Raw genomic sequence first — 50,436 nt, forward strand, 5'->3', positions numbered from 1 at the left:
CATTCAAAATGAAGTGAAGAAAGCCCGCTTTTCAAGGCATGGCGCTTCGTTTCGTGTCCGGCGAAAATTACGCCCCAGACCTGCGAGGCAATGATGGCGGCTGCAAGAGACCTAAGAGTGGAAATGGCTGGCGACGGCGACGCGGTCGAGCTCGCCAAGCGCCATCTTGTCCAGCCCTGGCCTTATGCCGGCTCGGTCGGCAATGAAGCACGCGCGCTGATCGGCGAAGGCGACGGCATCTACATCACCGATGTGACAGGCAAGCGGCTGATCGACGGACCTGCCGGCATGTGGTGCATCAATATCGGCCATCGCCGCGAGGAACTGGCCCGGGTGATGTACGACCAGGCGATGATGCTGTCCTACAACACGCCCTGGTACACGATGAATGCGCCCTCGGCCGAACTCGCCAAACGCATTGCCGATCATGCGCCGGGCGATCTCAGCCATACCTTCTTCACCACCGGCGGTTCGTCGGCTGTCGAGACGGCGCTGCGTTTCATGCAGTTCTACAACAATGTGCGCGGACGGCCGGAAAAGAAGCTGATCCTCAGCCGCGGCGGCGCCTATCACGGCTCGACCTATCTGTCGGCCTCGCTCAATGGCCGGCCGCGCGACCGCGACTGGATGGACGGCGCCGACGAACTGGTCGTCAAACTGTCGTCGCCCGATCCGTTCCGGCGCCCGAAAGGCATGAGCCTTGCTGCCTTCACCGATTTCCTGGTCGATCAGTTCCGCGATACAGTCGCCCGTGTCGGCGCCGAGAAGATCGGGGCTTTCGTCGGCGAGCCGGTGCAGGCATCGGGCGGTGTCATCGTGCCGCCGGATGGCTATCTCAAGCGCATCCGCGAGATCTGCCGCGACAACGATATCCTCCATATCTCCGACGAGGTGGTGACCGCCTTCGGCCGGCTCGGCCATGTCTTTGCCTCCGGCGAGGTGTTCGGCATCGATCCTGATATGATCACTTTTGCCAAGGGCGTGACCTCGGGCTATTTCCCGCTTGGCGGGGTCATCATCTCGGCGCGGCTGCTGCAGGAATTGCGTCGTTCGAACCATCCGGACGCGATGTTCGGCCATGGCCTGACCTACACCAGCCATCCCGTCGGCTGCGCCGTGGCGCTGAAGAACCTCGATATCCTGGAGGAAGATGTGCTCGCCCACACGCGCGAGGTCGCGCCCTATTTTCAGGCGCAACTGAAGACGCTGGAGGAATTGCCGCTGGTCGGCGAAGTGCGCGGCATGGGGCTGATGGGTTGCGTCGAATGCGTCGCCGACCGCGAAAGCAAGGACCCGCTGCAGCTCGACAAGGATGTCGGCAAGCGCATCGACGCGCATTGCCACGAGCTCGGCCTGCTGGTGCGGCCGCTGATCAATATGTGCGTGATGTCGCCGCCGCTGATCATTTCGCGCGAGCAGATCGACGACATGGTGGCGATCCTGCGCGAAGGCATTTCGCGGACGATGGATGATCTGAGGAAAGAAGGGGTTTGGCAGGGGTGATAGCGTTCCTCGCCCCGTTCTACGGGGAGAGGATGCCGGCAGGCAGGTGAGGGGCGGCGCCAGCTTGCGAGATTTTGGCGCAGGCGCTTGCCGGGGTTAGGGTTCAGCAACCAATAGCGAGATGATGGCGCTGCCCCTCATCCGCCCTTCGGGCACCTTCTCCCCGTGAAACGGGGAGAAGGGAAAAAGCCCTACACCTGCGACCGCATGGCCTCGTTGAGGTTCCACATGTCCTTTTCCTCAGGTGCCGTCTCCAGGCCCAGAACCGGAATCTGCTTGCGCAGATGGTCGTGGTGGGTGCGCACGCCATATTCGAGGTCGGAGAGGTAAAAGCCTTCAAAGGCTTCCGACAGCATCGATTCGTTCGACCACACCGAGAGCTGCACGTCCTCGTTCATGGTGTCGCGATCGATGCGGTAGGCGAGGTAGCGTGCCGCCGCCTGCTCCCTGGTTTCGTCGGGGTAGCGGTAGATGGCGCCGCGCAGCAGCGTCTCGCCGGTCGTCAGCGGGAACTCCTGATAGAACTGCACCGATTCCGGCATGATCGACAGCGCGTTGTTGGGGAACATGCCGTAGTAGATCCAGGCCTTGCGCAGGTGCTCCGGCAGGTGCTCCGCCGCTGGCGCGTGCTTGATGTATTCCCGCACGCTCCAGCGCCGTCCGGCATGCGGGTTGTAGGTGGCGAAGGAACGCGACACGCCGTTGATGAACGGCTCGTCGAAATAGGTCGCGCCGTAGAGGTCTTGCAGCGCCGGATGCGCCATGGCGACGTGATAGCCTTCATTGTCGACGTCGCGCACCGACTTCCAGTTGACCGGGGACTTCTGGGTCCAGATGCCCCAGGACGGCACCATGTCGGCGACGCCATAGTGAGCCATCTCGGCTTCGATAGGCTTCAGCAGCTCGGCCACCGAAAGCTGCGGGCCGCCCTTGCGGAAACGGATGAAGATAAAGCCCATCCAGATTTCGAGGTCGAGCGGCATCAGGCCGAATTCGGTCTTGTCGAGATCGGGGAAGGAGCGCGGGCGGGCAGCGCCGCGCAACGTGCCGTCGAGATTGTAGACCCAGCCATGGAACGGACAGACCAGGGCGTTCTTGCAGGTGCCCTGGCTGTCGGCGACGACGCGGCTGCCGCGATGCCGGCACATATTGTTGAAGGCGCGCACGACGCCATCCTTGCCGCGCACGATCAGCGCCCGCTCGCCGACCACGTCCATGGTCAGATAGTCGCCGGCATTCGGCACGTCGGAGACGTGTCCGGCGATCTGCCAATGGTTGCGGAAGACGTATTCCTTCTCGAGTTCGAGAAGTGCGTCGGAGTGATAAGCCCAGCCCGGCAGGCCCCGCCGGTCCCAATCATTGGGGATCGCCACGTCACGGAGGTGCGGGTTCATCGGAAGCTCTTCTTTTGTTGAATACTCATTCAATAAAATCATATTTTGCATTGAAATGCAATGGTTTGTGTAAATCAGGACGTTTCACAATGGTGTAGTCAAGCCAGCTCGGAGCCGGCTCAATCGAAGAAAATCCCGGAAAATCCGGGCGTTAGCCCAGGTAATGAAATGGCCGTCGCGCATACGGATTTGGACGCCCCGGACCGAAAAAAGCGGCCCTGTCCGGAGATGAAAAAATGCCTGCCGCCGCAAATTCAATCCGCAGTGTGAGCTTGTTCATAGTTCGACTGGCCAGCAGTAGGCTTTGCTGCGTTCACGGCCCGCCTGTCGTCAACGTTTTGATTGCGCGCATGAAACAGCACCGCAAACGAACCCTGCCCTCGGCACATGACCGGATTTGCCCGGACATGCCCGAATTTCTTGTTTCAAACCTGTTACGCGGGCAAGCCAAGCGCATCGTTCGCCCGTTACCAGGCGCGTTTAAGTACGTTTCATAAGAAATCGAAGGGGAGCAACATGTATACGAAAGCCGAGATCGCCAGCAATGAACGGCGCGCCAAACTGGCACTGCGCCAGCGCGCCAGCGACCATCCGGTCGTGATGTTCTCGATGCTGGGTGCCTGCGCGCTTGCCGTCCTGTTCCTGACGCCGGCTTCCGGTCCGGCCTTCGCATCGCTCAACCCGCCGGCCAATGTCGTCGATGGCGCGCCGACCACCATCAAGACCGCCCGGCTGCCGGTGCCGGAAATCGATTTTGCCTGCAAGGGCCAGGCCTGGGGCGCCGAGAGCGCGGAGTGCCTGCGCGTCATCGCAGCCCAGTCCGGCGTGCACAAGGCGCGTGCCATCCGCATGATCGCCAACGCCGCGCCGCTGACCACGACACCCAACGTTTTCTGAACCTCCCGAGCGCTTCCTCCCGCGCTCTTTCTTGGCTCCCGACGGTCCTGCCGGTCGGGAGCCTCTTTTTTTGGGGGCAGTCGATATTCAGGTGAGGCCAGGCTGCGAATGGCTGATACCTGCGCTTCCGGTGCTCACGTACTTAAGTACGCTCCGCTCCGGTTCTCGGTATCAACCATTCTCGCCGCGGCCTGACCTGAATCTCGGCTGCCCCCAGTCGGCGCCTGGACAAGAACTCAGCCCGCAGCTCGAAGAAGTTCAGCCGGCGGCGGCGACCTGATCGGCGATGGCGGAGAGCACGCCGCGGACGTCGAGCGTCGAGAACGGCTTTTCCAGGATCTGCGGCCGCTGTTGCGCCGGCAAGGCTTCGATCTCGGCCTTGGCGCCGATCAGGTCGCCGGTGACCAGCACGAAGCGTTTGGCGAGCGCCGACTTCTCGGCCAGCAGCTCGCGGTAGATGGCGATGCCGCTGATGCCGGGCATACGCAGGTCGGAAAAGACGATGTCGGGTGGCATGTGGTCACTCAGGGTTGTCGCCGCCGATGTCCAGACCGGCACGATCCGCGATTTGATGCCCATCAATTCCAGAATGTCGGAGAGCGAGCCGGCGACGTCGGGTTCGTCGTCGATGATCAGTGCGTGGCGCAAGCCGCTCGAACGGGCCGGGTTGTCGCCGACCGTGGCCGCGCCGCTGCTGATCGCTGGCAGCTGGACGACAAAGCGCGCGCCGCGCGGCAGCACCTCCTCGAACCAGACATTGCCATTGTGCCGCTCGATGATCGACTTCGAGATCGACAGGCCGATGCCGGTGCCGACGCCGACCGGCTTGGTGGTGAAATAGGATTCGAAGATGCGGCCGCGGATCGCCTCCGGAATGCCCGGTCCATTGTCCTCGACCGAAAAGCCGGGATTGCCGCGGTCGCTGCGGAATGTCCGCACCTTGATCAGCCGGTCACCGCCAATGCCGGCCAGAGCGTGCTGGCTGTTGATGAGAAAATTGGCGGCCACCTGCGTTACATGGTCGGCATCGGCCATCGCCAGCAGCGGGCCGGGCGCGAAATCGGTGTCGATGATGATGCCGCTCGAGCGCGCGCCATAGGCGGTCACTTCGAGTGCGGCGCGGATCACCTGGTTGAGATCGGTCTCGGCCTGCGCTGCCGGATGCAGGCGCACCATCGACAGGAAGCTCTTGACGATGCGGCCGCAGCGCTCGGCGGCGGCGCGCACTTTTTCGGCGCGCACCTTGGTCTGCGGGTCGGTGGCGAATTCATGCAGCAGCGTCGATTGCGCGACGACCACGGCGAGCGGGTTGTTGAGCTCGTGCGAAACACCGGCCAGCAGCGAACCCATCGCCGCCATCTTCTCGTTCTGGTGCAGTTTCTCGCGTTGGCGGTTGATCTCTTCCTCGGCGCGCAGTTTGTCGCGCAGGTCGCGGATCGAGCCGAAGATGAGGTGGCGGTCGGCAACCCGCATCTCGGTCGCGGTCAGCTCGATGGGAAACACCTCACCGGCCGCATTCTGGGTCACCGTCTCCAGCCGCTGGCCGACCATCGGCGCGCCGCGGCCAGACATGTACTCGGCCCCCGAGACATAGCCCTTGCGATAATATTCCGGCACCACCGTATCGAGCAGGTCCTTGCCGAGAATGTCGCTGCGCTGGAAGCCGAACATCTTTTCAGCGGCCGGATTGAATTCGATGATCGAGCCGGTCTCGTCGATGACGATGATGGCGTCGAGCGATGCCTGCAGCATGGTGCGGCGGATGACTTCGCTGGCGTGGGCATCCGACGGCGACCGCTCAATGGCGTCGCCGATGGCAAGCGCGATGATGTGCAGCGCCGCCTCTTCCTCGTCGGTCCACTCACGCTCACTGACGCAGTCATTGACCGCAAGCGTGCCCCACAGATGGCCGTGGGCGAACACCGACACCGACAGGAACGATTTGATGTGCTGCTTTTCGAAATCGGTCCTGAGAAAACCGTCGAGGTTGCGCGTGTGGCCGGCGAAGATCTTGCCTTGCCGTTCGTCCTCCGCAACCCGCTCCAGCAGCGGGTCGTTGTCGACGATCGATTGCATGATCACTGTCGGTGAGGCCAGCTCGCCGCCGAAGCGCGGGTCGATCCAGTAGGCGGCGACCGACTGGGCAAAACCCTGGCCGGGCAGCTCGCGCAGCCTGAACAGAATGCCGCGCTGGCAGTGCATGGCGACGCACAGCGTCTCCAGGATGGTGTCCATCTCGCGCTGCCAGTCGCCGGCTTCGCGCAGCCGGCGCACGACACGCACGGCCGCCATCGCGGCGCCCTGGCGAACGCCCTTCAGGTCCATGCGTGCTGGGTCAGCGGTCATGTCAGCCATCTATACAGGGCCGTGGGTGGCAGGGCTCTAGAACGGTGCACCCGTTCCATCTCTTTGTTCCGACGCAATTCCGGACGGAAAACCGCTACGCACTTTTCCTGGAATTGCTAGTGTCCGTCGCCGGTCGGCAGCGAGAAGATATAGCCTTCGCCGCGCACCGTGCGCAAAAATTTTGGATTGGCCGGGTCGGCTTCGATCTTCTTGCGCAGCCGCATGATGCGGATGTCGACCGCACGCGACGATTCCGGATCTTCGACGAAGCCGATCGCCTCGGAGATCGCCGCCCGCGTCAACAGCCGGTTGGCACGGGTCAGGAAAACCTCCAGCACGTCGAACTCGCTCTTGGCCATGTCGATGACGGTGCCGTTGGCGCCGGTGACAAGCCTGCCGTCGAGGTCAGCCTGGAATTGACCGAAGCTCAGCCGGCGCCCGCCATCGGCTTGCGCCTTCGCGGCCTGCGGCGGGCTCGGTTGCGGCACCCGGCGCAGCACGGAGCGGACACGGGCCAGCACCTCACGCAATTCATAGGGCTTGACGATGTAGTCGTCGGCGCCAAGCTCCAGCCCGACAATGCGGTCGAGCGCGGTGCCGGCAGCCGTGGCATAGATGATGCCGATCGGCATTTTCGAGCGCAGCCAGCGGCCGAGCGACAGGCCATCCTCGCCGGGCATGGCGATATCGAGGATGGCCAGGTTGAACGCTTCGGTCTCCAGCAAGGTGCGCGCCTCGGCAGCGCTTCCGACCTGGGTCACATCGTAACCATTGGCGCCGAGATACTCGGCGACAGCGTCCCTGAGATCGGGCTCGTCCTCGACGATGACAATTCGTGCCCGCACTATGGCCTCGCTCCCGCTTTCAGCAGAAACTAGATTGGGTATAAACATGATGTCCAGCACTCATATCCGGTTGCAGGGGCAGGGGAAGAAAATATGGCTGCACGATCCGTCATCGCGCTGGTTTCCGTCGCCGATGTGGTGGCCGGCGATCTCGCCGACCATCTCGACCGGCGTGGCCATGACGTGCGCGAGGCGCGGCAGCCCTGGGAAGCCGAATCCCTGCTCTCGGCCGGAGGCATAGACGTCGTCATCGTCGGTGACAGCGTCAGCCAGGCGGATGGGCGGGACCTGCTCAGGCGTTATGGCGGCGGCAAGAGCGTGGACGGGAAGGCCGGGCCCGATTTCATCCTGATCTGCCGACCGGCCGATCTGGTCGACAAGGTGCTGGCACTCGAGCTTGGCGCCGCCGACGTCGTTGAAAGCCCGCTCAATGTCCGGGAGCTTGCGGCGCGCATTGGCGGCCTGCTGACGCGGCGCGGCAGGTCTGCCCAGGAACTGATCGTGCTGGAAAATGCCACCGTCGATTTGCGGTCGGCCATCGTCATGCACCGCTCGGGTGCGGAAGAGCAGCTGTCGCCGGGCCAGGTGGCGCTGCTGAGGCTGTTTCTGGCCAGCCCGCGCAAGGTGCTGACGCGCGACGACATCATTGCAGCGGCGCCGGCTGAAAATGCCGATGCCTTCGACCGCTCGATCGATTCGCGCATCGTGCGGCTGCGCCGCAAGCTCGACACCGAAACCATCATCACCATACGCGGCGCCGGTTACCGGTTCGACCCGCCGACGCAGCGCGCCGACTGAGAGCAGTAAGGCTGGATTGTTACGCGGCTCGCCCAAAACCGCTGCGCAATTTTGGGCGGCATGCATAGGCGTCAGCGCACCACCAGAAGCGATGGTCCCGACGGCAATTCGCTGGCGACCACGATGTCGCTGGAAGCCTGCGCGCGGTCCTTCAGGAGAACTGTGGCGAGACCGGCAAAGCCGAGCAAGCCCTGTGCGTAGAGCAGTGCCGAAAGCACCGTGGCAGCAGATTTCGTCTTCATCGGTATCCCCAAAAATCAAAAACCGCGGGTGCTTCAGGATAAACCCGAAGTGCCCGCGCCGCCCACGGAGCCCCCCGCTGCGGCGCGGGCCTTCGGTCCTCTCGGCAGCAAGTTACCGGAGGGGCCGCGCATCCACTTCAACCCAAGGCCGACCCGCCAGAAGGCCTTGAGGCGGTTGATGCGCAGACTGGAGACAATCCAGACCAAGGCTATGAACAGCGCGGCATGCAGCGTCGAAACCTCACCCGAATTCATGACCGCCAGTTTCGTCATCGGGGTGCCGGCTATTGTGCCGATGCCGCCGACAACAAATGCGGCAATGCTTATCCTGAAGAGCCAGGACAGAGTGGTCGATCTGATGCTCATTTTCGTTTCGCGCCGGCTGTTCTCGTTGGGGATGACTGTGCCGTTGGCCTGTAACCAGATCATGCCGCCCGGGCCGCGCTTTGTTGCAAGTCGGTTTCGAGGGTAGCTAAACTCCTTTCATATAAAGGATATTCGCACTTTCGTTTGGTGGCTGGGGTCATGATCGAGAGTGAGCCGGGCAGACAGGAAGCACCCCTCGGCTCCTCCCTTGATCGACCCTTGCTTGTTAACCAGAGGAAACAGATTCGAAACACAAACGAGCATCAAGCGAAGTCAGCCTGAAACATGACGCGGGGATAAGGCGGTCATCGAATTGACGCCGGCCGGGCCGGCAAAAAGGGAGCCATCATGTACAGAGCCATTTCCGCCAAACTCATCAACGTGACCGTCGCCGCTGCCGGCGCCGCGCTCCTGCTTGGCGCCGCCAACAGCGCCGCCCATGCTGCGGCAAACCAGATCGTGGCGCGTGTCTCGCTGTCGCAGCAGACCATGGAAGTGCTGGTCAACGGCCGGCCGACCTTCGCCTGGAAGGTCTCGACCGGCGACAGGGCGCACGTCACGCCGACCGGCTCGTTCAAGCCGACCCGCATGCATGAGATGTGGTACTCGAAGAAATACGATAACGCGCCGATGCCGCATTCGGTGTTCTTCAGCGGTGGCTATGCGGTCCATGCGACCTATGCCATCAAGCGCCTCGGGCAGCCGGCGTCGCATGGCTGCGTGCGGCTGCATCCCGACAATGCCGCGGACTTCTACCAGCTGGTTGAAACCTTCGGCCCGACCAACACCAGCATCGTCATCGTCAAGTAGCAGACTGCGGTTGGAGTGGTGGTGCAGCGCGGCCAGACGGCCGTGCCGCACCGCAAGCTCCCGCCTGAAGCTCCATCAGGGCTTCGCGGTAAATCAATCCAGTCAAAAAAAGAGGCCGGAAGTTTCCGGTCTCTTTTTCGTTTGTTCGCTTCGCAGTTCGAGTGGGGCAGTTTTAGTCCACGGGCACCGGCATCAGCTTCGGGTCCGGCTTCTCGGCGTGATGCGGCAGGTCCTTGCTGGCGATGAAGGTGTAGAACATCGGCACCACGAACAGGGTGAACATGGTTCCGACCAGGATGCCGGTGAAGATCACCAGGCCCATCGAATAACGCGCCGCCGCACCCGCGCCGCTGGACACGATCAGCGGCACGACGCCGAGCGCCATTGCCGCCGTCGTCATCAGGATCGGCCGCAGGCGCACCTTCGCCGAGGCGATGATGGCCTCCCTTCGCGACATCTTGTGCTTCTCGCGTTGCTGGTTGGCGAACTCGACCAGGAGAATGCCGTGCTTGGTGATCAGGCCGATCAGTGTGATCAGGCCGACCTGCGTGTAGATGTTAAGCGTTCCAAGCCCCAGATTGAGCGGCACGATGGCGCCGAAGATCGACAGCGGCACCGCCATCATGATGATCAGCGGATCGCGGAAGCTTTCGAACTGCGCCGCCAGCACCAGGTAGATGACGATCACGGCGGCCGCGAACGCGATCAGGATCGTGTTGCCCTGCTCCTTCTCCTGCCGGGACTGGCCGGAATAATCGATGAAAAAGCTTTCGGGCAAGCTCTCCTTGGCAAGGTTCTCCAGGGTCTGCAGCCCGTCGCCCGTGGTGACGCCTGGAAGCGGCAGCGCTGATATCGTCGCCGAGTTCAGCTGGTTGAACTGCTCGATCGCGGCCGGCGAGGCGTTGGTCGAAATCTTCACCACCGCCGAAAGCGGCACCATCTCGCCGGTCACGCTGCGCACGAAATATTCGCCGAGCTTGTCGGGATTGTCGCGGAATTCCTGCGGCACCTGCGGGATGATGTCATAGCTGTTGGAGTCGCGGTCGAACTGCGCCACTTCGGCGCCGCCGACCAACAGCGTCAGCGTCTGGCCGATGTCGGCGATCGGCAGGTTGAGGGCGGCGGCACGGTCGCGGTCGATGGTCACCGTCACCTGCGGCGCGTCAAAGGACATCGAGTTCTGCACGACGATGAAGCGGCCGGAGGCCTGCGCCTTGTTCTTGATCTGCTCGGCCGCCTCGTAGACCTCGGCCGAACCGCCGGTCGAGCGAACCACCATGGAGATCGGCAAGCCGCCGCCGGAGCCGGGCAGCGTCGGCGGCGCGAAGACGAAAGCCTCGACGCCGGCGACCTTGGCGAGACGTCCCTGGATGTCGGCCTGAAGCTCCTTTGAACTGCGCTGACGCTCGGCCCAATCCTTGAAGGCGAAGCCGACAAAGGCGCCGTTGGTCGCGCCGCCAAAGGCAACGGCGGAGAATTGCGCCCTGGTTTCAGGAATGTCCTTCACCAGGCCGAGGATCTGGTTGACATAGGTCTCGGTGTAGTCGGATGTCGCATAGCGCGGTGCCGTCACGATCGACAGCAGGAAGCCCTGGTCCTCTTCCGGCGCCAGTTCGCTTGAAGTCTTGGTGAACATGAAGCCGGTGAGCGCAACCAGCGCCACGACCATCAGCAGCGTCACCGACCGATTTCTCAACGAGGCGGTGACCGCCCGCTCGTAGACATGCTCGACACGGCTGAAGGTGCCGTCGACGATGCGCTGGAAGCGGCCGGGGGCGCCGGCCTTCAGCAGGCGCGCCGCCATCATCGGCGTGATGGTGACGGCAATGACGCCGGACAGCACCACCGATCCGGCCAGCGTCACCGCGAACTCGCGGAACAGCGCACCGGTTAGGCCGCCGGTGAAGGCCAGCGGCGCGAACACGGCGGCCAGCGTAATCGTCATGGCCACGATGGCGGAGAAAATCTCGCGCATGCCGTTGAAGGCCGCCTGCATCGGCGACATGTGGTCTTCCTCCATGTGGCGATGGATATTCTCCACCACCACGATGGCGTCGTCGACGACAAGGCCGATGGCCAGCACCATGGCCAGCAGCGACAGAAGGTTGATCGAATATCCGACCGCAAACAAAAGGAAGCAGACGCCGACCAGCGACAGCGGGATGGTCACGATCGGCATCATCACCGAGCGGAACGAGCCGAGGAACAACAGGATGACCACGATGACGATGGCGACGGCCTCGGCGATCGTCTTGAAGACCTCGTCGATCGAAGCGCTGATCTGCTCGGTGGAATCGTAGACGATCTCGATGGTCATGCCTTTCGGCAGCGTGTCCTGAATCAAAGGCACGATCTTGTGGATCGCTTCCGCCGTCGTCAGCGGGTTGGCGGCCGGCGTCGGGAAGATGGCGAGGAAGGTGCCCGGCTTACCATTGAAGCTCACCCTGGTGTCGGTGCTCTCGGCGGCAAGCTCGACGCGCGCCACGTCGCGCAACCGCACCACCTGGCCGTCGGTCGAACGCAGCGGAAGTTCGGCAAAGGCCTCCGGCGTCTGCAAGGTCGAGCGAACGGTGATCGACGACACGACATATTCGTTCTCAGTGTTGCCGGGCGCCGACAGGAAGTTGGAGTTGTTGATGGCGGTCAGCACTTCGGCCGCGGTCACGCCGCGCGCGGCAAGCTTCACCGGGTCGATCCAGACGCGCATAGAATATTCTTCGGCACCGAAGATCTGCACATCGGCGACGCCTTCCACCGTCGATATGCGCGGCCGCACCACGCGCTCGATATATTCGGTGAGCTGCTCCTTCGTCATGTTCGGATTCTGCATCGAGATGTACATCATCGCGAATTCTTGGCCGGTACCCTTGACGATGACAGGGTCCTTCGAGGCGTCAGGCAAGGTGCCGCGCACGCCCTGCACCTTCGACAGCACCTCGGTCAGCGCGACATCCGGGTTGGAGCCGAGCTTCATCTGGACGACCACGGTGCTGGAAGAGGGCCGGCTCGACGAGGTGACGTAGTCGATGTTCTCGGTCGAGGCGACGGCACGCGCGATCGGGGCTGAGATGAAGCCCTGGATGAGGTCGGCGCTGGCGCCGGGATAGGCGGTCGTGATGGTGATCGCCGTCTCGTCGACCTTGGGATATTGCCGGATCGACAGGTTGAAGATGCCCTGGAAACCCAGGAGCAGGATCATGCAGGCCAGCACGGTGGAGAGCACCGGCCGGCGAATGAAGATATCGGAAACGTTCATTGCTGAGCCTGCTGGTTCGCCGACTTGCTGGGATCAATGGTGTTGTCGACAGCAACGGACATGCCGTTGAAGAGACGGTTCTGACCGGCGGTGACGACTTCGTCACCGGCCTTGATGCCTTCCACGATCTCGACCATGCCGTCGTTGCGGCGGCCGGGCTTCACGAACACCTGCGACAGGACAAGCGCCGGCTTCTCCTCTTCAGCGGCCGGTTTGCCGGCGTCGGCGGCGGCGGACTTGTCGGCGGCCTTGTCCGTGGACTTCGCCGCGTCGGCGGCGGGCTCGGCGGCCTCGGCCTGCGGCTTTGCGGCATCGTCGGCCGGTTTGTCGGCGGCCGGCTTCTGATCCTCGGCCTTTGCCGGCGGAGCCGCGCTCGCCTCGGCGGGCTTTGCCGGAACGACCACGAAGACGAAGTCGCCATAGAGGCTCGACGTCAATGCCGTCTGCGGCAAGGACAGGATATTTTTTTCCTGCGGCAGCTCGACGCGAACCTGGACGAACTGGCCGGGCGTCAGCTTGCCGTCAGGGTTGGCGACTTCGCCCCGGACGGACACCAGGCGGCTAGAAGCGTCGATCTTGGGGTCGATGCCGCGAATGGCGCCGGCAAACGGCATGTCGGCGCCGCCGCCGCTGCCGCCGAGGCCGAGCCGCACGGTCTGGCCGATCTTGAGCAGCGGCAGCTGCTGTTCGGGCACCGTGAAATCGACCCGCATAGTGTCCAGATCCTGCAAGGTCACCACCGCGCCGCCGGGCGAGAGATATTGGCCGATGTCGATCTTGGGGATGCCGACGGTGCCGCTGAAAGGCGCCGTCAGCTGCTTCTGGTCGAGCACCGCCTGCAGTTTGGCCACTTGGGCTTCGGTGGCTGCTGCGGTTGCACGTGCCGTGTCGAGCGTAGCCTCCGGATTAACGCCGCGCTTCTGCAGTTCGATGGCGCGCTCCAGCGCCGTCTGGACGACCGCCACTTGCGCCTTCGTTGCTTCGAGATCGGCGCGCTCGACGGCGTCGTCGAGCTGCAGCAGGACTGCGCCGTCGGCAACCTTCTGATTGGCGTGAAACAGGATCTCCTTGACAACGCCGCTGGTCTCGACGGTCAGGTCGACGCCGCGCACGGCGCGCACCGTGCCGATCGCCTCGACGCCCGGCGTCCAGTCGGAAGGCTTGGCGACAACCGTCGACACGGTCGTCGCCGGCGGCTTCATGGTGGCGAAATACTGTTTGATGGCGCTGTCACGGAACAGGTTGAAGCCGACGACGCCGACGCACACCAGAGCGAGCAGAAGCAGAATTGCTGTGATAGAGATGAAGCGCTTCACGAACTGTCCCCTCGGCTGGTGTCCGGCAAAATAGCCGAATTTCGGGACACCTATCCACGGGCAGGTCCCGATTACAAATGGCGGCGAACTTACTGTACCGTCTGGACGGTCTTGTCAATTCCGCCTAGGCTCGTGTGGGGGAAGGGACCGATGAAGACCCGAAGGGCAAATTCGCGCGACAAGATACTCGCCGCCGCTGCCGACGTAGCACGCGAGGCCGGCCCCGGCAGCCTGTCGCTGGATGCCGTCGCCAGCCGCGCTGGCGTGTCGAAAGGCGGCTTGCTTTACAATTTTCCGACCAAGGCCAAATTGATGCAGGGCCTGGTGGAGAATTACCTGCGCGCCTTCGAACTGGCGCTGGAATCGGGCCGCGTCGCCGGCGCCAGCGGCGAGAGCCTGCTTGCCACCTATATCCGGCTCTCCGCGGCTGATTGCGAGGAACCGAAGCCGGCGGCCTCGTGGATGTTCTCGGCGATCGCCGAGGATCCGGATTTCCTGACGCCGATAAAAGCCTTCAAGTCGCAGCTTCTGCAGCGGCTGAAGAACGAGACACCAGACCTCAAGACACTGCTGGTCTGCTTTCTGGCTATCGAAGGGATGCGCAGCATGAACCTCTTCGATTCCGACGTGCTTTCTGCCGACGAACGCCGCTTGCTGGTATCGGCGCTGCTCGAGATTGCGGGATAGTTCTATCAGGACGATGCAAGCGGGCGGGTCAAATCCCGGCGCTGCTGCGCCCCTTGCGCGATCAAAAGACCATAGCCGTCACATCAGCTTCATCGTCCGGCCATAGCGTCACCCGTGGTTCTTTGCTGCAGTGCAGACGGAGTGGGACGATGGTGGACGTTGTTTCTAGCGAGGCGGGTATTCCGAGACCGGACCATCCGCTCAATCAATCAGGCGGCGCGAAGTGGTTCCTGCCGGCCTTCGGCGTGCTGGTGCTCGTCGGTGTCATTTATGTCGGCTACGCGCTCAGCCAGGATCTGGCGGTGGCCAAGACCGTGCCGTGGATCCTGCTTGGCATTGCCTTGCTGATTGCGCTGGGTTTCGAGTTCGTCAACGGCTTCCACGACACCGCTAATGCGGTGGCGACCGTCATCTACACCCGCTCCATGCCGGCTGAATTCGCCGTCATGTGGTCGGGTGTCTTCAACTTCCTTGGCGTTTTGACCTCGAGCGGCGCGGTTGCGTTCGGCATCCTATCGCTGCTGCCGGTCGAGCTCATCCTTCAGGTCGGTTCTTCCTCGGGCTTCGCCATGGTGTTCGCGCTGCTCGTCGCGGCGATCCTGTGGAACCTCGGCACCTGGTTCCTCGGTCTGCCGGCTTCCAGCTCGCACACGATGGTCGGCTCGATCATCGGCGTTGGCCTCGCCAATCAGTTCATGGCGCCGGCCGGCAGCGCCACCAGCGGTGTCGACTGGGGCCAGGCGACCAATGTTGGCATCACGCTTCTGGTGTCGCCGATCGTCGGCTTCTTCGCCGCCTTTGTCCTGCTCTATGTGATGAAGCTGCTGGTGCGTAATCCTGCTCTCTACGAGGCGCCGAAGGGCAACGCGCCGCCGCCATGGTGGATCCGCGGCCTGCTGATCTTCACTTGCACCGGCGTGAGCTCTGCGCACGGGCTCCAATGACGGCCAGAAGGGCATGGGCCTGATCATGCTGATCCTGATCGGCGTCGTGCCGACGGCCTATGCGCTCAACCGCACGCCCGACATCAACTATCTCGACGCCTACAAGGCGGCTTCGGTCGGCGTCGAGACGGCGCTCGGCAATTACGTCAAGCCGGGCGTCACCGTGACCGACGCCAAGGCAGCGGTGCAGGATGCGGTGCGCACCAAGACCTGGAGCGACCAGACTGCGGTGGCGCTGCAGACATACATCCACGACACCACGGCTTCGTTGCAGCCTTACGCTTCGGTGAACAATGTGCCGACTGACCTCGTCAGCAACGCGCGCAACGACATCTATCTGATCGGCGAGGCGCAGAAGCTGATCGACAAGAAGAAACTGCTGCCGATGCAAGACGCCGACCTGAAGGCGGTGACCGACTATCACAAGGCTGTCGACAACGCGACGAAGTTCATCCCGCTATGGGTGAAGATCGCGGTGGCGTTGGCGCTCGGCCTCGGCACGATGGTCGGCTGGAAGCGCATCGTCGTCACGGTCGGCGAGAAGATCGGCAAGAGCCACCTGACCTATGGCCAGGGGGCCGCCGCCGAACTGGTTGCCATGATCACCATCGGCATGGCCGACCGTTTCGGCCTGCCGGTGTCGACCACCCATGTGCTGTCGTCGGGCGTTGCCGGCACCATGGCAGCCAACGGTTCTGGCCTGCAATGGTCGACGGTGCGCAACCTGCTGCTGGCCTGGGTGTTGACGCTGCCGTGCTCGATCACGCTCGCCTTCGTGCTGTTCATCATCTTCCGCCAGGTGTTCTGAGCGGAGCAGAGTTTCGACAAAAAAGCAGCGCCGGGCGACCGGCGCTGCTTTTTTGTCGTATGGATGTTCTACGGAGCTTCGAAGCGTGGGAGGGACAGCACCCCCCTCTGGCCTGCCGGCCATCTCCCCCGCAAGGAGGGAGATTAGCAGCTTCGCCGGCCGCTCTCTTCCTGCAACGCCGGTGATTGGCGAAAGCGATGGCGACATCTGATCTCCCCCCTTGCGGGGGAGATGTCCGGCAGGACAGAGGGGGTTTGAAGGAACTTGACTGCGGCGATTTCCTATGCCGGAAAGACCTCGTCAAGTTGTCCTTCTGCTCGACCCTAGGTCGGATCCTCGCGGTGCAGATCGTGGATGGTGACGCCGTCGGCATTGGTCGGCAGCATCAGCCATTTCTTGTGGCGCAGCGTGCGTTCCGTATCCTCCAGGCCCATCTCCCAATGCTCGCGCATCGAGGTGCCGGAGAATTCGTAGTCCTTGGCGTGCCCCTCGTAGCCTTTGTGCTGATAGATCAGGTGGACGATGTTGACCACGCCGGCATCCGAATAATCGGCGATCAATTCCTTCTCGCCGTCCTTAAGCTGCTCCGGCGGCACGCGCTTCAGCGCATCGAGCAACTTCATCTTCAGCGCATGGATGCGCTGGAAATTGTCGGTGTTCTGGCGTGTGCGGCTGGAATACATGATGTCCTTGTGGCGCGACAGCACGTCGGCCATGCCGCGCGGCAGCACGCCGCGGGCGCTGAACAGGTCGACCTGGAACACCAGCGAGGAGCGGTCCTCTTCCTGGTCGAGCAGATATTGCAGCGGCGTGTTGGAGACGATGCCGCCATCCCAGTAATATTCGCCCTCGATGCGAATCGACGGGAAGGCCGGCGGCAGCGCGCCGCTGGCCATGATGTGCTCCGGCTCGATGCGCACCTTCTCGGTGTCGAAGTAGACGAAATTGCCGGTCCGGACATTGACCGCGCCGACGCTCAGCCGCTTCTTGCCGTCGTTAAGCACATCGAAGTCGATCAGGCTTTCCAGCGTGTCCTTGAGCTCAGCGGTGTCATAGAAGGAGGTAGCGCCTTCGGCGCCCGACAGCTGGAGCCAGGGATTGCGCGAGCGCGGCTTGAAGAAGCCGGGCTGGCCCATCGCCATCGTCACGAAGGACGAGGTCTGGTTGCGGATATCGCGATAGATGTCGCCTTCGGGTGTATAGGGCCAGATCTTGCGGCCCGAGACCGTCTGCCAGAACTGTTCCAGCCGCTGCAGCCGGCGGCTCGGCTCGTTGCCGGCAATGATGGCGGCATTGATGGCGCCGATCGAGACGCCGGACAGCCAGGTCGGCTCGCAGCCGGCATCGGCAAGCGCCTGATAGACGCCGGCCTGGTAGGCGCCGAGCGCGCCGCCGCCCTGGAACACCAGGGCGATGCGATCGTATTGCGCGGTGATTTCCGCGATCGTGGCGGCAGCCGCCTTGCTGCGGTTACGCTCAAGCACCGACTTTCTCCAGTCTGGTCGCGCCGGCAGCAGACTGGCTGTTTTCGGCGAGGTAATCATGCACGACTTCGCCGAGGCCAAGCGTAAGATCGGCTTTGAAGTGGACGGCCGAGACGATGTCGAGCACTGGCAATTTCGCCACGTCGGCCATGACGTGGGGGCGAAGATCGAGCGCGGCCGGCGCTGTCCAGGCTTCCTTCAGCGTGATGTCGGTCAGGTAATAGCGCACCAGCTCGCAGATGCGTGGGGTTCCGTCGACATGCGGGATGATCTTGATCAGGAAGTTTGGCGCGGCGAGCGAGGCGAGCACCTGATCGTGGTCGGCCTCGCGATGCTTGTAACCCATGGTTCCGGTGGCGCAGAGAACGCTGCCGTAATGCAAGGTGCCGACGATAACTTCGCCCTCATGCACGATCTTGGGGTTGGCAAGTTTCTTGGGGAAACCCCAGAGCTCGCGGCCGCCGGCAATCGGCGCGTCGTCGTCGAGATACATGGAATGGACGTAGCCGCCATGCTGGCCCTTGTACTTCACCGGGATGACCTGGCCGGTCTCGGTGTAGTCGCCGAAGCCGGTTGAGTCAGGCATGCGGATAAATTCGTATTTGACCAGCGGCTCGTCGATCTCCAGCGGCGCCGGCACCACGGCCTCGAGCGCCTCGCGCGTCGTGCGGTAGGTGATGATGACGTATTCGCGATCGAAGAAACGGTATGGGCCGGGCGGGAAAGAAGGGTTGGTCAGCGGCATGGCATAGGCGCGCTTCACAACGTCGGCGATTTCCATGGTGTTGCCCCGTTTGGATCAGAAAAACCCCGCGCGAAAGCGCGACCAATTATGTTGCACGGCACCATGACACTGCCGTGTCAGCCTTAAGACGTGGTTCCAAGGGGCGGGCAAAGGGCGCCGCAGAGCTGTAACAGCGCCGACATATGGCTCTGGCATTGTCATGTTGCGGCGCACAAACTATGTGCCATTCATAGTCCCTCCCACCAGTCGCGAGATCTCCCATGGGTTCCCTGTCTTCGAAGAATGCGCTCGTCACCGGATCGACCAGCGGCATCGGCCTGGCCATTGCCCGCGCCTTTGCCGCCGAAGGCGCCAACGTCACCATCAACGGCCTCGGCGATGCCGCCGCGATCGAACAGGAGCGCGCCGGCATCGAGAAGGATTTTGGCGTCAAGTGCCGCTACTCCGGCGCCAACATGATGGACGGCGCGGCTGTGACCGCCATGGTGCACGAGGCTGAAGCTGCCTTCGGCAGCCTCGACATTCTGGTCAACAATGCCGGTATCCAGCACGTCGCGCCGATCGAGGAGTTTCCTGACGACAAGTGGGAAGCCATCATCCGCATCAATCTGCTCGCGGCCTTCTACGCGATCAAGGCCGCGGTGCCGGGCATGAAGGCGCGCAAATGGGGGCGCATCATCAACACCGCGTCGGCGCATGCGCTGGTCGCCTCGCCGTTCAAGTCGGCTTATGTTTCGGCCAAGCACGGCATTGCCGGCCTGACCAAGACGGTAGCGCTCGAGGTTGCGCAGGATGGCATCACCGTCAACGCCATCGCGCCTGGCTATGTCTGGACACCGCTGGTCGAAAAGCAGATCCCCGACACGATGAAGGCGCGTGGCATGACCGAGGAGCAGGTCAAGCACGACGTGCTTCTGGCAGCGCAGCCGACCAAGGAATTCGTTACCGTCGAGGAGCTTGCCGCGCTGACGCTGTTCCTGTGCTCGGATTCAGCCAAGCAGATCACCGGCACGACCTTGCCGATGGATGGGGGCTGGACGGCGCAATAGGCGCCGCCCCCAAAGGAAGGCCCCGAGCGCTGCTCTTTCCTTGACAATCGTGGTCGATCAATCCAGCATAGTGACAAGGGGTTCCTTCGCGACGACCCCGTGAGGCGTCAGCCCAATGATCGCGTCCAAACTCTCACTCTGGAGGTGGACGCCATGCCGTCAACAACCGCAATCACCGTAGCGCAGCTCTCCCGTCTCGTCGGCCTGCCGGACGCGCCTGTTCTTGTCGATGTCCGCATCGACGAGGATTATGACGCCGATCCGCGCTTGCTTCCGGCCTCATCCCGGCGCGACTTCAAGGCCGTTTCCACCTGGGCGGCCGAGTTCGCCGGACGCCACGTCGTCGTCATCTGTCAAAGGGGGCAAAAACTTTCGCAAGGCGTCGCTGCCTGGCTGCGCCATGAGGGCATCGCTGCTGAATCCCTGGAAGGCGGTTTCGAGGCCTGGCTGGCCGCCAAGGGGGTTCTGGTCACGGCCGACAAGATGCCGCGCCGCGACGACAAGGGCCGCACGGTCTGGGTGACGCGCGCGCGCCCCAAGGTCGACCGCATCGCTTGCCCGTGGCTGATCCGGCGTTTCATCGATCCTTCGGCGGTATTCCTGTTCGTCGAACCGGCCGAAGTGGTGGCTGCGGCCGACCGGTTCGCGGCGATCCCCTTCGACATCGACGACGTGTTCTGGAGCCATCGCGGCGAGCGCTGCACCTTCGACACCATGATCGAGGAATTCGGGCTGCGCTCCGAGGCGCTCGACCATCTTGCCTTGATCGTGCGTGCGGCCGACACGGCGCGCCTCGATCTCATACCGCAGGCGGCAGGGTTCCTCGCGGCATCGCTCGGCCTGTCGCGCATGTTCCGCGACGACCTCGAACAGCTCGAGGCCGGCATGCTGCTCTACGATGCGTTTTTCCGGTGGTGCCGCGACGCCACCGACGAAACCCACAACTGGCCGAGCGGAGGCAAAGCGCCGTGAGCGCCCTTGCCGTGGACAACAAGGCGCATGGCGTTGAGGCGCCCTCATCGCCGACCTTCAGGCAAGCCGCAAAACTGTGGGCGAAAATCGGCCTGCTCTCCTTCGGCGGACCGGCCGGACAGATCGCGCTGATGCACAAGGAACTGGTCGAGGAACGGCGCTGGATCGGCGAGCAGCGATTCCTGCATGCGCTCAACTATTGCATGCTTTTGCCCGGCCCCGAGGCACAGCAGCTGGCGATCTATATCGGCTGGCTGCTGCACCGCACAGCCGGCGGCCTTGTGGCCGGCATTCTGTTCGTGCTGCCGGGCGCCCTGGTCATGCTGGGCCTCAGCATCTTCTACGTGCTCTACAATGATGCGCCTGTCATCGAGGCGCTGTTCTTCGGCATCAAGGCAGCGGTGTTGGCCGTCGTCGTCGAGGCGGTCATCCGCATCGGCAAACGGGCGCTCAAGAACCGGGTGATGGTGGCGATCGCGGTGGTCGCCTTCCTTGCCATCTATGTCGTCAGGCTGCCGTTTCCGCTGATCATCCTGTTTGCAGGGCTGACTGGCTGGATCGGCAATCGCCTGGCGCCGGCGCGGTTTTCCGGAGCCGCACACGGCAAGAACAATTTGCCTGATATCAGAGGCGCGGTCGATCTGATGTTCGAACGCGGCGAACTCGCCCATACCAGGCCGACGAAATGGCATGCGCCGCGCACCATTGCGATCTGGCTGCCGATCTGGCTCGGACCGGTTGTGCTGATCCTGGCGCTGACCGGCCCAGCCAGCGTGTGGACACAGCTCGGCGGCTTCTTCAGCCTGATGGCGGTGGTCACATTCGGCGGCGCCTATGCGGTACTCGCCTATGTCGCGCAAGCAGCGGTGACCTCGTTCGGCTGGCTGGCACCCGGCGAAATGGTCGACGGCCTCGGCCTTGCCGAGACGACGCCGGGACCGCTGATCCTGGTGTTGCAATTCGTCGGTTTCGTCGCCGCCTACCGGAATGCCGGCGTGATGAGCCCGCTCGTCGCCGGATCGCTCGGCGCGTTGCTGACGCTCTGGGTGACGTTCGTGCCGTGCTTCTTCTGGATTTTTCTCGGCGCCCCCTACATCGAGGCGCTGCGTGGCAACAAGGCGCTGTCGGCGGCCCTGACAGCGATCACGGCGGCAGTCGTCGGCGTGGTGATGAACCTTGCTTTGTGGTTCGCGCTGCATGTCGTTTTCGGCGCGGTGCACCGTGTCGGCCTCGGGATGGAGGTGCCGGTGCTGTCGTCGCTGGACTGGCGCGCGGCACTGCTGGCGGCAGCCGCCATGGTCGCCATGCTGAAACTGAAGATCGGCATGCTGCCGACATTAGCCGGCTCGGCGCTGGCCGGGTTGGCGCTGCTGGCTTTGCCTGCTTAGAAAGGATCAGCGCGCGTCCGGGCGAAACGCTTTATGTCGAATCCGATACCGCCAAGCTGAACCTGTTCGACGCGGAGAGCGGGCGAGCGCTGGTAGGCTGATTTGACGAGGTTAGCCGAGCTGCTTCAAAGTCGGTCCCGGATCGCGCAACGGGATATGACATGGTGAATTTTGATCGGATCGACAAGCTGATCGCAGGGGTGCCCCCGGCCTTGGCGCTTCGCGCCGGGCTGGATCTTGGCATCTTCACCCGGCTCGGCGGCAACGCGATGACTGCCGACAGCCTTGGGGCGGCGCTCAAGGTCGAGCCCGATCGTCTGTCGCGGCTCCTCTACGCGCTCGCCAGCATCGCTCTCCTCGAAGTCGAGGATGGTCAATTTCGCAACGGAGCCGAAGCGTCGGAATTCCTCGACGCGTCCAAGCCGACCTATCGCGGCGGCGACCATGCGCTGCTGCGCGAGCTCTGGGGAGCCGACCTTTTGACCGCCGAGTCGTTGCGACAGAACCGGCCGGCTGCGCTGCACGACTTTTCCGAAGCGGGGCCTGAGTCTGCGGCGGCCTTCAGCCGCATGCTCGCACCGGGCGGGGTGATTTTCGGCCGAAATCTGGCCCGCGCGTTGGATCTGTCGGCGATCGGCTCGGTGATCGACATTGGCGGCGGCGCCGGGACCATTCTCGTCGGACTTCGCGAGCGGTGGCCGCACATTGCGGCGACCCTGATGGAACTGCCAACGGTCGCAGCGGTCGCGCCAGCCATCCTGTCGGAATACGGTGCCGACGACGTGGTCGTAGAAGAAGGCGACATAACTGTCGCGCCATCGATCGGTCGGCACGATCTGGCGATCCTGAAGGCCGTCGTCCAGGTCCTGCCGCCGGATCAGGCGCGCAGTTCGATCCTGAATGCCGCACGTTGCCTCACACAAGGAGGCGAGATCGTAATTGCGGGGTGGGGTGCCGTCGATGACGACCGCCTCGGCCCGCCCGAGGGTGTCTTTCTCAATCTCACTTTCCTGAACCTCTATCGCGCAGGCGAATCGTACACCGACGGTCAGTATCGCGCGTGGATGAGCGAGGCAGGATTTCGGGATATCTCGAGGTCGCGCCTGGCGGACGGCTGCACGTTGTTTCGTGCGCGCCTCGCGGGCTGATCGCGGCGGAATGGCTGGTTTCGGACGGAAAGTCTGTCCGAGGCGCGTCCCGTCGCCGTGGCTCTCAAAGCCAGCCCTGGATGGATCGTACAAAGTTCCTGAGGCCGCGTGAACCGATCTTTCCCCTCACCGGGCAGCGCGGGGTATCAGCAGTCTTCTTCACGATGAGTTGTTTGGTACGCGAGATCTCTTGAAACTCTTGCGCGTAGGCGACCAGGAAGCCATCGACGGCGGACGTGGGACGTTCCCAATTGGCCTTGTCGTCCTTATAGTCAGTGTAGTCGTCCCAAATGAGCATGCCGCCAAGCTTGAGCATCCCCCATGCCAGGACGCTATCCATCATGACGCTTTCGCGCTCGTGACAGCCATCGACAGATAAACCAGGTCGAATTCCGCACCTGCCTGGCGTAGCCTGATCAGCGCCGGCAGCGAGAAGTCGCGAATCTTCGTAGCGCTTCAAATTCCTGTCGAACCTTTTCTCCCGTTTGTGGAAGGGATCAACGCAGGTGATGACGGCCTTTCGCAAATAGCTGGCAAAGAAGAGCGCGGAGCGACCTTCCATGGAGCCAATTTCCAGAATCGAAAGCGGCGTGTCCCTTAGCGGTTCAAGAATGGGCATCCACGTCGACAGCTTGTTCGTCACGTAGTCGCGCTCGGCAAACGAAGCTGAAGCGTTGATGCTCTGCCAATCGAAACCCATCCCGGTCAGGCGCCCCTTCAGTGTGCCGGTGATTGTCGTTCCGGCCTCGCCGCACATTTGAACAATTTTGCGCCTTGAAACCATCCCCTGTCTTCTCGATAGCTTCTTCGCAGACGGGCAGCAAATGTCATTTGATCGACAACAAAGTTCGCGATAGCGGCATATGACCTCTCCATGAAAACGATGTCCGCATTCATCGATTCTGGTGCGATACCTCCGACAACATGAGGCGCGGTCGCGGCAATTGCGCCCAGCCCGTAGGACTACGTCGAATCGGAATGGAGTTTTTAGACATTCGTTTATCTATTCGTGGTTTCTAATAACATATGGCATTCAATGTGTTCACCTGGATGTGGTTTGTTTTCGGCCGCCTAAGACGCGCCACGAACGGTAACGTTGCCGTCATCTTTGCCTTCACCTTGCCGGTCGTCGTCGGTGGCGCGGGACTTGGTGTCGAGACCTCCCTCTGGTACTACAACAGTCTGAAGCTGCAGGCGGTGGCCGATGCCGCAGCCTACGCCGGCGCGCTCGAGAAAGTCGCGGGGTCCGACAACCCAACCATCATCGCCGCCGCGACGCAGTCGGCGACCTCGAACAATTTTGCCACGCCGGGCACGATCGAGGTCAACACGCCGCCATTGTCCGGCCCGAACACCGCGAAGAAGGCGGTGGAGGTCATCGTCAAGCAGAACCTCGATCGCTACTTCACGGCGATTTTCAACCAGGCGCCCGTTGCCGAACAGGCAAGGGCGGTGGCGCTGATCACCGACGCCTCCAAGGCCTGCGTGCTGGCGCTCAGTCCGTCGGCCGCCCAGGCTGCGCTCTTTTCCGGCAACACCACCGTCAACCTCACCGGCTGTTCGGTCATGTCGGACTCGATTGCCTCGGACGCCATAAAGACGCAGGGATCGGCTGTGCTCAACGCCGACTGCTTGATCACGGTCGGCGGCATGGTGCTGAACAATCCGGCGACCACGGTCTGCAAGTCCAACATCACCCAGGCGTTGCCCGCATCCGATCCTTTCTCCAGCCTGCCGACTCCTGCGGCCGGCAACCCGTGCAAGAACGTCAACGGCAACAAATCCTCGCAAACGCTCCAGCCTGGCACCTACTGCAGCGGCATGAGCCTCAGCGGCAACGTCACCCTGCAGCCCGGCGTCTATGTCGTGCAGGGCAGTATGAAGGTCAACGCCAACGCGGTCGTCGCGGGCAGCGGGGTAACCATCTTCATGGCAGGCAGCAACACCGTCAGCATGAACGGCAACGCCAAGGTGACGCTGAGCGCGCCGACATCCGGAACCTATTCCGGCGTGCTGTTCTACGGCGACAGGACCGGGACTGCGGCGCAGAGCACCTTCAATGGCACCGCGAACTCGCTTCTGACAGGCGCCATCTATTTCCCCAGGCAGCAGGTCAACTACCTTGGCAACTTCTCGGGGAGCGGCGGCTGCACTCAGGTCGTCGCTGACACCATCCAGTGGTCCGGCAGTACGACCATCAAGCAGGACTGCACCAGCCTTGGAATGAAGAACATTCCGGCGACGCAGTCCGTTCAGCTTGTCGAGTAGCGGGATGGGTAGGCGGACCTTGCGCATTGTCCGGAATGAATCCGGGGTAGCTGCGGTGGAATTCTCCATGTTACTCCCCATCCTGTGCCTCGTCTGCTTCGGCATCGCCGACGGCTGGTCCTACGTGACGAGTTACCTGCAGATGCGCGCCGGCGTCAAAACCGCGGCCAATCTCGTGATGGCCGGCGCGTCCAATGACACGGGAACGCAGGCGGTCGCGCTTTCGAGCTGGAACCACAAGCCCGAGGATGCCGCGGTCGTGCTGGTCCGCTCCTATTTGTGCGGCACCACGGTCGTGACTGCGACCACCATTTGCGGCGGAACGAAGCTGCCAACCGTCTTCGTCCAGATAACGGCGACGGGCACCTGGGTGCCCCCGTTCAACTTCGGCGTCTTCCCGGACCCGCGCGCGATCACCCATCAGGAGGTGATCCGTGTCCGCTGAAAGGATCGGGTCCGGATGGCGCCGTGACTGTTCCGGCGCAGCAGGGCTGGAATTCGCCTTGATCGCGCCTATCCTGGTGATGCTCTTGTTCGGAATCTTCGCCTTCGGCTGGGCCATGAACGCCGTGTCGACCGTCCGCTATACGCTGGAGACCTCTTCTCGGGCGCTGCAACTGAACAACACGCTTTCGCAGAGCGACATCCAGGCCATCGCTACGGAGAAATTGGCGAACCTGGGTCTGCAGAACGTCGTTGTGACGATCGCGATCGACCCTGCCAGCGGCGGCTTCAAGATGGCGCATCTGACCGCCAGCTATGCCTTCGTCATCGCCTTCCCGTATTTCGACCAGTATCCGATAAATTACGCTACGACCGTCACCGTTCCGCTGGTTGCCAGCTAGGTTGCGGCCGGCTTTCATTGAGTTGGCGACGCCCAACTCAGACCGTAACGGAACCACCGGGAGCCATAGCCGCCCCATCCGAGGTTGTACTTGCAAGGCGGTCGATTCCCTTCGTGGATGTAGCCCCTTAAAAGCCCGCTGCTGAAACCTCGGTGGTGGGCTTTTTCTCTATCGGACTAAAGTCTTGCTGCTTGCTTTCGAAGGTCTGATGTAACCGCTTTGGTTCTGTTCCTGTCCATTTGATGTTCCGAACTTTTTAGTGAATCCTCATAAATTTTCGTCGGTCTGGATGATGCTACCCAGCCTTAGGTCAAGTGGCCCGAAGTCTCTGGGAGATGCTTCGCAACTTTCCGCACGTCGAACCGTACAGGTGGGAGGTCGCTCCGTTGTAGCCTCATGCCGGGGCGGCTGGCTCGCTGAGGGTTCGGGTGGGGTGTTCTCGGCGAGCCTGCAGGGACAGAACCCACGGAAGACCAGGGACTTCAGTCTTAGTTGAGCAATGGCTGACGTGCCTATAAGTTGAGCGTTGCGGGCTAAACCCTTAAGGCGGCGGAGCTTCGACGGTAATCTTGATCGCGGCATAGTAAGCCGCAACATTGGCGATGTCTTCATCGCTGAGGTTCTTGACGACCAACGACATCATATAACTCTTGCGCTCTCCGGCCTTGTAAGCCATCAGCGAGTGGACGAGATAGTCGTACTTCTGCCCGGCGAGATTGGGCGCTTCGCCACCGCCGGCCAGAGCTCTGCCGAGGCCTTCCTTGCCGTGGCACGATTGGCATTTCACCGTGACTGCCCGGCCGGCGGTGCTGTCGCCTGCTGCCTGAGCAGATGACGACGTGACCACGAGGGCAGCCAGGCCAAGGATCAAACCACGCATACTATGCATCGAAGTCCTCCCATCGGTTGACGAAGTTCAATCTAAGAGCTTTCCGAGTGCGGCCAGTTGATCGGGGTCGGCGACGCCGCCCCATAGAGAAAGCGTGATCGACTCTTTCAAGCGTCCGTGGGCCTTTTAGATCGGACGACAAGGCACCCTACACCCGGCAAGACGGCGTAGCGAATCTTCCAAGGTCGAAGATTGGAGATTCAAACTGAGACACTACCCAATCGCGTGAATGGCTGTTCCCTGCCGAGAGCGAAAGCGGCCACATCATCGAGCACTAAGAGAAACGTAGCGATCTGTCGAAATGGGGAAATGATCTGCGGCAGACGCTTCGCACAATCGCGCAAACCGCGGGCGTTGCGGAGCTGGACGTTCACCTTCTGATGAACCACTCGATCCTGGGAGTTAATGCGGGCTACATCACACGCAACAAAGTTGCTGAGCAATCACCTGCGCCAGCAGCAGGAAGCTATCTCACGTCGGATGCTCGAAGCCGGGCGCTCGCGACAGAAAGAACCGAAGCGCCGCACATCTGCGTGGCACGCACTTCCAAGTAGGCATGTGCTTGCGTACCTATTGAACCAAAGGGCCTAGCAACGAACTGGAATCGGCAGCATCCCTTCCTAGACATAGTTCGTCGCGCCACAGGTCGCAAAGTCCAGCGCTAGGGATCACCCCTGCGCCGAATTCGACCTGGTAGAGGGCGCCCACCGTTCCTAGACGACGGTTGGCCACCCCTCAGGGCTTTCGACGGTTTGGCAATTCAGACATCGGTGTGCTCGTCATCCACTGCCAACGCATTTGCGGTGGATCAAAGCCCAGCTCACCCCTCGTGATTACAAATGCCATGAAAGATGGCCATTTGGGCCTGCTCGAATCGAGGCGGAATCCGATGAAGCTCATGGCCGCTGTCTACCTGGCGAGGACAAGGACGCATAGAGGCCGCGAAGCGATGAACTGAAAGCGCACGAGCGCGTTGGTGTCCATTCGCAGCAGATCGACGAACACAAGCCCATATCGCAATCCAGCGACAGGGCGCCAACAGGGCATTGGAGCCAGACATGACAGAGCATACGACAATACCAGCTTCCAGTGGCCGGCTGTCTGATCGCGAGTTGCATGACATCGATGCCTATTGGCGCGCTGCCAACTATCTGACGATCGGCCAGATCTACCTGCTCGACAATCCTCTGCTGCGCGAACCGTTGCGGCTGGAACACGTCAAGCCGCGCCTGCTCGGCCATTGGGGAACGTCGCCGGGATTGAGTTTCATCTATGCGCACCTCAATCGCGTCATCAGGCTCAGGGACGCAAATGTGATCTATGTCTGCGGCCCCGGACACGGCGGCCCGGCAATGGTGGCCAATACCTATCTCGAGGGCACCTACAGCGAGTTCAATCCGGATATATCGATGGATGAGCAAGGAATGCGCAAGCTGTTCCGGCAGTTCTCATTCCCCGGCGGCATCCCGAGCCATGCCGCGCCCGATGTGCCCGGCTCCATCCATGAAGGCGGCGAGTTGGGTTACTCACTTTCGCACGCCTATGGCGCCGCCTTCGACAATCCGGATCTTGTGGTCGCCTGCGTGGTCGGTGACGGCGAGGCGGAAACGGGACCACTGGCGGCCGCGTGGCATTCCAACAAATTCCTCAACCCGTCGCGCGACGGGGCGGTGCTGCCTATCCTGCATCTGAACGGCTACAAGATCGCCAATCCAACCATTCTGGCCCGCATTCCGGAAGACGAATTGCGCGCGCTGTTTGCCGGCTACGGCTATGAGCCGTTGTTCGTGGAAGGCCACGAGCCAATCCTGATGCATGAGCGGATGGCCAGTGTGCTCCAAGATGCGTTTGATCGGATCGAGGCTATCCAGCACGCCGCACGCAACGGATCTGCGGCGAACGCGTCGCGACCAAAATGGCCGATGATCGTGCTGCGCAGCCCCAAGGGCTGGACCGGCCCGAAAGAGGTCGACGGTTTGAAGACCGAGGGCTTCTGGCGCTCGCACCAGGTCCCCTTGTCGGGCCTTGCGGAAAACCCCGAGCATCTCAAGTTGCTCGAGGAGTGGCTGAGAAGCTACCGGCCCGAACAGCTGTTCGACGCCACCGGCGCTCCGGTCTCTTCGATCCGCGCCACGGCACCCCAGGCAACGAAACGGATGAGCGCGAACCCGCATGCCAATGGCGGCCTGCTGCGCAGGTCTCTCGATCTGCCGGCGCTGCATGACCACGCCATTGCGCTTGAGCGCCCTGGCACCATGAAGGCTGAGTCGACGCGGGTCATGGGCAGATTCCTGCGCGATGTCATGCAGCTGAACGAAGCCTCGAAGAACTTCCGGATCGTCGGCCCGGACGAGACGGCCTCGAACCGCCTTCAGGACGTGTTTGAAGTGACCGAGCGTGGCTGGATGGAAAAGATCCTGCTCGAAGACGTTCATCTTGGGCGCGATGGCCGGGTTCTCGAAATCCTCTCCGAGCACACCTGCCAAGGTTGGCTGGAAGGCTACCTGCTCACCGGCCGCCATGGCCTGTTTTCCTGCTACGAGGCGTTCATTCACATCGTCGATTCCATGTTCAACCAGCATGCGAAATGGCTGGATGCCTGCCGCGATATCCCGTGGCGGCGGCCGATCGCATCGCTGAATTATCTGTTGTCGAGCCATGTCTGGCATCAGGAACACAACGGCTTCAGCCATCAGGATCCTGGCTTCATCGACGTCGCTCTCAACAAGAAGGCCGATATCGTGCGGGTCTACCTGCCGCCGGACGCCAATACATTGCTCTGCGTAACCGATCATGTGTTGCAGACATGGAACCGTATCAACGTCATTGTCGCCGGAAAGCCGCCATCCTGGCAGTGGCTGTCGATGGACAGGGCAATCGTTCACTGCCGGGCAGGGATCGGCATCTGGGACTGGGCGTCAACGGACGACGGGGCTGAGCCCGACGTCGTGATGGCTTGCGCCGGCGACGTCCCGACCCTCGAAACGCTGGCCGCAGTGCAGATCCTCAGGCAACAGGTTCCAGATCTCCGGATCAGGGTTGTCAATGTCGTTGACCTGATGACTCTTCAGCCGAAGGAATACCATCCGCACGGCCTGTCGGACCGCGAGTTCGATGCGCTATTCACCCCGGATAAACCCGTGATCTTTGCCTATCACGGCTATCCCTGGACCATCCATCGCCTGACCTATCGTCGCACCAACCACGACAACATCCATGTGCGCGGCTACAATGAGGAGGGCACGACCACGACGCCCTTCGACATGACGGTGCTGAATGGCCTCGACCGCTTTCATATCGTCCAGAGCGTCCTCGACTGGGTGCCGCGCCTCAAGAGCGGTCGGGTCGCCTTAAAGCAGGCGATGGAAAGCAAGCTGCTTGAACACCGAGCCTATATTCGCGCCCATGGGCAGGATATGCCGGGGATCCTTGACTGGAAGTGGGGGCAGGATCCTGACGCAGCGCCAAAGCCTTCAGATTGAGCGGTTGCCCGTATCCGAGCACATAAGGACGGCAAGATGCCGGATGGCTTCATGACCGATGCGATTCTTGTCCTGAATGGTGGTTCTTCGAGCCTGAAGTTCGCCGTCTTCGAGCAACGCGGCGAGCTCCCTCTACTGCTGCGCGGCAATGTCTCCTCTCTCGGTCAACAACCGCGGCTGCGCGTGGAGGCTGCAGCTGGCAGGCCCGAGATCGACAGGAGCCTGGGCGACGCACCGATCGATATCGACAAGGCGTTCGCGGCGGTCGCCTCCGTGCTCGCCGATAGCGATCTCCTGCGTCGCATCGACCGAGTAGGGCACAGGATCGTTCACGGCGGGCGTGACTTCACCGATGCGAAGCAGCTCGACGAACGCACGCTCGAAGCACTGCGCCTGCTAGAGCCGCTGGCGCCCATCCACCAACGGATCAATCTCGAGATTGTCGTGCTGGCTGCTGAACTGTTGCCGCAGGCCCTCCAGATCGGGTGCTTTGACACGGCGTTTCATTCAGCCCGGCCGGAGCTTGCCAAAATATACGGGTTGCCGCGCGCTATGACCGAGGCGGGCATCGTTTCCTACGGCTTCCACGGTCTATCATACAGCCATATCGCTTCGAAGCTGCGCGACCGATATGGCGTCAGCGCCGGCGGCCGCACGATCGTCGCTCATCTCGGCAGCGGCGCTAGCCTGTGCGCCATGGACGCTGGACGAAGCATCGCCACGACAATGGGGTTTTCGACGCTGGACGGCCTCTTGATGAGCACGCGTTGCGGTGCGCTCGACCCGGGGGTCATCCTCCACTTGCTGCAGGAACGGAGGCTTTCTGGGGAAGAACTGGTCACGCTTCTCTACGAGCAATCCGGCCTGCTCGGAGTGTCTGGAATATCTGGCGATATGCGGACGCTGATCGACTCAGACGATCCCGCCGCCGCCGAGGCTGTCGATCTCTTTGTCTACCGCATCGGACGCGAGATAGGATCGCTGGCCGCTGCCATGGGAGGATTGGACACGCTGGTGTTCACGGCCGGCATCGGCGAAAACGCGCCGTTGGTCCGGAAGAGGATCAGCGTTGCCGCTGCCTGGCTCGGAGTCGGTCTCGACGAGGAGAGAAACCGAGGAGGCGAGGAGGTGGTCAGCGCAGCGAATTCCCGCGTCGATGTCCTTGTCATTCCAGCGGATGAAGAAAGAGCTGTGGCCACCGAGATACTGGATTTTCGACCTGCCGCGTGCGAAACGACCAGGGAGAGACCGCGGTAGCTAACCGGCTGATCGCGCCCCCAGTTCCCGCCGAACCAGGACAAGCGTCGCATCGTCGGGATCGGTGGTGACGGTGAAACCCATGTCGCGCTCGACCTCGATCGCAGCACGGTTTTCACGGCTCTCGATCGACTCGATTGCTTTGAGGCCGAGTTCTTCGGCATATTTCGCAACATAGGCGAGCAGCTCCCAGCCAACGCCCAGATACTTGCGATCCTGGCGAATGCATATGGCAATCTCGCCGTTTCGATCGGCCCGATCACTTGCCAGCGTCGCAACCGCGATGAGCATCCCGTCGGTCGAGAATGCTAGAAAATTATGGATATGGGCGTCATCTGAACGCGTCATCGCGACCAGCCGCTCATGCGAGACTTCCTTCACGGCCCCGAGAAAGCGGAAGCGCAGGTCGTCAGCAGTCACATGGGTGAAGAACTCGGCCAGCGTTGGCTCATCTTCAGGGCGCGCGCGGCGCACTTCGAAGCGAAAGCCGGTATGGGTGGTAAGTGTGTTGTCCATCGTCACCTGGTCCTTGAACTGAGGCCGGATCGCGGCGCCATTGTCGTCTCTTGCGCAGGCAGCCGCTTCATTCGCTCATGCAGTGGAGCGCGTCGTGCTTGACGATTTCGATGCTCCGCAGGTTGAGCAGCCGGATGACGCCCTTGTCCTTCAGCCGGGTGAAGACCCGCGACACGGTCTCGATGGTCAGGCCGAGATAGTCGCCGATGTCCATACGAGACATGGGCAATTCGACCTGCCGCAAGCCGCCCTGCCGCTCCGCGATGTCGACCAGGAAGGCGGCGACGCGTTCGATGGCGTTCTGGCGGCCGAGAACCAGCAGATGTTCCTGCGCCCGGGTCAGACCCTTCAGCGCCAAGGGCAGCAGCTGGCGCGACATGTCCGCCCCGGCAGTGAGCCGCAGGACGCGGACAGCGGTGGCGTTGATTGCCTCTGCAAAGAAATGATGTGTCGTGTCAGCCTCGAAGCCAAATGTCTCTCCGGCAAGGTGAAAGGCGCTGATCTGCCGGCGACCGTCGGCAAGCAGGCGGTAGATGCGCACGGCGCCGAACTCGACCTGATAGAAGGCCCCAGCCTTCTCACCCTGGGCATAGATTTCCGCGCCGGCGGGAAAAAAGCTGACCGGCTGCAGCGGTGCCGGGTCGAACGCGTCCGGCAGGCTTGGCTGAGCAGAATGCGACGACAGTGAGATTCTCGAGGCGGTGTAAGCGTGCATGGCTGTTTTCCCGGTGATCCGTGACACAGCAATCGCGCGAATCCGCGGGTCGCGAAATTCGGTTTTGTCCCTACGGGAAACTACCTAGTCGGGCGGATTGTTGATCTACATCAAGTGTCCAGGCGCGCCGGTCGCTTAAGTCCTCCTTCGCTTTGGGTGATAGCAATAGGGAGTCGTTTCGAATTCTTGCATCGGAACGGCTGGTGGGCAGCGATGTATCTTCCGCAATTCCTGGTGGGAATGTTTGTCACCTCGACCATCGTCGCGGTGTGGACCTACGCGGTGACGGGCTCGGTCTGGACAGCACTGGGCTGGGCGATTTTCGACTTGGTCGTTCTGCAGGTCGGATACTTCGTCTTTGTCATACGCCTGGTTTCCAAAGACGCGACGGCAGACGCTGAAGCAGGCTCGGCGTCACTCAACCATGTTGCGCCACCCCAAAGAGACGGCACGTTGCTTTAAACCGTCCCCTATGATCGCGACGCAGCCGTATCAAATCACTCGCGGCACGCGCCTTGCCATTCTTTGCCAAACTCTGGGACAAGGGTGAATGCGCATTGCAATCCTGTCTGACATCCACGCCAATCGCGAGGCGTTCGACGCGGTCATGGAAGCTGTTCACGAACGCGGCAGTCTAGACGAGTTGGTGTTGCTGGGAGATCTGGTCGGCTACGGTCCCGATCCCGTCTATGTGATCGAGAAGGCCGCCCATCTGATGGCTGACGGCGCGCTTTGCATCATGGGCAACCACGACGAGGCAGTGGCGCTGAATCTAGGCAACATGACTGAGAACGCGCGATTCGCCGTCCAGTGGACTCGCGAACGCATCGCTCCGGCACATCTTGATTTTCTGGCGCGATTGCCGCTCTCGCTGCAATCCGAAGACCGCCTTTATGTGCACGCAAGTGCGGAGCGACCGGGGAAGTGGCTCTATATACGCGACCTGGATGCAGCGGAACGCTGCCTCTCGGCAAGCGAGGCCCGCTTCGTTTTCTGCGGCCACACCCACATTCCCGCCATCTACTACGCGCTGCCCGGTCGCCGGCCGATGCATTTTCGGCCGCATGACAATGTGGCTGCACCCCTGTCCGAGATGAGGCGGCACCTGGTGATCGCCGGCGCGGTCGGCCAACCGCGCGACGGCAACCCGGCGGCGTGTTTTGTTCTTGTCGACACGCAGCGGCACGAGGTCACGATGGTTCGTGTTCCCTATGATCACGAAGAAACAGCCCGCAAGATCCACGCCGCCGGCCTGCCTGGATGGCTTGGCATGCGGCTGAAGATCGGCCGCTAGGCTTCAAGGAGATCTATATGATGCGACGGGTTGAGGCAGGCGCGGTCATCGATGGTTTCGAGCTGGTCGAAAAGCTCCCCTCCGGCGGCATGGCCTCGCTTTGGCGGGTGACCAACCCGCGGTACGATTTTCCGCTTGTGCTGAAGATCCCTTTTCTCGACCCGGGCGCGGATGTTTCCGTCATCCTCGGTTTCGAGGTGGAGGAGCTGATCCTGAAACGCCTGTCGGGACCACATGTGGCGCGTTTCGCTGCATCCGGCAGCTTGGCGCAGGTTCCCTACATAGCCATGGAGTTCGTGGCCGGCACTGGGCTGGCGGATATCGTCGGCAACGCGCCGCTGCCTATGGACGAGGTGGCAAGGATCGGCATCGAGATAGCGACGGCGCTCGCTGCTTTGCACCGGCAGAAAGTCGTTCATCTCGATCTCAAGCCAGAGAATGTCATTCTCGCCAAGCGCGGCGCGGTGCTCCTCGACTTCGGGCTCGCTCGGCATGCGGAGCTTCCCGATCTTCTCGGCGCGGAAAGCTCAGTGCCAATGGGCACCGCCGCCTATATCTCACCCGAACAGGTGCTCGGGGAGCGATCCGATCCAGCAAGTGACCTGTTCGCGCTGGGTTGCATCCTCTATCAACTGGCCACGGGTGAGGAGCCGTTCGGGCGGCCGGCGACTTTGGCGGGAATGAAGCGAAGGCTCTATCATGCGCCTAGATTGCCGCGGGGTATCAACGACGCCATTCCGCGGTGGCTGGAAGCCATCATTCTGAAATGCATGGAAGTGGACAGGTCTCAACGATACGTCGAGGCGGCACACATCCTGTCCGATCTGAGGAGCCCTGACCAGGTGGTCGTTGCCAAGCGCAAGCCCCGGAACGAGGGTGTGTGGGGTGCGATCACCAGCCTGTTTCGCAAGACGGATGACAGGTCGCTCGTTGGCAGGCCGAGTTCGAAAAGGACACAGGCCGGACCGTCGATTGTTCTTGCCGCAGTCGACCTGGCCAATGGCGGCGATGCGCTGGCGGGCGAGGTTCGCAACGAAACCGCCCGCGTGCTGGCTTCGCGTGAGGATTCGTGGCTGGCCTGCGTGACGGTCCTGAAAACCGAAATCATCGGCGAGACGCCGGCGACCGACGAAACAGGGCGCTCGGTCTATTTGAAGCGGCTCGTCGCTCTCAAGGATTGGGCCCATCCACTGCATCTGCCGGAAGACCGCATCAGCTATCATGTGCTTGAAGCGGTCAGCCCCGCCGATGCGATCCTCAACTATGCAGAGCACAATGACGTCGGGCATATCGTGGTTGGAGCGCGGGCGTCTTCCGCCATTCGCCGGCACCTCGGTAGCGTTTCGACCAAGGTGGTGGCACAGGCGCTTTGCTCGGTTTCGGTCGTCCGATTGAAGGCAGTCGAGGAACAAGGGCGGCAGCTTTGATGCGCCTTGATCAGGATTCAGGGGCGTCTTGACAAAGATCAATGATGGCTGGACCCCGTCGATGGGCTCGCGCCGGTCGGTTTGATCTGGCGCAAGGACGGCGGGTGACGCCGAAAGCAGGATGACGGTCGGGACGTAGAGCGCTTGTGCTGTCGTCCTGAAGGAGTTCGCCATGAAAACCATATTGAGGAGAGCTGCGCTCACGGTTGCTGCCGCAATGCTCATGGCCGGCAGTGCCGGCGTCGTCCAGGCTGCATCGCTTGTCGAGATCTCTTTGTGGGACAAGGGCGCGAGTACGGAGATGCCGATGGGGCTCGCCTATGCGGCGCCCGGCCTCGATCTCGCCAAGGCGACCATGGGCATCAAGGCTTTGCCCGGTGCAGTGAAGGCCGGAGAGGTCACATTCAATGTGAAAAATGACTCCAAGGACACCGTCCACGAAATGATCGTGATGTACCTTGCCGAACCCGGCAAGCCGCTTCCTTACCTTGAGGCCGAGAACCGGGTCGACGAAGACAAAGCCGGCGACAAGGGCGAGGTGTCGGAGCTCGATCCCGGCAAATCAGGCTCCCTGACCGTCGAGCTGAAGGCTGGAAAATATCTGCTTGTCTGCAACGTGCCAGGTCACTATGGGGCGGGCATGTGGGCTGAATTCACCGTCGATCCATAGGCGCTGAACTAGGCTGCCCTGTCTAGAACTGTCGTAGTCTCGCAAGCTTGCCGGGCTCGCCGGTCTTGTCGCTTTGGCCGCCGCACAACAGCACGGAAACCCCTGAAGGCAAGGTCAACACCAGATACGTGCCGCGATTGAAATTCAGCGAGCACTATCTGGCCCGTTCACCCAATCCACGCATCTGGCTGATCCACTTCGCGCGGGTCGCATCGCTGGTGCCGGCGACCATGCCGAACAAGGTCTCGCGTACCGGACTGATGCCGACAAAATGTAGAATGCTTCGCTTCATGCTGGCGATGCCGTGTCCGAGGAACCATAGCCGGTAGACAAGGGAAGGCATGCCCATCGTCACCACGACGCGCGCAGAGCGGCCGCGAAGCAGCGTCTTGGTGAAGCCGCCGCCCTTGTCCGGGTACGCGAAGGCCGTTCCCGGCCGCATGACCTGCTCCAGAAATGCCTTGAGCATTGCCGGCATGGTTCCGAGCCACAGCGGGAAGACGAAGACGATGTGCTCCGCCCAGACGATCGCGTCGGCTGCATCCTTCAACTCGTCGGGAACCGCACCATGTTCGAACTCCTGCATTGTCCGCAGCATCGGAAAATCGATCGCTGCCAGATCGACCCCGCGGACGGCATGCCCCGCCTTTTCCGCGCCCTCGCCATAGGCCTTGGCAAGGCTGCGGCAGAGTCGGTCCGGGGACGGGTCGGGATGGCTAACCACAATGAGGATGCGTCGCGACATGATCTACTCCCAGGGAGCCTGGCGTGCGGCCTCAGGGCCGTTCAACCCTCGCCACCTGGTAGGTGTGCATGGCGCCGTTGCGCTCGATCGACACGTACTCACCGGTCACAAACCGTTCGTCGCCGAGATGGAAGCCAATCTCGTCGTCGCGATCGCCTTCGGCATAGTCGAAATACCACTGCCCACCGGGCTTGCGCCTTAGCCGGCCGATCAGATCCTCCTCGCCGGTGCGAAAGCGACGAACACGGCAAGAGGCCCTGTGCGACTTCCACTCTTCCGCATCGATCCGGCCTTCGCCGGTTAATGGTGCCAGCACGTCGTAGCCTTCCTCGCGGTCGCCTCCCGGGTGGCCCTTTTCACGCGCGAGCAGCAGCCGGACATTGCGGAATTTCGGGGTGAGGTCCTTCAAACTGGTCATGGCGAACTCCTTTCACGGAGTTTCATAGAGTGGTGGCGGGACCTGGCCCTTGATCCGCATCAAGGAAGGCTAGAGAACCGCGTTTCAATCAAGGGCTGAGCAACAACATCGCGCAGGCGCCCACGATCGCGGCGATCAGGGTTGCGACGGCCAGTGGCAACCAGAACCTGACGGGACCGGCAAATATTGCGAGCGACAGGCGGCCGATCGCGTTTGCCGCAAGTGCCCCGAGCACTGCCTGGCCCACGGTCTCGACGGACACGGAATGCTTGACAAGGCGCAGCGCGCCAAGCACCGAGACATCGACATCGAATGCGCCGGCCAGCGCCGAACTCGCCAGCAGACCGCGCCCACCGAATTGAGCGGCCAGCCCGGCACTTGCGGTCGCGACGATCGCAAAGAGTAAGGCGAAGAGCAGCAACGGGCCCAGTTCGAATGGATTGCGCGCGATAGCGCTGCCTTCGCCGTTTCCGCTGTCGCGAGTCAGCAGCAATGTTCCGCAGACAGCGAAGGCGAGCGCCGCGGCAATCGCTGGTATGGCGACCCAGACGAACACGCTTGGTTCTATGATCAAAACCACGGCGCAGACGCGGAGAACCGAAACCATTGCAGCCAGCGAAGCGGCCCCGGCAAGCGGCAGAGGGTTGCTTGCCGACATGGCGTTGCGGGCAAGCGCCAAGGTCACGGCGGTGGAGGAAACGATCGCACCGGCGAGCGAACTGACCAGCAGACCGCGGGTATTTCCCAGAATGCGAACAGCCACATAGCCGGCGAACGATATGGAGGCCATCAGCACCGTCAGGAACCAGACTTCCCATGGATTGAAACCGCCCCACGGGTCCATCGTCCGGTTTGGCAGCAGGGGCAGAACGATCGCCGTCATCACGGCCAGGATCAGAGCTGAACGCAGTTCGATCCAGGTCAGTCGCTTCAAAAGACCGTGCAGGATCTCGCGGCTGGCCAGGATTCCCGCCAATGCCGCCCCACCGGCAGCAGCAGCCCGATAATCGCCGGCGACGGAAAGCGCACCAAGCGCAAAAACGCCCAGGCCTGCGATCACGCTGGTGGCGCTGAAATCCTCGTCATGGGCAGCCTCACGCGCCTTGTACCAGGCGAAGATTGCCGCAAAGGCGATGAAACCGCCGACCAGCACGGATACGGAGCCGAGTGCGTTGGCGAGGGCGGCGAGGACGCCGCCGAGCAGGCCGGATATGCCGAATGTCCGGATGCCGGCCGTGCGACTGCCTTCGGGCGCATTCCGCTCCTGCCAGCCACGCTCCAAGCCGACGAGCAGACCTATCGCGAGGGCCAGTCCCAGCCGGGCGATGAGCGGATCCATTGGCGCGGCGCCTCTCAGGCGGCGACCGTCGGCAGGCGGTCGCGAACCCACCTGACGATCTGGCCTGCCGTCATTGCGCCGGATGTGCGCGCAATTTCGCGCCCGCCATGAAAGAGGATCATGGTCGGGATGCCGCGAATGCCAAACTTGGCCGCAACGGCCTGCTCATTGTCGGAATTGAGTTTGATCAGGCGAACATGCGGCTCCAATTCGATGGCCGCAGCCTCGTAAGCTGGCGCCATCATCTTGCATGGACCGCACCACGGTGCCCAGATATCGACGACAACTGGAAGGCTGCTGCGCGCGATCTGATTATCGAAGATCGCGGCATCGACATCTTCGGGATGCCCGGAAAACAGCCTGTTCCCGCACTTTCCGCATTTCGCCTCCATGGCGTTGCGGCCCAGTGGCAGGCGGTTGACCCCACCACATTTGCTGCAAACCACCAAATTCTGCTGGGCCATGGCCATTTACCGATTTTGCTCTCAACCACTATGCGCGCCACAGATGTCCATCGCCAAGGGTGCGCAACGCGTTCAGGATAACCGCCACGTCAATCCCTTCCTGAAGCAGCGCCCCGGCAACCGGGGTGATCTGCCCCAGGGCAGCCGCGATCATTGCCAGCCCCGACAGCGCCAGCCCGGCGATGATGCTTTGCAAGGCGATCGACCGCGTTCGCCGCGCGATCCGAACCGCATCGGCCACGGGCTGCAGCCTGTCGGTCAGCACGATGACATCCGCTGCCTCGGAGGAGGCGGTGGCACCACGTGCGCCCATGGCGACACCGACCGTTGCCGCCGCCAGGGCAGGAGCATCGTTGATGCCGTCGCCGACCATCATTGTGGGTGCCTGCGCTTTTTCGGCCTCGACCGTCGCGACTTTTTCGGCAGGGGTCGCATCGGCGACAATGGCGTCGAGGTCGAGCCGGGCGGAGATGCGCTTGGCCGCCACGCCGTCGTCGCCTGTGAGCATAATCATGCGCGCAATGCCAGCTGAGCGCAGCTTGCCGAGTGCATCATGCGCATCAACACGCAGGGCATCGCCGAACGTGAAAACACCGGCAAGCCGTCCGCCGAGTGCTACAAAAACCCTGAGCACCGGCTCGTCCCGGTACTTTTCTTCGCCGCTTTTCGCCCAGCCGGGCAGCGGCTTGTCGGCGAGCACGAGAGCCCGCGATCCTGCCGCGATCACCATGTTGTCGACCCGGCCCTTCAGGCCCGCACCGCGATGCTCTCGGACATCGCGCGGATGCGAAAGCATCAGCTGTCTGCAGCGCGCCGCCCCGATGATCGAGTCGGCGAGCACATGGTGCGAGGCCTGTTCCAGGGATGCCAACAATTGCAGCAATTGGTTTGCTTCACTGCCGGGTGCGCCTTCGATTTCGATGAGCTCGGCGCCGCCGATGGTCAAGGTTCCCGTCTTGTCGAAGATCGCGGTTCGGACTTGCGCAAGGGCCTCCAGAGCCGTGCTGCCTTTCATCAGGATGCCGGCGCGCGCGGCGCGGGACACGCCGCCGATGAAGGCAACCGGCGCCGCAAGGATGAGCGGGCAAGGTGTCGCGACCACCAGCACGGCCAGCGCCCGGATTGGATCGCCGGAGATGTACCAGGCGGCACCGGAAACCAGCAAAGTGGCTGGCAGCAGGAACAGGGCGAAGCGGTCGGCCATACGGATGAACGGGGATTTCGCCGTCTGCGCCGCAGCCACCATACGTAAGATCGCGGCATAGGTGCTCTGCTCCGCCAAGGCAGAAGCCCGCATGCTGAAGGGCTCGCCCGCATTGATCGTGCCGCTGCGCAGCATGTCGCCCGCTGTCCGACGTTCCGGCAGCGGCTCACCGGTCACCGCCGATTCGTCGAGCGAGGCCCAAGCATCGAGCAGGGTGCCGTCGACAGGAAGCAGTTCGCCGGCACGCACCAACAGCTCATCGCCGACGGCTACGTCCTCGACGGAGATGGTCTCTGTCCCCCGCGTTGACGTCCGATGGGCGACACGCGGTGACCGGTCGGTCAATGCCTTCAGGTTCCGTTCCGCGCGGCCGCGGGCGAAATCCTCTAGCACAGTACCGCCGGCATACATGATCGCGACCACCACTGCTGCAAGGGATTGTCCGAGCAAGAGTGCAGCGGACATCGAGACCAGCGCAATTGCATCGACGCCGAAGCGGCCAATCCAGAAATCGCGCAGAATGGAGAGGGCGAGAGCTGCCACCACTGGCAAGGTCGCCACCGTCCAGATCGTGTCGGCCTCAAGGGGGCCGAGCCCGGTTCGCCAGGCTCCGATTCCAACGGCGAGGCCCAGGATGGCGATGACCAGCAATGCGCGCCGCAGGGTGGACTCGTTCATCCGATGTCCCTCAACCTTGATGGCCCCTGGCCCTAGAGTTCGCGGACCATCTCCTCGAGCAGGCGCCGCACATCGTTTGCGACCTGCGCAAGCTCGCGATTGCCGATAGCGCCCATTGAAGCGACCGGATCCACCGCTGCGACCTCCACCTTTCCCGGTCCGACCTCCGTGACGATGACATTGCAGGGCAGCATGGTTCCGATCTTGTCTTCGGCCTGAAGCGCCCGCCATGCGAAATGCGGATTGCACGCGCCCAGGATCACATAGGGCCTGAAATCTGCGCCAAGCTTGGCTTTCATGGTCTGCTGGACATCGATCGAGGTCAGAACGCCAAACCCCTTGGTTGCGAGCTTGTCGGTCACGTGGTCGATCGCCGCTGTGAACGGCATGGCGACGATCTTGCTGAAATAGTAACTCATCCGACTCTCCAATCGTTGATCGCTGTAGCTCGTCGCCACTTTGCGAGCGACCTCGCGCAAGAGCTAATCGCGATAACCGGAGAACGCTTTGATCCAACGCAACGAACGGGCAAGATCGACTGGCGATGATCGCCAGGAACAGGAGACACTAGGGGTGACGATCCGAAATCTCGACCATGCGTTCGCTCCGAAGTCGGTTGCCGTGTTCGGGGCATCGGCGCGCGACGGCTCGGTCGGCCGTGTCGTCTTCGACAACATCGTCAATGGCGGCTTTGCGGGCGAGATCTGGCCGGTCAACCCGAAATATTCGCAAGTGGCCGGTCGACGCTGCTATGCGAAGGCGGCCGACCTGCCGGGTGTTCCAGACCTTGGTGTCATCGTCACGCCGCCGGACACTGTTCCCGGCATCGTGCGCGAGCTCGGCGACAAGGGCACACGGTCGGCGGTCGTGATCACCGCCGGGCTTACGCGCGAGAACGGCCTGCGCCAGGCCATGCTCGACGCTGCCAAGCCCAATCTTTTCCGCATCATCGGGCCGAACACGGTTGGTCTGATGATCCCGCCTTTGAAGCTCAATGCCGGATTTGCGCATATGGCCGCTAAGCCTGGCAACATCGCGATGCTGTCGCAATCCGGCGCAATTGCCACGTCGCTGATCGACTGGGCGGCTGACAACAATGTCGGCTTCTCGCAGATCGTCTCGCTCGGTGACATGGCGGATGTCGACGTGGGAGATTGTCTCGACATGCTGGCGGGCGACATGCACACACGCGCCATCGTGATGTATCTCGAAACAATTCCAAATCCGCGCAAGTTCATCTCGGCCGCCCGTGCGGCGGCACGGGTCAAGCCAGTGATCGCGATCAAGTCGGGCCGGCACGAGCAATCGGCCAAAGCGGCTGCGACCCATACCGGCGCGCTATCGGGGGCTGACCGTGTCGTCGATGCGGCATTGCTGCGCGCAGGTATCCTGCGCGTCAAAGGCCTGACCGAGCTGTTTGATGCCGCTGAAACGATCGCCCGCTTCACTCCGCTCAAACGAGCCCGCGTCGGCATCGTCACCAATGGCGGCGGGGCAGGGGTATTGGCCATCGATCAACTCATCGACTGCAAAGGGGAATTGGCCGCGCTATCACCCGCCACCATCCAACGCCTGAATGCCGTATTGCCGCCGACATGGTCGCACGCCAATCCGGTCGATATCATCGGTGACGCCCCGCCGGACCGTTACAAGGCCGCCGTCGAAGCTGTGGCGGCCGATCCTGAAACGGACGTCGTCCTGGTGATGAATTGTCCAACGGGGTTGGGCTCACCGCTTGCCGCGGCAAGCGCGGTGGCGGAACTCACAAGGGAAGGGATGATTGCCGGCAAACCGGTCCTGACCTGCTGGCTCGGTGAACACACGGCGCGCGCCGGGCGGCAAATCCTTCAGGATGCCGGCATTGCCAGTTTTGAAACGCCGGCTGACGCGGCAACAGCCGTCTCCTACCTCAGCGAATGGTCGCGTGCCCAGCGGGCATTGATGCGCACGCCGTCGAGCCGCAGCGAGGACATCACGAGCGACAGGGAAGCCGTGCTCGCCATATTCAGGCAGGTCGCGAAGGAGGGGCGGCGAATGCTGACCGAGCCCGAAGCCAAGGCGGCAATTTCCGCTTACGGCATTCCGGTGCCCGAGACGATCGTCGCCAGATCTCCCGACGAAGCGGAAGCGGCGGCCCGCCGACTCCTCAAGACGTCCGAGCAGGTCGTCGTCAAGCTGTTGTCCAAGGCGATCTCGCACAAATCGGACATTGGCGGGGTGGTGCTCAGCATTGCCGACGCCGCCGCTGCCGGGGAGGCCGCACAGGCAATCGAGGCGCGTGTGCGCAAACACGCACCGCAAGCCGATATTGAAGGCTATGCCGTTCAGCCGATGGTGGTGCGAAAACAGGCGCAGGAACTCATCCTCGGCATGAGCCGGGATCCGATCTTCGGGCCGGCCATCCTGTTTGGAGCTGGCGGCGTCGCGGTCGAGGTTATGGATGATACAGCGATCGCATTGCCGCCGCTCGACGACGTTCTTGCCGGTGACCTGATCGCGCAAACGCGGATCGGCCGCCTGCTTGCCGGGTTTCGCGATCGCAAGCCGGCCGATCGGCAAGCGATCATCGCGGCCCTCAACGGCTTGTCGCAGATGACCGTCGACTTTCCGGGCCTCGTTTCGATGGATATCAACCCGCTGCTGGCCGACGCCGAGGGCGTGATTGCGCTCGACGCCCGCATCGAGATCGCGCCGGAACGGGTGGAAGAGGTGGGGCCGAACCCCGCTCTCGCCATCAGGCCTTATCCGTCGGGTTGGGAGAAGGCGTTTTCCGGTGGCGGCACGCACTATCACATCCGGCCGATCAAGCCGTCCGACATCGCGCTCTATCCCGAATTCCTTGCCAGGATTTCGCCTGACGATCTGCGCCTGCGTTTTCTGTCGCCGCGCAAAAGCTTCTCCGACCAGATGTTGAAGCGGCTCACCCAACTCGACTACGACCGCAACATGGCCTTCGTCGCTCTGGAGACGAGCACAGGATTGCTGGCGGGTATCAGCCGCCTGTCTTGCGATCCGGACCACGCTGTCGCCGAATACGCCTTGCTGGTGCGCACGGATTTGCAAGGTCACGGTCTGGGTTGGGAATTGCTCAAGCAAATCGTAGATTATGCAAAGGCCGATGGGATCGGTCGGATCGAAGGCATTGTGCTCAGCGAAAACACCAAGATGCTGGCCATGTGCCGCGAATTTGGCTTTTCGGTAACGCATCATCCAAGCGAACCCGGCCTCGTCGAGGCAATACTCGATCTGCGTTGAGGTCGATCACCTTGCCGTCATGAGGCCGTGCGCAGGGTTTCGGAGGCGTCGCTATCGGAAAACCTTGTCAACTCCGCGACGATATCGGCAGGCTTCCGATCAGCGTCGACCTTGCGCCAGGTGGATTGAGTGGCATTTCGCTGCAACTGTCGCGAGAGGATATCTATGGTGGCGTCGGAAGGACCTGCCTTGCGCTCGCTGACCCGTTGCCAGAGAACAAGCGGATCCGCTTCCAGCCAGAATCCAGAGCATGCGACGCCCCTGTCACTCGCCGACTTCTCGATCCGATCGCGATCGGCAGGCCTGTCAAACACGGCATCAGCGACAACGGATCCACCCTCCGCGAGGATCAGGCCGGCCCGCCACGCCATTTCGCGGTAGACGCGGTCGGAGACTTCCGGCCGATAGGCTTTGTCCGGTAGCCGCGTTTCGGCCGGCACACCGTGCATGGCTTTGCGGATACGGTCGCTTTCGACAATGCGGGCGCCGGGCGGCACACCGACATGGGCGGCGAACGCCTCTGCCACGGTCGTCTTGCCGGAACCGCTGAGGCCGCCGATGGCAACGAGACGCGGCGGGGTTTCCTGGAGAAATGTCCGGGCAAGGTCGAAATAGGATCTGGCCTCGCGAATCAATTTGTCGGGATCCGCGCTGCCTTCCTCGACCTGGGTTGCGGTGACATGGGCGCGCACAGCGGCCCGCACCGCCATGAAAAAGGGCAGCAGGATGAAGCCGTCCTCATCGTCGGCTTCGTCGAGATAGCGGTTCATTACAAGGTTGGCGAGCTGCGGAAAACCGCGATGCCAAAGGTCCATCAGCAGGAAGGCAAGGTCGTACAGGACGTCGATGCTGGCGATCTGGTCGTTGAATTCGATGCAATCGAAGAGGCGGGGCTCGCCGTCGAAAAGGCAGATGTTCCGCAGATGCAGATCGCCATGGCAACGGCGAATCTTGCCCGCGGCTTCCCGGCGGTCCAGCAATCCGGAATGCCGGGTGAGGGCCGTGCGGAAGGCCTCGGCGAAAGTCTCGATCTCCGGTTTTGTGAACACATGACTGGTGGTAAAGCCGGCCTCGTTGATGTCGAGTACACCAGCCAGATTGGAAGAGCCGCTGCCATTGTGGACCGTCGGCGCCGTGCGGTGGTAGCCCACGATCATGCGCGCAACTGCAGCCATCAACGCCGGCGTCAATTCTCCGGCAGTCGCCATGCGATCGAGGAGCTTCGATTGGTCGAAGCGGACCATCTCGATCGCCGCATCGACCATTTGGCCGGTGCCCCCGAAAGCCAGTTTGCCGTCGGCTTCGCGCGTAATGCGCCGCACACCCAAATAGAGGCCGGGCGCGGTCTTGGAGTTGAGTTCCACCTCTTTCTCGCAAGCGGCCAGCCTCAGTGCCGGCGTCGAGAAATCGACATAGGGGAGCTTCACTGCCCGCTTCATCTTGTAGGCGCGTTCGCCAGCCAGAAAAATACGCGAGATATGGGTCTCGATCGCCTCGACCGGCCCGGCCGCGGCGTATGAGGCAGGATCAAGCAGGAACGCGGTAACGGATTGCTGGTCATCAACGATCATGGACCGCCTCCTTGATGCTTGTGTCTTGCGGAGACCGTTTCCGCCATGTGCTCTCATTGCTGCAGTGTCTCGACATAACCAGCCAGGTCATGGATCCGTTCCCTGGTGACGATTTCCCCGGCGTTCGGGCCATATTTCTTCACGTCACCAGGAAGGAACTGGCGGCCCCAGACCGGCATGTCGCGATCGCCATGCTCCGGCACCATGGCGCGGCCGTCGATCGTCGCGAAAACGCGCCAGTAGGGGAACGCGCCGCCATTGTTTCTCGAAAGACGAGTGAGGTCAGCAGGGCGCTTGACCAATTCGTCGCCGAGCGGACCATCGCCTTTGCCTTCGGGACCATGGCAGACGGCACAGGAATTCATGTATTCCGCCTTGCCGTTGCCCAGCTCCTGAGCGGCGGCGGTATTGAAGGCCAAACCTACGAGAGCCACCGCGATCAGAAATTTCATCTGCGTTTCCCCGACTGATTAGCGGAAGCCTACAGCCTTGGCTCGCGAGGACGTTGATACGGATCAAATGGGGCCGCACCCAAGGGATTGATTCAGCGCAATGAACACACCGGCCTCTCGCGCTTAAGCTTCAGCAACGATTGAACCTGCACGCGGAAATGAGGAGTTGTTGCCGTGGCTTTCAAGACACTGCTTACGGTTACCGGACCGAACCAGGGCGAGGGCGATCTGAAGCTCGCCGCCGGCCTGTGCGAACAGATCGGCGCTCATCTCTCCGTGCTCGTTCTTGAACTGGCCGCACCGCCCTCAGGCGGTGCGTATGCCGCCGTCGTCTCGCCAGCCTGGCTTGAGGAGCGTCAGGCCGAGGTCAAAAGGCTCAAGAAGCGAATCTCGGCAGTCGGCGCCTTTCTTTCGAAGAGCCCGGTATCGGCTGATCTGAGCGACGACTATCCCGATACGGCCTGGGCGGACGACGTCATCGGAAGGCGTGCCCGCTACGCCGATCTGACCATTCTCGGACCAGATCTGCTGACAAGCCATACGCTCAAGGATAAAGTCATCGAGGGCACGCTGTTCTCATCGGGAAAGCCCATTTTGCTCGCTCCCGAGGGTTCGCACCCGACGCTGAAGCCGAAACGCATCCTCGTTGCATGGGACGCCCGTCTTGAGTCATCGCGCGCCGTCCGCGAGTCTCTCGATATGCTGAAAGGCGCCGAAGAGGTTCACCTCGTAATTGTCGACCCGATCGAGGACGAGTTCCATCACGGCGCGGAACCCGGAGCCGATGCCGCCGCCTATCTTGCCCGGCATGGCGTGAAGGTTACGGTCGAGCGGCTGCCGAGCGCGAACCATTCGGTTGCCGACGTGCTTCGCCAGCATGCCGGCGACGTTGCGGCCGAGCTGATGGTGATGGGGGCCTACGGTCATTCCCGGTTGCGCGAGCGAATTTTCGGCGGGGTCACCAAGTCGATGCTTGCGGGTCAATCGCTGCCGGTCTTGATGGCGCGATAGCAATTCAACGGTAAAGAAAAGGGCCGGTGCAGATTGCGCCGGCCCTTTCATTTCATTTCTCGCAAGACTTGATGGGGCGACTACTCGCTTGCTTCTCGTCCGGACACCTGCTCGATCAGGATCCGAAAGAAAACGTGTGGTGCACCATCGGCTGTGGGAGGAATGACGGGCTTGAGTGCGCCAGGTTCCCACCAGTCGGAATGCTTGCTCAACACCGACCAGGCATGATCCCGCTGAAGCTTGTGGCCGATCCGGTCAGGCAATTCTTCGTACCGGCCATCGGCAACGACGCTTCTCCATCCTCGGCCCTGGCCATGTTCGTCAACCTGGACGGACACCAAAGGATTGGCTCGCATCCATTCGATCTTCTTGCCCGGCATCGAAAACGCATAAAGATGAGCATCCGAATGAGCGTAGTAGAAGGGCACGACATATGGCTGCCCGTCCTTCGCGCATGCCAGGCGGCCAACACGGTTGGCCGTCAGGATTTTGGTGCATTCCAAGGCAGAAAGCGTGCGGATCTGCATCAGTGCGATCTCCTGTTCTTCACGGCTTTTGAACTAGGCCGGAAACGTGCCGCTGGCCAATTTTGTACAGCTGGGCAGCCCCGTCCATGGCGGAGACAACGTCGCTGCCAGAGAGCTGCGGGAACCGCAGATAGTGGTGGCCCAAGGTCTGGAACCGTGCTGGCTGACTAAGGCAGACCACACGGTCCGCTTCCTGTTCCAGCGCGGCGACCGTCTCTTGCGGTGAAACGGGAATTGCCACGACAATTTCCATTGGTGACCGGCGCTTGAGGGCGCGGATCGCGATTTTCATGGTCGTACCGGTCGCGGCACCGTCATCGACGATGATCGCCGTCTTTCCCGCAATCGAGATCGGTGTGGTCTTCCCGCGATATGCAGCGCGCCGGCGTTCGAGTTCTGGCCGCTCATTTGCAATCAAGACACGTAGTTCGCTTTCGTCGAGCGCATAGGTTTCGACAATCTCACGGTTCAAGACGACGTCGCCAGGGTCGCCATCGACGATTGCGGCAACAGCCAGCTCGGGATTGCCCGGGGCGCCGACCTTTCGGACGATAAGCAGATCAAGAGGAGCGTTGAGGGCCCTGGCCACTTCCACTGCGACGGGCACGCCGCCACGCGGCAATGCCAGCACGATGGGCTGGTGCAGTTGAAGCCTGCTAAGTTCCAGGCCCAGCTTCACTCCAGCCTCTTCCCGGTCGCGGAACATCGGTCAATCCACTGGCCACAGTTTTCGCAGCGACTTCTTCATCGAGTTTCTGACCTGTACGATCTCACCATGCGAAATGTGACGGTCGAGAAGCTTGAATACCGCGTTGATGGCGACATTGAAGTCGATCTCGTCATCGTAGCCAAAACTGTTCCTGACGCTTAGAATAAAGTCCCGCTTCGTGCGTTCACACGCAGGCACAGATGGCTTCCAGCCTTCGAAGTAGATTCCACGAACCAGAACAGGCAGCTGCGCCGACAGATCGGCCATTTCCGCTTGAGACAACCAGTCGCGCACGGTGTGCAGAACGCATCTCAGGAGGCGGCAGGCGCTCGGTTCGCTCCAGGAGAGATCGCCGGCAAGTTCCCTGACCCATTGCTGCGCCTGCTGGGCAGCGTGCGTGAAGTCAGCGAAGGACGTGTGAGAATTATGGCCCATGATGAAGCTCCTCGACAATTTGAAGCTCATTGTCAGGCATCCGGACCCTTTGAGCATTGAGCGGGATCAAATTGCTGAAAAGCTGGACTGCGGCCGGCATCGACTTCCCGGGCGGCAGCGCTTGGTCGCCGCCTACCTTCAGCCGCCGGATTTCTGCACCAGCAGGGGAACAATCCGATCGCTCTTGGCGACAGCGGGCCGGCCTGCCGAACCGTAGGGAATGCCGAGCGCGTCCCATGTCTCGACCAGCGCGTCCTGCAGTCCCGCAATCAGTGCATCGGAGTGGAACGGCGTCGGCGTGATGCGCAGCCGCTCGGTGCCGCGCGGCACGGTCGGATAGTTGATCGGCTGGATGTAGATGCCGTGCACGCCAAGCAGGCGGTCACTAGCCATCTTGCAGGCCTCCGGGTCACCGACCAGCACCGGCACGATATGCGTCGGCGAGTCCATTACCGGCAGGCCGGCGGCAGACAGAACCTCCTTGGTCCGCGTCGCCTGGCGCTGCTGCGCATCGCGTTCGGCCTGTGAGCGCTTCAGGTGGCGGATGGAGGTGGTGGCGGCAGCGGCGATCGCCGGCGGCAGCGCCGTGGTGAAGATGAAGCCCGGTGCATAGGAGCGCACCGCATCGATGATGGCGCTGTTGCCGGCGATGTAGCCGCCGAGCGTACCGAACGCCTTGGCGAGCGTGCCTTCGATGATGTCGATCCGGTCGGCCAAGCCTTCGCGCTCGGTGATGCCACCGCCGCGCGGTCCGTACATGCCGACGGCATGGACCTCGTCGACATAGGTCATGGCATTGTGCCGTTCGGCCAGTTCGACGATCTGCTTGATCGGCGCAATGTCGCCGTCCATCGAATAGACGCTCTCGAAGACGATCAGCTTGGCGCGCTCGCGGCCTGCCGCTTGCAAAAGGCTTTCGAGATGCGCGACGTCATTGTGGCGGAAAATCTTCTTTTCGGCGCCCGAGCGCCGCACGCCCTCGATCATCGAAGCGTGGTTCAACTCGTCCGAGATGATCAGGCAGTTGGGCAACAGACGCGCGATCGTCGAGATCGAGGCTTCGTTGGAGACGAAGCCGGAGGTGAAGACCAGGGCCGCTTCCTTGTCGTGCAGGTCGGCAAGTTCCACTTCGAGCTCGACCAGCGGGTTGCTGGTGCCGGAAATGTTGCGGGTGCCGCCGGCGCCCGAGCCCATCTTGCCCGCCGCGTTCTGCAACGCGGCGATGACATCGGGATGCTGGCCCATGCCGAGATAGTCGTTGGAACAC

The 50,436-nt window shown here is 62.2% G+C and carries 45 protein-coding genes and 1 pseudogene; 22 read left to right on the forward strand and 24 right to left on the reverse strand.

Translation table 11 applies throughout. The annotated features are described in order from the left end of the window. Positions 1-93 precede the first annotated feature (93 nt). Positions 94-1,503: an aminotransferase gene (locus tag AC1D1L_RS27640; protein ID WP_477344426.1), complete on the forward strand. Its 1,410-nt coding sequence runs from the start codon at positions 94-96 to the stop codon at positions 1,501-1,503. Positions 1,504-1,694: 191 nt separating this feature from the next. On the opposite strand, the gene AC1D1L_RS27645 is transcribed toward AC1D1L_RS27640, so the two are convergent. Next, on the reverse strand, positions 1,695-2,897 hold the full coding sequence (locus tag AC1D1L_RS27645) for an aromatic ring-hydroxylating oxygenase subunit alpha (protein WP_477344427.1): 1,203 nt from the start codon (positions 2,895-2,897) through the stop codon (positions 1,695-1,697). Positions 2,898-3,413: 516 nt separating this feature from the next. On the opposite strand from AC1D1L_RS27645, the gene AC1D1L_RS27650 reads away from it, so the two are divergent. Next, entirely contained in the window at positions 3,414-3,794 is a 381-nt protein-coding gene (locus AC1D1L_RS27650) for a hypothetical protein (RefSeq protein ID WP_192259380.1), read from the forward strand. Between the two features lie 258 nt (positions 3,795-4,052). Here the strand turns inward: AC1D1L_RS27650 and AC1D1L_RS27655 are convergent, their stop codons facing one another. Beyond that, positions 4,053-6,140, reverse strand: coding sequence for a GAF domain-containing sensor histidine kinase (locus AC1D1L_RS27655; protein WP_477344428.1), 2,088 nt, complete (start codon positions 6,138-6,140; stop codon positions 4,053-4,055). Positions 6,141-6,256: 116 nt separating this feature from the next. Continuing rightward, the gene (locus AC1D1L_RS27660; RefSeq protein ID WP_477344429.1) at positions 6,257-7,033 is read right to left on the reverse strand and encodes a response regulator; all 777 of its coding nucleotides are present in this window, start codon (positions 7,031-7,033) and stop codon (positions 6,257-6,259) included. A gap of 45 nt (positions 7,034-7,078) precedes the next feature. Here AC1D1L_RS27660 and AC1D1L_RS27665 point away from each other — a divergent pair, with 45 nt between their 5' ends. Continuing rightward, positions 7,079-7,783, forward strand: a complete 705-nt coding sequence (locus tag AC1D1L_RS27665) for a response regulator transcription factor (protein ID WP_192258351.1) — start codon at positions 7,079-7,081, stop codon at positions 7,781-7,783. Between the two features lie 71 nt (positions 7,784-7,854). Here the strand turns inward: AC1D1L_RS27665 and AC1D1L_RS27670 are convergent, their stop codons facing one another. Further along, complete coding sequence (locus AC1D1L_RS27670) at positions 7,855-8,025, reverse strand: hypothetical protein (RefSeq protein ID WP_185970250.1); 171 nt, start codon at positions 8,023-8,025, stop codon at positions 7,855-7,857. On the opposite strand from AC1D1L_RS27670, the gene AC1D1L_RS27675 reads away from it, so the two are divergent. Together AC1D1L_RS27675 and AC1D1L_RS27680 are read left to right on the forward strand one after the other, a co-directional pair. Then, entirely contained in the window at positions 8,003-8,497 is a 495-nt protein-coding gene (locus AC1D1L_RS27675) for a hypothetical protein (RefSeq protein WP_477344430.1), read from the forward strand. The two genes, AC1D1L_RS27670 and AC1D1L_RS27675, sit on opposite strands and share 23 nt — an antisense overlap. A 242-nt stretch (positions 8,498-8,739) precedes the next feature. Further along, positions 8,740-9,201 (forward strand): L,D-transpeptidase, encoded by a 462-nt coding sequence (locus tag AC1D1L_RS27680; RefSeq protein ID WP_142866521.1) that lies wholly within the window; start codon positions 8,740-8,742, stop codon positions 9,199-9,201. Between the two features lie 172 nt (positions 9,202-9,373). Here the strand turns inward: AC1D1L_RS27680 and AC1D1L_RS27685 are convergent, their stop codons facing one another. Together AC1D1L_RS27685 and AC1D1L_RS27690 are read right to left on the reverse strand one after the other, a co-directional pair. Then, a complete protein-coding gene (locus tag AC1D1L_RS27685; RefSeq protein WP_477344432.1) occupies positions 9,374-12,457 on the reverse strand; it encodes an efflux RND transporter permease subunit in 3,084 nt (1,027 codons plus the stop codon). Next, positions 12,454-13,773, reverse strand: coding sequence for an efflux RND transporter periplasmic adaptor subunit (locus AC1D1L_RS27690; protein WP_477344433.1), 1,320 nt, complete (start codon positions 13,771-13,773; stop codon positions 12,454-12,456). Before AC1D1L_RS27690 ends, AC1D1L_RS27685 begins: the two co-directional genes overlap by 4 nt. A 150-nt stretch (positions 13,774-13,923) precedes the next feature. On the opposite strand from AC1D1L_RS27690, the gene AC1D1L_RS27695 reads away from it, so the two are divergent. Both AC1D1L_RS27695 and AC1D1L_RS27700 read left to right on the forward strand, forming a co-directional pair. Next, the gene (locus AC1D1L_RS27695) at positions 13,924-14,460 is read left to right on the forward strand and encodes a TetR/AcrR family transcriptional regulator (protein ID WP_477344434.1); all 537 of its coding nucleotides are present in this window, start codon (positions 13,924-13,926) and stop codon (positions 14,458-14,460) included. 149 nt (positions 14,461-14,609) lie between these two features. Continuing rightward, a pseudogene (locus tag AC1D1L_RS27700) lies at positions 14,610-16,212 on the forward strand (inorganic phosphate transporter). A 323-nt stretch (positions 16,213-16,535) separates the two neighbouring features. Here the strand turns inward: AC1D1L_RS27700 and AC1D1L_RS27705 are convergent. Beyond that, positions 16,536-17,696 (reverse strand): patatin-like phospholipase family protein, encoded by a 1,161-nt coding sequence (locus AC1D1L_RS27705; protein ID WP_477344435.1) that lies wholly within the window; start codon positions 17,694-17,696, stop codon positions 16,536-16,538. Further along, a complete protein-coding gene (locus AC1D1L_RS27710) occupies positions 17,689-18,477 on the reverse strand; it encodes an acetoacetate decarboxylase (RefSeq protein ID WP_477344436.1) in 789 nt (262 codons plus the stop codon). Before AC1D1L_RS27710 ends, AC1D1L_RS27705 begins: the two co-directional genes overlap by 8 nt. 224 nt (positions 18,478-18,701) lie before the next feature. Here AC1D1L_RS27710 and AC1D1L_RS27715 point away from each other — a divergent pair, with 224 nt between their 5' ends. From AC1D1L_RS27715 to AC1D1L_RS27730, 4 genes are all read left to right on the forward strand, one after another. After that, positions 18,702-19,490 carry a 3-hydroxybutyrate dehydrogenase gene (locus AC1D1L_RS27715; protein ID WP_477344437.1) on the forward strand — a complete coding sequence of 263 codons (789 nt, stop codon included), beginning with the start codon at positions 18,702-18,704 and terminating at the stop codon, positions 19,488-19,490. Positions 19,491-19,643: 153 nt separating this feature from the next. Further along, positions 19,644-20,462 (forward strand): chromate resistance protein ChrB domain-containing protein, encoded by an 819-nt coding sequence (locus AC1D1L_RS27720; protein WP_477344439.1) that lies wholly within the window; start codon positions 19,644-19,646, stop codon positions 20,460-20,462. Then, positions 20,459-21,850 (forward strand): chromate efflux transporter, encoded by a 1,392-nt coding sequence (gene chrA, locus AC1D1L_RS27725; protein ID WP_477344440.1) that lies wholly within the window; start codon positions 20,459-20,461, stop codon positions 21,848-21,850. Before AC1D1L_RS27720 ends, chrA begins: the two co-directional genes overlap by 4 nt. A gap of 161 nt (positions 21,851-22,011) precedes the next feature. After that, entirely contained in the window at positions 22,012-22,998 is a 987-nt protein-coding gene (locus tag AC1D1L_RS27730) for a methyltransferase (protein ID WP_477344441.1), read from the forward strand. Between the two features lie 64 nt (positions 22,999-23,062). Here AC1D1L_RS27730 and AC1D1L_RS27735 read toward each other — a convergent pair whose 3' ends face one another. Beyond that, on the reverse strand, positions 23,063-23,782 hold the full coding sequence (locus AC1D1L_RS27735; RefSeq protein WP_477344442.1) for a class I SAM-dependent methyltransferase: 720 nt from the start codon (positions 23,780-23,782) through the stop codon (positions 23,063-23,065). A 242-nt stretch (positions 23,783-24,024) separates the two neighbouring features. Between AC1D1L_RS27735 and AC1D1L_RS27740 the strand changes: the two genes are divergently transcribed. From AC1D1L_RS27740 to AC1D1L_RS27750, 3 genes are read left to right on the forward strand one after another with little or no spacing between them, the layout of a single operon-like run. Beyond that, complete coding sequence (locus tag AC1D1L_RS27740; RefSeq protein ID WP_477344443.1) at positions 24,025-25,266, forward strand: pilus assembly protein TadG-related protein; 1,242 nt, start codon at positions 24,025-24,027, stop codon at positions 25,264-25,266. Between the two features lie 4 nt (positions 25,267-25,270). After that, positions 25,271-25,711: a TadE/TadG family type IV pilus assembly protein gene (locus AC1D1L_RS27745; RefSeq protein WP_477344444.1), complete on the forward strand. Its 441-nt coding sequence runs from the start codon at positions 25,271-25,273 to the stop codon at positions 25,709-25,711. Further along, positions 25,701-26,111, forward strand: coding sequence for a TadE/TadG family type IV pilus assembly protein (locus tag AC1D1L_RS27750; protein ID WP_477344445.1), 411 nt, complete (start codon positions 25,701-25,703; stop codon positions 26,109-26,111). The genes AC1D1L_RS27745 and AC1D1L_RS27750 overlap by 11 nt, the downstream gene beginning before the upstream one ends. Positions 26,112-26,652: 541 nt before the next feature. Here AC1D1L_RS27750 and AC1D1L_RS27755 read toward each other — a convergent pair. Further along, positions 26,653-27,000, reverse strand: a complete 348-nt coding sequence (locus AC1D1L_RS27755; RefSeq protein ID WP_477344446.1) for a c-type cytochrome — start codon at positions 26,998-27,000, stop codon at positions 26,653-26,655. Positions 27,001-28,058: 1,058 nt separating this feature from the next. Here AC1D1L_RS27755 and AC1D1L_RS27760 point away from each other — a divergent pair. Both AC1D1L_RS27760 and AC1D1L_RS27765 read left to right on the forward strand, forming a co-directional pair. Further along, the gene (locus AC1D1L_RS27760) at positions 28,059-30,482 is read left to right on the forward strand and encodes a phosphoketolase family protein (protein ID WP_477344447.1); all 2,424 of its coding nucleotides are present in this window, start codon (positions 28,059-28,061) and stop codon (positions 30,480-30,482) included. Between the two features lie 51 nt (positions 30,483-30,533). Beyond that, the gene (locus tag AC1D1L_RS27765; RefSeq protein WP_477344448.1) at positions 30,534-31,739 is read left to right on the forward strand and encodes an acetate/propionate family kinase; all 1,206 of its coding nucleotides are present in this window, start codon (positions 30,534-30,536) and stop codon (positions 31,737-31,739) included. Here the strand turns inward: AC1D1L_RS27765 and AC1D1L_RS27770 are convergent, their stop codons facing one another. Both AC1D1L_RS27770 and AC1D1L_RS27775 read right to left on the reverse strand, forming a co-directional pair. Next, positions 31,740-32,255 (reverse strand): N-acetyltransferase family protein, encoded by a 516-nt coding sequence (locus AC1D1L_RS27770; RefSeq protein WP_477344449.1) that lies wholly within the window; start codon positions 32,253-32,255, stop codon positions 31,740-31,742. It abuts the gene before it with no gap. A gap of 67 nt (positions 32,256-32,322) precedes the next feature. Further along, entirely contained in the window at positions 32,323-32,970 is a 648-nt protein-coding gene (locus AC1D1L_RS27775) for a helix-turn-helix domain-containing protein (RefSeq protein WP_477344450.1), read from the reverse strand. A 213-nt stretch (positions 32,971-33,183) separates the two neighbouring features. Between AC1D1L_RS27775 and AC1D1L_RS27780 the strand changes: the two genes are divergently transcribed. The 4 genes from AC1D1L_RS27780 (at position 33,184) to AC1D1L_RS27795 (ending at position 36,361) form a co-directional block, all read left to right on the forward strand. Beyond that, positions 33,184-33,432, forward strand: a complete 249-nt coding sequence (locus AC1D1L_RS27780; protein WP_477344451.1) for a hypothetical protein — start codon at positions 33,184-33,186, stop codon at positions 33,430-33,432. A gap of 88 nt (positions 33,433-33,520) precedes the next feature. After that, positions 33,521-34,264: a metallophosphoesterase family protein gene (locus AC1D1L_RS27785; protein WP_477344452.1), complete on the forward strand. Its 744-nt coding sequence runs from the start codon at positions 33,521-33,523 to the stop codon at positions 34,262-34,264. Positions 34,265-34,281: 17 nt separating this feature from the next. Further along, positions 34,282-35,691, forward strand: a complete 1,410-nt coding sequence (locus AC1D1L_RS27790) for a protein kinase domain-containing protein (protein ID WP_477344453.1) — start codon at positions 34,282-34,284, stop codon at positions 35,689-35,691. A 172-nt stretch (positions 35,692-35,863) separates the two neighbouring features. After that, positions 35,864-36,361 (forward strand): sulfocyanin-like copper-binding protein, encoded by a 498-nt coding sequence (locus AC1D1L_RS27795; protein ID WP_477344454.1) that lies wholly within the window; start codon positions 35,864-35,866, stop codon positions 36,359-36,361. Between the two features lie 154 nt (positions 36,362-36,515). Here AC1D1L_RS27795 and AC1D1L_RS27800 read toward each other — a convergent pair whose 3' ends face one another. The 6 genes from AC1D1L_RS27800 to AC1D1L_RS27825 form a co-directional block, all read right to left on the reverse strand. Continuing rightward, the gene (locus tag AC1D1L_RS27800; RefSeq protein ID WP_477344455.1) at positions 36,516-37,106 is read right to left on the reverse strand and encodes an NAD(P)H-dependent oxidoreductase; all 591 of its coding nucleotides are present in this window, start codon (positions 37,104-37,106) and stop codon (positions 36,516-36,518) included. Positions 37,107-37,137: 31 nt separating this feature from the next. Then, positions 37,138-37,524: a hypothetical protein gene (locus tag AC1D1L_RS27805; RefSeq protein ID WP_436261614.1), complete on the reverse strand. Its 387-nt coding sequence runs from the start codon at positions 37,522-37,524 to the stop codon at positions 37,138-37,140. An 88-nt stretch (positions 37,525-37,612) separates the two neighbouring features. Beyond that, a complete protein-coding gene (locus tag AC1D1L_RS27810; protein WP_477344456.1) occupies positions 37,613-38,863 on the reverse strand; it encodes an MgtC/SapB family protein in 1,251 nt (416 codons plus the stop codon). A gap of 14 nt (positions 38,864-38,877) precedes the next feature. Continuing rightward, a complete protein-coding gene (trxC, locus tag AC1D1L_RS27815; protein ID WP_477344457.1) occupies positions 38,878-39,327 on the reverse strand; it encodes a thioredoxin TrxC in 450 nt (149 codons plus the stop codon). A gap of 28 nt (positions 39,328-39,355) precedes the next feature. After that, positions 39,356-41,209, reverse strand: coding sequence for a heavy metal translocating P-type ATPase (locus tag AC1D1L_RS27820; protein WP_477344458.1), 1,854 nt, complete (start codon positions 41,207-41,209; stop codon positions 39,356-39,358). A gap of 32 nt (positions 41,210-41,241) precedes the next feature. After that, positions 41,242-41,628, reverse strand: coding sequence for a DUF302 domain-containing protein (locus AC1D1L_RS27825; RefSeq protein WP_477344459.1), 387 nt, complete (start codon positions 41,626-41,628; stop codon positions 41,242-41,244). Between the two features lie 154 nt (positions 41,629-41,782). Between AC1D1L_RS27825 and AC1D1L_RS27830 the strand changes: the two genes are divergently transcribed. Further along, positions 41,783-44,464 carry a bifunctional acetate--CoA ligase family protein/GNAT family N-acetyltransferase gene (locus AC1D1L_RS27830; RefSeq protein ID WP_477344460.1) on the forward strand — a complete coding sequence of 894 codons (2,682 nt, stop codon included), beginning with the start codon at positions 41,783-41,785 and terminating at the stop codon, positions 44,462-44,464. A gap of 17 nt (positions 44,465-44,481) precedes the next feature. Here AC1D1L_RS27830 and AC1D1L_RS27835 read toward each other — a convergent pair whose 3' ends face one another. Further along, positions 44,482-46,035 carry a bifunctional aminoglycoside phosphotransferase/ATP-binding protein gene (locus AC1D1L_RS27835; protein WP_477344461.1) on the reverse strand — a complete coding sequence of 518 codons (1,554 nt, stop codon included), beginning with the start codon at positions 46,033-46,035 and terminating at the stop codon, positions 44,482-44,484. Positions 46,036-46,088: 53 nt separating this feature from the next. Then, positions 46,089-46,487 (reverse strand): c-type cytochrome, encoded by a 399-nt coding sequence (locus tag AC1D1L_RS27840; protein WP_477344462.1) that lies wholly within the window; start codon positions 46,485-46,487, stop codon positions 46,089-46,091. 174 nt (positions 46,488-46,661) lie between these two features. Between AC1D1L_RS27840 and AC1D1L_RS27845 the strand changes: the two genes are divergently transcribed. Next, positions 46,662-47,498, forward strand: coding sequence for a universal stress protein (locus tag AC1D1L_RS27845; protein WP_477344463.1), 837 nt, complete (start codon positions 46,662-46,664; stop codon positions 47,496-47,498). Positions 47,499-47,578: 80 nt separating this feature from the next. Here the strand turns inward: AC1D1L_RS27845 and AC1D1L_RS27850 are convergent, their stop codons facing one another. From AC1D1L_RS27850 to hemA, 4 genes are all read right to left on the reverse strand, one after another. Next, positions 47,579-48,025 (reverse strand): pyridoxamine 5'-phosphate oxidase family protein, encoded by a 447-nt coding sequence (locus tag AC1D1L_RS27850; protein ID WP_477344464.1) that lies wholly within the window; start codon positions 48,023-48,025, stop codon positions 47,579-47,581. 19 nt (positions 48,026-48,044) lie between these two features. Continuing rightward, positions 48,045-48,731: a phosphoribosyltransferase gene (locus AC1D1L_RS27855; protein WP_477344465.1), complete on the reverse strand. Its 687-nt coding sequence runs from the start codon at positions 48,729-48,731 to the stop codon at positions 48,045-48,047. Between the two features lie 3 nt (positions 48,732-48,734). Then, positions 48,735-49,169 carry a DUF2267 domain-containing protein gene (locus AC1D1L_RS27860; RefSeq protein ID WP_112559441.1) on the reverse strand — a complete coding sequence of 145 codons (435 nt, stop codon included), beginning with the start codon at positions 49,167-49,169 and terminating at the stop codon, positions 48,735-48,737. 138 nt (positions 49,170-49,307) lie between these two features. After that, on the reverse strand, positions 49,308-50,436 hold a 1,129-nt coding region (gene hemA, locus AC1D1L_RS27865; protein WP_477344466.1), incomplete at its 5' end, for a 5-aminolevulinate synthase.

The organism is Mesorhizobium sp. P2_D6 (genome assembly GCF_056404315.1).

Coding starts and splice junctions, on each gene's coding strand:
- AC1D1L_RS27640 (WP_477344426.1), top strand. CDS start 94: ATGGCGGCTGCAAGAGACCTAAGAGTGGAAATGGCTGGCGACGGCGAC.
- AC1D1L_RS27645 (WP_477344427.1), bottom strand. CDS start 2,897: ATGAACCCGCACCTCCGTGACGTGGCGATCCCCAATGATTGGGACCGG.
- AC1D1L_RS27650 (WP_192259380.1), top strand. CDS start 3,414: ATGTATACGAAAGCCGAGATCGCCAGCAATGAACGGCGCGCCAAACTG.
- AC1D1L_RS27655 (WP_477344428.1), bottom strand. CDS start 6,140: ATGACCGCTGACCCAGCACGCATGGACCTGAAGGGCGTTCGCCAGGGC.
- AC1D1L_RS27660 (WP_477344429.1), bottom strand. CDS start 7,033: ATGTTTATACCCAATCTAGTTTCTGCTGAAAGCGGGAGCGAGGCCATA.
- AC1D1L_RS27665 (WP_192258351.1), top strand. CDS start 7,079: ATGGCTGCACGATCCGTCATCGCGCTGGTTTCCGTCGCCGATGTGGTG.
- AC1D1L_RS27670 (WP_185970250.1), bottom strand. CDS start 8,025: ATGAAGACGAAATCTGCTGCCACGGTGCTTTCGGCACTGCTCTACGCA.
- AC1D1L_RS27680 (WP_142866521.1), top strand. CDS start 8,740: ATGTACAGAGCCATTTCCGCCAAACTCATCAACGTGACCGTCGCCGCT.
- AC1D1L_RS27685 (WP_477344432.1), bottom strand. CDS start 12,457: ATGAACGTTTCCGATATCTTCATTCGCCGGCCGGTGCTCTCCACCGTG.
- AC1D1L_RS27695 (WP_477344434.1), top strand. CDS start 13,924: ATGAAGACCCGAAGGGCAAATTCGCGCGACAAGATACTCGCCGCCGCT.
- AC1D1L_RS27710 (WP_477344436.1), bottom strand. CDS start 18,477: ATGGAAATCGCCGACGTTGTGAAGCGCGCCTATGCCATGCCGCTGACC.
- AC1D1L_RS27715 (WP_477344437.1), top strand. CDS start 18,702: ATGGGTTCCCTGTCTTCGAAGAATGCGCTCGTCACCGGATCGACCAGC.
- AC1D1L_RS27720 (WP_477344439.1), top strand. CDS start 19,644: ATGCCGTCAACAACCGCAATCACCGTAGCGCAGCTCTCCCGTCTCGTC.
- AC1D1L_RS27730 (WP_477344441.1), top strand. CDS start 22,012: ATGGTGAATTTTGATCGGATCGACAAGCTGATCGCAGGGGTGCCCCCG.
- AC1D1L_RS27735 (WP_477344442.1), bottom strand. CDS start 23,782: ATGGTTTCAAGGCGCAAAATTGTTCAAATGTGCGGCGAGGCCGGAACG.
- AC1D1L_RS27740 (WP_477344443.1), top strand. CDS start 24,025: ATGGCATTCAATGTGTTCACCTGGATGTGGTTTGTTTTCGGCCGCCTA.
- AC1D1L_RS27745 (WP_477344444.1), top strand. CDS start 25,271: ATGGGTAGGCGGACCTTGCGCATTGTCCGGAATGAATCCGGGGTAGCT.
- AC1D1L_RS27755 (WP_477344446.1), bottom strand. CDS start 27,000: ATGCATAGTATGCGTGGTTTGATCCTTGGCCTGGCTGCCCTCGTGGTC.
- AC1D1L_RS27760 (WP_477344447.1), top strand. CDS start 28,059: ATGACAGAGCATACGACAATACCAGCTTCCAGTGGCCGGCTGTCTGAT.
- AC1D1L_RS27765 (WP_477344448.1), top strand. CDS start 30,534: ATGACCGATGCGATTCTTGTCCTGAATGGTGGTTCTTCGAGCCTGAAG.
- AC1D1L_RS27770 (WP_477344449.1), bottom strand. CDS start 32,255: ATGGACAACACACTTACCACCCATACCGGCTTTCGCTTCGAAGTGCGC.
- AC1D1L_RS27775 (WP_477344450.1), bottom strand. CDS start 32,970: ATGCACGCTTACACCGCCTCGAGAATCTCACTGTCGTCGCATTCTGCT.
- AC1D1L_RS27780 (WP_477344451.1), top strand. CDS start 33,184: ATGTATCTTCCGCAATTCCTGGTGGGAATGTTTGTCACCTCGACCATC.
- AC1D1L_RS27785 (WP_477344452.1), top strand. CDS start 33,521: ATGCGCATTGCAATCCTGTCTGACATCCACGCCAATCGCGAGGCGTTC.
- AC1D1L_RS27790 (WP_477344453.1), top strand. CDS start 34,282: ATGATGCGACGGGTTGAGGCAGGCGCGGTCATCGATGGTTTCGAGCTG.
- AC1D1L_RS27795 (WP_477344454.1), top strand. CDS start 35,864: ATGAAAACCATATTGAGGAGAGCTGCGCTCACGGTTGCTGCCGCAATG.
- AC1D1L_RS27800 (WP_477344455.1), bottom strand. CDS start 37,106: ATGTCGCGACGCATCCTCATTGTGGTTAGCCATCCCGACCCGTCCCCG.
- AC1D1L_RS27805 (WP_436261614.1), bottom strand. CDS start 37,524: ATGACCAGTTTGAAGGACCTCACCCCGAAATTCCGCAATGTCCGGCTG.
- AC1D1L_RS27810 (WP_477344456.1), bottom strand. CDS start 38,863: ATGGATCCGCTCATCGCCCGGCTGGGACTGGCCCTCGCGATAGGTCTG.
- trxC (WP_477344457.1), bottom strand. CDS start 39,327: ATGGCCCAGCAGAATTTGGTGGTTTGCAGCAAATGTGGTGGGGTCAAC.
- AC1D1L_RS27820 (WP_477344458.1), bottom strand. CDS start 41,209: ATGAACGAGTCCACCCTGCGGCGCGCATTGCTGGTCATCGCCATCCTG.
- AC1D1L_RS27825 (WP_477344459.1), bottom strand. CDS start 41,628: ATGAGTTACTATTTCAGCAAGATCGTCGCCATGCCGTTCACAGCGGCG.
- AC1D1L_RS27835 (WP_477344461.1), bottom strand. CDS start 46,035: ATGATCGTTGATGACCAGCAATCCGTTACCGCGTTCCTGCTTGATCCT.
- AC1D1L_RS27840 (WP_477344462.1), bottom strand. CDS start 46,487: ATGAAATTTCTGATCGCGGTGGCTCTCGTAGGTTTGGCCTTCAATACC.
- AC1D1L_RS27850 (WP_477344464.1), bottom strand. CDS start 48,025: ATGCAGATCCGCACGCTTTCTGCCTTGGAATGCACCAAAATCCTGACG.
- AC1D1L_RS27855 (WP_477344465.1), bottom strand. CDS start 48,731: ATGTTCCGCGACCGGGAAGAGGCTGGAGTGAAGCTGGGCCTGGAACTT.
- AC1D1L_RS27860 (WP_112559441.1), bottom strand. CDS start 49,169: ATGGGCCATAATTCTCACACGTCCTTCGCTGACTTCACGCACGCTGCC.